59 protein-coding genes, 4 tRNA genes and 1 pseudogene (1 of these 64 only partly in view) are annotated in these 53301 nt (G+C 71.8%); 34 read left to right on the forward strand and 30 right to left on the reverse strand.

Annotation, left to right across the window (positions count from 1 at the left end):
* Positions 1–254, forward strand: a 254-nt coding sequence (locus ABD823_RS18835; RefSeq protein ID WP_425566626.1) for a hypothetical protein, incomplete at its 5' end; no start/stop codon positions are given.
* Positions 255–749: 495 nt separating this feature from the next.
* The gene (locus ABD823_RS18840) at positions 750–1070 is read left to right on the forward strand and encodes a hypothetical protein (RefSeq protein WP_344861334.1); all 321 of its coding nucleotides are present in this window, start codon (positions 750–752) and stop codon (positions 1068–1070) included.
* A gap of 290 nt (positions 1071–1360) precedes the next feature.
* Here the strand turns inward: ABD823_RS18840 and ABD823_RS18845 are convergent, their stop codons facing one another.
* The 4 genes from ABD823_RS18845 to ABD823_RS18860 all read right to left on the reverse strand — a co-directional run bounded on the left by ABD823_RS18845 (position 1361) and on the right by ABD823_RS18860 (position 5713).
* Complete coding sequence (locus ABD823_RS18845) at positions 1361–2227, reverse strand: hypothetical protein (protein ID WP_344861336.1); 867 nt, start codon at positions 2225–2227, stop codon at positions 1361–1363.
* Positions 2228–2496: 269 nt separating this feature from the next.
* Positions 2497–3315 carry a hypothetical protein gene (locus ABD823_RS18850; RefSeq protein ID WP_344861338.1) on the reverse strand — a complete coding sequence of 273 codons (819 nt, stop codon included), beginning with the start codon at positions 3313–3315 and terminating at the stop codon, positions 2497–2499.
* 446 nt (positions 3316–3761) lie between these two features.
* Positions 3762–4298 (reverse strand): flavoprotein, encoded by a 537-nt coding sequence (locus ABD823_RS18855; protein WP_344861340.1) that lies wholly within the window; start codon positions 4296–4298, stop codon positions 3762–3764.
* Positions 4295–5713 carry a helix-turn-helix domain-containing protein gene (locus tag ABD823_RS18860; protein ID WP_344861343.1) on the reverse strand — a complete coding sequence of 473 codons (1419 nt, stop codon included), beginning with the start codon at positions 5711–5713 and terminating at the stop codon, positions 4295–4297. The genes ABD823_RS18855 and ABD823_RS18860 overlap by 4 nt, the downstream gene beginning before the upstream one ends.
* A 132-nt stretch (positions 5714–5845) precedes the next feature.
* Here ABD823_RS18860 and ABD823_RS18865 point away from each other — a divergent pair, with 132 nt between their 5' ends.
* From ABD823_RS18865 to ABD823_RS18910, 10 genes are all read left to right on the forward strand, one after another.
* Positions 5846–6031 carry a hypothetical protein gene (locus tag ABD823_RS18865; protein WP_344861345.1) on the forward strand — a complete coding sequence of 62 codons (186 nt, stop codon included), beginning with the start codon at positions 5846–5848 and terminating at the stop codon, positions 6029–6031.
* Positions 6032–6040: 9 nt separating this feature from the next.
* The gene (locus ABD823_RS18870; RefSeq protein WP_344861347.1) at positions 6041–6400 is read left to right on the forward strand and encodes a hypothetical protein; all 360 of its coding nucleotides are present in this window, start codon (positions 6041–6043) and stop codon (positions 6398–6400) included.
* Positions 6384–6677 carry a hypothetical protein gene (locus ABD823_RS18875; RefSeq protein WP_344861350.1) on the forward strand — a complete coding sequence of 98 codons (294 nt, stop codon included), beginning with the start codon at positions 6384–6386 and terminating at the stop codon, positions 6675–6677. The genes ABD823_RS18870 and ABD823_RS18875 overlap by 17 nt, the downstream gene beginning before the upstream one ends.
* Positions 6678–6775: 98 nt before the next feature.
* Positions 6776–7558: a GntR family transcriptional regulator gene (locus ABD823_RS18880; RefSeq protein ID WP_344861352.1), complete on the forward strand. Its 783-nt coding sequence runs from the start codon at positions 6776–6778 to the stop codon at positions 7556–7558.
* 127 nt (positions 7559–7685) lie between these two features.
* Positions 7686–8111 carry a plasmid replication, integration and excision activator gene (locus ABD823_RS18885; RefSeq protein WP_344861354.1) on the forward strand — a complete coding sequence of 142 codons (426 nt, stop codon included), beginning with the start codon at positions 7686–7688 and terminating at the stop codon, positions 8109–8111.
* Between the two features lie 82 nt (positions 8112–8193).
* A complete protein-coding gene (locus ABD823_RS18890) occupies positions 8194–9615 on the forward strand; it encodes an FtsK/SpoIIIE domain-containing protein (protein WP_344861356.1) in 1422 nt (473 codons plus the stop codon).
* On the forward strand, positions 9615–9809 hold the full coding sequence (locus ABD823_RS18895; protein ID WP_344861359.1) for a hypothetical protein: 195 nt from the start codon (positions 9615–9617) through the stop codon (positions 9807–9809). The genes ABD823_RS18890 and ABD823_RS18895 overlap by 1 nt, the downstream gene beginning before the upstream one ends.
* Positions 9806–11539, forward strand: a complete 1734-nt coding sequence (locus ABD823_RS18900) for a replication initiator (protein ID WP_425566627.1) — start codon at positions 9806–9808, stop codon at positions 11537–11539. The genes ABD823_RS18895 and ABD823_RS18900 overlap by 4 nt, the downstream gene beginning before the upstream one ends.
* Entirely contained in the window at positions 11536–11727 is a 192-nt protein-coding gene (locus ABD823_RS18905) for a helix-turn-helix transcriptional regulator (RefSeq protein ID WP_344861361.1), read from the forward strand. Before ABD823_RS18900 ends, ABD823_RS18905 begins: the two co-directional genes overlap by 4 nt.
* Entirely contained in the window at positions 11724–13106 is a 1383-nt protein-coding gene (locus tag ABD823_RS18910) for a tyrosine-type recombinase/integrase (protein WP_344861363.1), read from the forward strand. The genes ABD823_RS18905 and ABD823_RS18910 overlap by 4 nt, the downstream gene beginning before the upstream one ends.
* A gap of 256 nt (positions 13107–13362) precedes the next feature.
* Here the strand turns inward: ABD823_RS18910 and ABD823_RS18915 are convergent.
* A tRNA-Lys gene (locus ABD823_RS18915) sits at positions 13363–13438 on the reverse strand.
* Between the two features lie 136 nt (positions 13439–13574).
* On the opposite strand from ABD823_RS18915, the gene ABD823_RS18920 reads away from it, so the two are divergent.
* Positions 13575–14198: a 3'-5' exonuclease gene (locus ABD823_RS18920; RefSeq protein WP_344861365.1), complete on the forward strand. Its 624-nt coding sequence runs from the start codon at positions 13575–13577 to the stop codon at positions 14196–14198.
* A 92-nt stretch (positions 14199–14290) separates the two neighbouring features.
* Here the strand turns inward: ABD823_RS18920 and ABD823_RS18925 are convergent, their stop codons facing one another.
* Positions 14291–15448: an acyl-CoA dehydrogenase family protein gene (locus ABD823_RS18925; protein WP_344861367.1), complete on the reverse strand. Its 1158-nt coding sequence runs from the start codon at positions 15446–15448 to the stop codon at positions 14291–14293.
* 110 nt (positions 15449–15558) lie between these two features.
* On the opposite strand from ABD823_RS18925, the gene ABD823_RS18930 reads away from it, so the two are divergent.
* The gene (locus ABD823_RS18930) at positions 15559–16038 is read left to right on the forward strand and encodes a PspC domain-containing protein (RefSeq protein ID WP_344861369.1); all 480 of its coding nucleotides are present in this window, start codon (positions 15559–15561) and stop codon (positions 16036–16038) included.
* Position 16039: 1 nt separating this feature from the next.
* On the opposite strand, the gene ABD823_RS18935 is transcribed toward ABD823_RS18930, so the two are convergent.
* Positions 16040–17335 (reverse strand): MFS transporter, encoded by a 1296-nt coding sequence (locus ABD823_RS18935; RefSeq protein WP_344861371.1) that lies wholly within the window; start codon positions 17333–17335, stop codon positions 16040–16042.
* A gap of 212 nt (positions 17336–17547) precedes the next feature.
* A complete protein-coding gene (locus ABD823_RS18940) occupies positions 17548–17898 on the reverse strand; it encodes a metallopeptidase family protein (protein WP_425566628.1) in 351 nt (116 codons plus the stop codon).
* A gap of 59 nt (positions 17899–17957) precedes the next feature.
* Here ABD823_RS18940 and ABD823_RS18945 point away from each other — a divergent pair, with 59 nt between their 5' ends.
* The 4 genes from ABD823_RS18945 (at position 17958) to ABD823_RS18960 (ending at position 19916) form a co-directional block, all read left to right on the forward strand.
* Positions 17958–19469, forward strand: a complete 1512-nt coding sequence (locus ABD823_RS18945; RefSeq protein ID WP_344861375.1) for a metallophosphoesterase family protein — start codon at positions 17958–17960, stop codon at positions 19467–19469.
* 93 nt (positions 19470–19562) lie between these two features.
* A tRNA-Glu gene (locus ABD823_RS18950) sits at positions 19563–19635 on the forward strand.
* Positions 19636–19742: 107 nt separating this feature from the next.
* Positions 19743–19817, forward strand: a tRNA-Asp gene (locus ABD823_RS18955).
* A 25-nt stretch (positions 19818–19842) separates the two neighbouring features.
* Positions 19843–19916, forward strand: a tRNA-Phe gene (locus ABD823_RS18960).
* Positions 19917–20226: 310 nt separating this feature from the next.
* Here the strand turns inward: ABD823_RS18960 and ABD823_RS18965 are convergent.
* The 7 genes from ABD823_RS18965 to ABD823_RS18995 form a co-directional block, all read right to left on the reverse strand.
* Positions 20227–21210, reverse strand: coding sequence for a hypothetical protein (locus tag ABD823_RS18965; RefSeq protein WP_344861377.1), 984 nt, complete (start codon positions 21208–21210; stop codon positions 20227–20229).
* 238 nt (positions 21211–21448) lie between these two features.
* Positions 21449–22354 (reverse strand): endolytic transglycosylase MltG, encoded by a 906-nt coding sequence (gene mltG, locus ABD823_RS18970; RefSeq protein WP_344861379.1) that lies wholly within the window; start codon positions 22352–22354, stop codon positions 21449–21451.
* Positions 22351–22863 (reverse strand): SigE family RNA polymerase sigma factor, encoded by a 513-nt coding sequence (locus ABD823_RS18975; protein ID WP_344861381.1) that lies wholly within the window; start codon positions 22861–22863, stop codon positions 22351–22353. Before ABD823_RS18975 ends, mltG begins: the two co-directional genes overlap by 4 nt.
* A gap of 71 nt (positions 22864–22934) precedes the next feature.
* Entirely contained in the window at positions 22935–24566 is a 1632-nt protein-coding gene (locus tag ABD823_RS18980; protein ID WP_344861383.1) for a sensor histidine kinase, read from the reverse strand.
* The gene (locus ABD823_RS18985; protein WP_344861385.1) at positions 24563–25273 is read right to left on the reverse strand and encodes a response regulator transcription factor; all 711 of its coding nucleotides are present in this window, start codon (positions 25271–25273) and stop codon (positions 24563–24565) included. The genes ABD823_RS18980 and ABD823_RS18985 overlap by 4 nt, the downstream gene beginning before the upstream one ends.
* 144 nt (positions 25274–25417) lie before the next feature.
* On the reverse strand, positions 25418–26200 hold the full coding sequence (locus ABD823_RS18990; protein ID WP_344861387.1) for a hypothetical protein: 783 nt from the start codon (positions 26198–26200) through the stop codon (positions 25418–25420).
* A complete protein-coding gene (locus tag ABD823_RS18995; RefSeq protein ID WP_344861389.1) occupies positions 26197–27111 on the reverse strand; it encodes an ATP-binding cassette domain-containing protein in 915 nt (304 codons plus the stop codon). Before ABD823_RS18995 ends, ABD823_RS18990 begins: the two co-directional genes overlap by 4 nt.
* A 309-nt stretch (positions 27112–27420) precedes the next feature.
* Between ABD823_RS18995 and ABD823_RS19000 the strand changes: the two genes are divergently transcribed.
* Together ABD823_RS19000 and ABD823_RS19005 are read left to right on the forward strand one after the other, a co-directional pair.
* Positions 27421–28209 carry a phosphotransferase gene (locus ABD823_RS19000; protein ID WP_344861392.1) on the forward strand — a complete coding sequence of 263 codons (789 nt, stop codon included), beginning with the start codon at positions 27421–27423 and terminating at the stop codon, positions 28207–28209.
* 174 nt (positions 28210–28383) lie between these two features.
* The gene (locus ABD823_RS19005) at positions 28384–29451 is read left to right on the forward strand and encodes an NBR1-Ig-like domain-containing protein (protein WP_344861394.1); all 1068 of its coding nucleotides are present in this window, start codon (positions 28384–28386) and stop codon (positions 29449–29451) included.
* Positions 29452–29631: 180 nt separating this feature from the next.
* Here the strand turns inward: ABD823_RS19005 and ABD823_RS19010 are convergent, their stop codons facing one another.
* Entirely contained in the window at positions 29632–30279 is a 648-nt protein-coding gene (locus ABD823_RS19010) for an O-methyltransferase (protein ID WP_344861396.1), read from the reverse strand.
* A gap of 500 nt (positions 30280–30779) precedes the next feature.
* Between ABD823_RS19010 and ABD823_RS34675 the strand changes: the two are divergent.
* From ABD823_RS34675 to ABD823_RS19025, 3 genes and pseudogenes are all read left to right on the forward strand, one after another.
* A pseudogene (locus ABD823_RS34675) lies at positions 30780–31052 on the forward strand (HAMP domain-containing protein); the annotation flags it as partial.
* A 271-nt stretch (positions 31053–31323) separates the two neighbouring features.
* Positions 31324–31788, forward strand: a complete 465-nt coding sequence (locus ABD823_RS19020; RefSeq protein ID WP_344861507.1) for a methyl-accepting chemotaxis protein — start codon at positions 31324–31326, stop codon at positions 31786–31788.
* 68 nt (positions 31789–31856) lie between these two features.
* Positions 31857–32360, forward strand: a complete 504-nt coding sequence (locus ABD823_RS19025) for an isochorismatase family protein (RefSeq protein WP_344861400.1) — start codon at positions 31857–31859, stop codon at positions 32358–32360.
* Here ABD823_RS19025 and ABD823_RS19030 read toward each other — a convergent pair.
* Positions 32261–32920 carry an aminotransferase-like domain-containing protein gene (locus ABD823_RS19030; RefSeq protein WP_344861402.1) on the reverse strand — a complete coding sequence of 220 codons (660 nt, stop codon included), beginning with the start codon at positions 32918–32920 and terminating at the stop codon, positions 32261–32263. The genes ABD823_RS19025 and ABD823_RS19030 overlap by 100 nt on opposite strands.
* Positions 32917–33045, reverse strand: a complete 129-nt coding sequence (locus ABD823_RS19035) for a hypothetical protein (RefSeq protein WP_344861404.1) — start codon at positions 33043–33045, stop codon at positions 32917–32919. Before ABD823_RS19035 ends, ABD823_RS19030 begins: the two co-directional genes overlap by 4 nt.
* A gap of 31 nt (positions 33046–33076) precedes the next feature.
* Here ABD823_RS19035 and ABD823_RS19040 point away from each other — a divergent pair, with 31 nt between their 5' ends.
* Positions 33077–33268, forward strand: coding sequence for a hypothetical protein (locus tag ABD823_RS19040; protein ID WP_344861406.1), 192 nt, complete (start codon positions 33077–33079; stop codon positions 33266–33268).
* Here the strand turns inward: ABD823_RS19040 and ABD823_RS19045 are convergent.
* The 3 genes from ABD823_RS19045 to ABD823_RS19055 all read right to left on the reverse strand — a co-directional run bounded on the left by ABD823_RS19045 (position 33246) and on the right by ABD823_RS19055 (position 35320).
* On the reverse strand, positions 33246–33965 hold the full coding sequence (locus ABD823_RS19045) for a phosphatase PAP2 family protein (RefSeq protein WP_344861408.1): 720 nt from the start codon (positions 33963–33965) through the stop codon (positions 33246–33248). The genes ABD823_RS19040 and ABD823_RS19045 overlap by 23 nt on opposite strands.
* A 70-nt stretch (positions 33966–34035) precedes the next feature.
* On the reverse strand, positions 34036–34842 hold the full coding sequence (locus ABD823_RS19050; RefSeq protein WP_344861410.1) for a phosphatase PAP2 family protein: 807 nt from the start codon (positions 34840–34842) through the stop codon (positions 34036–34038).
* Between the two features lie 94 nt (positions 34843–34936).
* Positions 34937–35320, reverse strand: a complete 384-nt coding sequence (locus ABD823_RS19055; RefSeq protein ID WP_344861412.1) for a hypothetical protein — start codon at positions 35318–35320, stop codon at positions 34937–34939.
* Positions 35321–35518: 198 nt separating this feature from the next.
* On the opposite strand from ABD823_RS19055, the gene ABD823_RS19060 reads away from it, so the two are divergent.
* From ABD823_RS19060 to ABD823_RS19080, 5 genes are read left to right on the forward strand one after another with little or no spacing between them, the layout of a single operon-like run.
* A complete protein-coding gene (locus ABD823_RS19060) occupies positions 35519–35989 on the forward strand; it encodes a GAF domain-containing protein (protein ID WP_344861414.1) in 471 nt (156 codons plus the stop codon).
* A 46-nt stretch (positions 35990–36035) separates the two neighbouring features.
* Positions 36036–36743, forward strand: coding sequence for a GAF and ANTAR domain-containing protein (locus tag ABD823_RS19065; protein WP_344861416.1), 708 nt, complete (start codon positions 36036–36038; stop codon positions 36741–36743).
* The gene (locus ABD823_RS19070; protein ID WP_344861418.1) at positions 36740–37087 is read left to right on the forward strand and encodes an STAS domain-containing protein; all 348 of its coding nucleotides are present in this window, start codon (positions 36740–36742) and stop codon (positions 37085–37087) included. Before ABD823_RS19065 ends, ABD823_RS19070 begins: the two co-directional genes overlap by 4 nt.
* 11 nt (positions 37088–37098) lie before the next feature.
* Entirely contained in the window at positions 37099–38166 is a 1068-nt protein-coding gene (locus ABD823_RS19075) for a quinone-dependent dihydroorotate dehydrogenase (RefSeq protein ID WP_344861420.1), read from the forward strand.
* 48 nt (positions 38167–38214) lie between these two features.
* The gene (locus tag ABD823_RS19080; protein ID WP_344861422.1) at positions 38215–38418 is read left to right on the forward strand and encodes a heavy-metal-associated domain-containing protein; all 204 of its coding nucleotides are present in this window, start codon (positions 38215–38217) and stop codon (positions 38416–38418) included.
* Between the two features lie 146 nt (positions 38419–38564).
* Here the strand turns inward: ABD823_RS19080 and ABD823_RS19085 are convergent, their stop codons facing one another.
* The 4 genes from ABD823_RS19085 to ABD823_RS19100 all read right to left on the reverse strand — a co-directional run bounded on the left by ABD823_RS19085 (position 38565) and on the right by ABD823_RS19100 (position 42789).
* Positions 38565–40214 carry a beta-N-acetylhexosaminidase gene (locus tag ABD823_RS19085; RefSeq protein ID WP_344861424.1) on the reverse strand — a complete coding sequence of 550 codons (1650 nt, stop codon included), beginning with the start codon at positions 40212–40214 and terminating at the stop codon, positions 38565–38567.
* A gap of 86 nt (positions 40215–40300) precedes the next feature.
* On the reverse strand, positions 40301–41215 hold the full coding sequence (locus ABD823_RS19090; protein ID WP_344861426.1) for an N-acetylmuramoyl-L-alanine amidase: 915 nt from the start codon (positions 41213–41215) through the stop codon (positions 40301–40303).
* A 118-nt stretch (positions 41216–41333) separates the two neighbouring features.
* Positions 41334–41594, reverse strand: coding sequence for a hypothetical protein (locus ABD823_RS19095; protein ID WP_344861428.1), 261 nt, complete (start codon positions 41592–41594; stop codon positions 41334–41336).
* 112 nt (positions 41595–41706) lie between these two features.
* Complete coding sequence (locus ABD823_RS19100; RefSeq protein ID WP_344861430.1) at positions 41707–42789, reverse strand: LacI family DNA-binding transcriptional regulator; 1083 nt, start codon at positions 42787–42789, stop codon at positions 41707–41709.
* Positions 42790–42949: 160 nt separating this feature from the next.
* On the opposite strand from ABD823_RS19100, the gene ABD823_RS19105 reads away from it, so the two are divergent.
* Positions 42950–43633 (forward strand): TetR/AcrR family transcriptional regulator, encoded by a 684-nt coding sequence (locus ABD823_RS19105; RefSeq protein ID WP_344861432.1) that lies wholly within the window; start codon positions 42950–42952, stop codon positions 43631–43633.
* A 167-nt stretch (positions 43634–43800) separates the two neighbouring features.
* Here ABD823_RS19105 and bldC read toward each other — a convergent pair whose 3' ends face one another.
* Positions 43801–44004, reverse strand: coding sequence for a developmental transcriptional regulator BldC (bldC, locus tag ABD823_RS19110; protein WP_013133571.1), 204 nt, complete (start codon positions 44002–44004; stop codon positions 43801–43803).
* A gap of 320 nt (positions 44005–44324) precedes the next feature.
* Positions 44325–45182, reverse strand: coding sequence for a DUF8083 family protein (locus ABD823_RS19115; RefSeq protein ID WP_344861434.1), 858 nt, complete (start codon positions 45180–45182; stop codon positions 44325–44327).
* A 319-nt stretch (positions 45183–45501) separates the two neighbouring features.
* Between ABD823_RS19115 and ABD823_RS19120 the strand changes: the two genes are divergently transcribed.
* On the forward strand, positions 45502–46605 hold the full coding sequence (locus ABD823_RS19120) for a Leu/Phe/Val dehydrogenase (protein ID WP_344861437.1): 1104 nt from the start codon (positions 45502–45504) through the stop codon (positions 46603–46605).
* Positions 46606–46754: 149 nt separating this feature from the next.
* Positions 46755–46985 carry a DUF3073 domain-containing protein gene (locus tag ABD823_RS19125; protein ID WP_344861438.1) on the forward strand — a complete coding sequence of 77 codons (231 nt, stop codon included), beginning with the start codon at positions 46755–46757 and terminating at the stop codon, positions 46983–46985.
* A 303-nt stretch (positions 46986–47288) separates the two neighbouring features.
* Here the strand turns inward: ABD823_RS19125 and purM are convergent, their stop codons facing one another.
* On the reverse strand, positions 47289–48314 hold the full coding sequence (gene purM / locus ABD823_RS19130; protein WP_344861440.1) for a phosphoribosylformylglycinamidine cyclo-ligase: 1026 nt from the start codon (positions 48312–48314) through the stop codon (positions 47289–47291).
* A 55-nt stretch (positions 48315–48369) separates the two neighbouring features.
* Positions 48370–49806 carry an amidophosphoribosyltransferase gene (purF, locus tag ABD823_RS19135; RefSeq protein WP_344861442.1) on the reverse strand — a complete coding sequence of 479 codons (1437 nt, stop codon included), beginning with the start codon at positions 49804–49806 and terminating at the stop codon, positions 48370–48372.
* A 1186-nt stretch (positions 49807–50992) separates the two neighbouring features.
* Between purF and ABD823_RS19140 the strand changes: the two genes are divergently transcribed.
* Positions 50993–51316, forward strand: a complete 324-nt coding sequence (locus ABD823_RS19140) for a hypothetical protein (RefSeq protein ID WP_344861444.1) — start codon at positions 50993–50995, stop codon at positions 51314–51316.
* Between the two features lie 64 nt (positions 51317–51380).
* Here the strand turns inward: ABD823_RS19140 and ABD823_RS19145 are convergent, their stop codons facing one another.
* Entirely contained in the window at positions 51381–51827 is a 447-nt protein-coding gene (locus ABD823_RS19145; protein ID WP_344861446.1) for a sterol carrier family protein, read from the reverse strand.
* A gap of 170 nt (positions 51828–51997) precedes the next feature.
* Between ABD823_RS19145 and ABD823_RS19150 the strand changes: the two genes are divergently transcribed.
* On the forward strand, positions 51998–53301 hold the 5' portion of the coding sequence (locus tag ABD823_RS19150) for a PhoX family protein (RefSeq protein WP_344861447.1). It continues 781 nt past the right edge of the window; 1304 of the gene's 2085 nt are visible here — the first part of the coding sequence; its start codon is at positions 51998–52000; its stop codon lies off the right edge, out of view.

The raw sequence follows: 53301 nt of genomic DNA on the forward strand, positions 1-53301 counted from the left end.
AGCGGTGGGTGCAGTCATGCCGCCGCGAGCTGCTCGACCGCTGCCTGCTGTGGAACGAGCGCCACCTGCGCCACGCCCTGCGGGAGTACGAGCGCTTCTACAACCGGCACCGTGCCCATCAAGCCCTGGGTCAAGCGGCCCCGCTACGCCGCGTTCCGGAGCCGATCACGGATCCGATGCGGATCGCCGAGCTGAGCGTCCGCAGACGGGACCGGCTCGGCGGGGTCCTCCACGAGTACTCACATGCCGCTTGACCTGCACGGATGTAATTTTCGGCAGGCGCAGGATTGCTTGCCGTTCCTGGCCGCAGAACCCGTCGTCTGGAGAAGCGGCGGCTTGGACAAGGCTCGGCCGCCGTCATGGCCTTTCCGGGCGTGGCGGCCCGGTGGGGTCTTCTGCCGTGGTCTTCCGGTGATCGTCTGTGGGGTCTGACCTGAAGGAACGGCTCTAAACGATCTACCGCATGCCCGGTCCGTGCCCGCGAGCAAACATGGAGCAAACATCGCCGTTCTTCAGCTCGCGCAGACCCCGCCTGGCCCGAGAAAGCGCAGGTCAGACGGGGTCTGAGTGGTAGGGCGCCTGGGACTCGAACCCAGAACCTACGGATTAAAAGAGGAGGGCTTCTTGCAGCTCGTTCAGTCCTCTGAGCTGGGTATCCGGGGACTGTTTCACTCTGGCTCGGGGGAGGCGTTCCGCGTATAGTCCGGATCTTGATGGCGTCTCCGAGGCGGACTGGGAGACTACGGGGCATGAGCAAGACCGAGCGGCCACTCGTACGTGAGTTGTTCCCCGATCTCGTCACGGAACTCATCGCGTGCCTGAGAGTGGAAGGGGAGGAGGCGCTCGCTGTCTCCGCTTGGGACATCCGGTTCTATGAAGACTGCGGATGCGACGACGACTTCTGCCAGAGCTTCTACACGGCCGAGCGTCCGGACGGGACGTATGGTCCCGGGCACAGATGCGTGCCGCTGGCTCCGCTGGAGGGCGAACTGATCTTGGACGTCGTCGAGGAACGGATCATGTTCGTGGAGGTTCTGCACTACCCGAAGCTGTCGCGCTCGGCGGGTTGAAGCCATCAGCTTGGGAACCGGCTACTGATCATGCTGGGCTGATCTGGGGAAACAGGGGTGCAGGTCAGAGTCAGCTGGTTGACCGTGAGTGACCGCGGTTCCCCGCCTGTTCTGGCACGCATCTGGCACGAAAAGCTTGCTGCCCACGTCACCGCGATCCTCGATGGGCCGGGGCTGAGGAACGAAGTCCCGGACCGCCGATCGCCCCCAACCCCTACGGAGATCAGCTACCCTCAGGCGATCGTTAGGCCGAAACCACCTTCATGCCTGAGCTCAGGAGCACATATGCTTCAGATCTCGCCAATCGTGGCCAGACCTTCCGCTGTACTGGCGCGGAGTGTCGGAAGTACGGCGAGAAGGTCCGCCTCTGACACCGTCTCACTCGCGACCTGTATCAGGGCGTTGCCATGTTTTGTGAACACTCTCGTGTAGGCAGTCTCCGTACGTACCCAGACATCCGCTGACACTTGTCGGCAGGTCCCTGGTACGTCGGTCCTGAAGGTCACACCCGGAACAGGCTGGGTGCAAGCGGCTCGCGGGGAAGCCGTCGTTTCTGGCATGAGATAGAGATCGATCTCGGATCGGTCGCGTAGCCGCTCGTAGGAGAGCGCGACCGATGGCGGCCCATCATCCAATGCGCCGAACCATTCCGTGAGGTGCGTGGGCCGGTACTCCTGGGTGTCAAGCTCCATGAGGGGAATGCCGGAGTGAGCGAGCCTCTGCGTGCGCGCCGCCTCGGCTATAGCACCCTGGCCTAAGAACATACCGGTGAACCCGATGACAACTGCACCGATCGCAGAGGACCGGAGTCTCCCGTTCCCCGGAACCAGCATGGCCGCCGCGGCAACATGGCCGCTGGCTCCGATGGCCGCGAATATGAGACTCCCGGGAAGCATACCGAGGTCCATGATGTCGGGGAACGTGAGGCTGGAGAGCGCGAAAGCAATGATCGCGATGTTGACGAATGGTGCCAGGATCGCAACTTGCCACCACCGTGGCAACCTGATCAGCCAACCTAACGCCAGACCCACAGGGAAGGGCGCGAGGAGCATCGTGTTCGCGCCCGTGAAGTCGTCCTCCGGCCCATAGAGCTGAATGAGGACTTCCACTAGCCCGATGGCGGTTCCCACAAGTGCGGCCCGGAGTAAGGCGTTCATGAGCGGATTATCCCTAGCGTTGATCACTCGGACAATGTCTCGCTGGGCGGTGGCGCGGGCTTCGGTGCGGCGAGTTGATTGGGTACGGCGCGGTGGTCGTACGGCGGGCGGCCCCGCGGGCGGGTCCGGCCGGGACCGGCCCCCAGGCCGCATGCCCGGACGGATCCCGCAGAGCGGGAGCCGTGGCGGCGGCGCGACGCGCCGCCGCCCTTGATACCTATAAGAACAATTCGGCAACGCGCGGTCAGGTATCCGGAGAAGGATAGCTACTAGCTTCCCGGGATGACACCGATCACGCTTACCGAGTGAACTTTTGGATTTTTGATCATGTGCTTCACCACTTCCGGCGTATTGATAATGGTGAAACCATATATGAGTCCTTCGTCGGCTCGATCTCGAAGCTCCGATAAATCAAGGTCAAGCTGCCTTAGGGTAGGCTCGTCCTTGGACTCAAGTAGCGACACCCACCGCCTAAACTGTTCTGTCTTAGAAGTTCTCTCCTCGCCCCCATAGGCATCAAACCCGCCGATGACGCCAGGGAAGATGTAAGGCCAACCGAAGGATTTGTTTTCCAAGCCTGGAGAGAGTAACAGGGCCTCATCGCGGCCGTTTATGTATATGTCATCGACCTCTTCCTCGCTCAGTGGAAGCTTTAAAGCGACGACTGCATGGACTAGGTGCCTGCTCCAATGCATTTCCTTCAACACATTGAGCGTCTGACGGTTTTCCGCCTTCGGGTCCTGGCTCTGGAGTGGGTTTATTGTTTCCGTCAAGCGCCATGGCTCGGGTGTTGGGAAATGGATTTCCCCAGAGGAGGGGTCCTGTCGAAATTCTGTTGATAAGGCGGGTGGCTTGCCCGACCATACGCCGGGCATGCGAGGCCCTAGGGAGATCTTCAAAGAGCCGTCGAATGGTGGAATCTTGTCATTGTGGTCAGGGTGTGGCCTGCATTTATCGTCGGGAACGATGTTGAATTTCATGCTGTAATCGGGGTTGGCGACGGCGAACCCCATCAAGGCGACCCGACTGAATCGAGCGCAATCCATCACGCCCTTGCTTGATTCATCTTTTAATACATTGAATGCCATTCCACCTAGTAAAATTGCGATGGTGAGAACTGCTGCCGATGTGCGCGCTGGACCCCATCGACCGATAATTCGTTTCATTTGAGGTAATCCCTGCTTTCAAAAATCCGTCAGTTGGTCACATCTTGCCGGATTGATCTCTAGAAGACTCAAGGAAGTATGCTGACGCATGGATGAGGATTTGTCCATATCGGATCGCTCTGGGGGTGCCTGAGCGGCGGCAATCCATGCACCCTCATTGGGTGGTTCACTCGTCATGAGCTGCTGATTTAGTATGAGAAAAGATTTCGCGCAATACGGCAAAGGCGTCCCTGGGAGGAGTGCTAGACCTTTGTCAAGAGCCTCATCGTGTCGGCGAAGCTGTTGGTAAGGGAGTCGATCACGGCTTTGCCCTTCTCGGCGGCTGCCAGCGATGGGCGGTGGTCCCCAAGCAGCTTGTGAGTCGAAGGCTAGGAACCGCTTATCCCCTTCAACGCAAGGTGCCAGGGGTAGGCATCGATGCGGTCGGCTCCGGAAGCGGGAGGGTGAGGCTCGAACTCTCCGGGACCGAGGAAGACACGAACGCCTTCGGCGCGGAGCTGCTCGACGCTGCGGCGGAACGGCGCGCGGGAGGCGAGAGCGCTGTTGACGAAGGGCAGGACGACCACGGGAACGCCCAGACCGGGCGCTTCGGAGAGCAGGCCGAGGGCGTAGGTGTCAGCGATGCCCTGGGCGAACTTGTTGATGGTGTTGTAGGTGGCCGGGGCCACGATGATCGCGTCCGCCCGGGGTGACTTGGGCTCGCCGGGGGAGCGGTAGCGGCTGCGGACGGGGCGGCCGGTCTGCTTCCCCAAGGCGGGCGCGTCGATGAAGTTCAGCGCCGATGGGGTGGCGATGACCTGGACGGTCCATCCGTCGCCCTGGGCCAGGGTGACGAGGCGGCCCACCTCGGCGGCGGGGCCGGCGGCGCACACGATGACGTACAGGACTCTGCCAGTGTTGTTCATGCGCTGACTCCGAGGGCGTCGGCGAACTCGCGGGCTTCGCGGCGGACGCTGACGGGAGCGGTGGTCACCAGGTCTCCGACAAGTCTGCGGGTGGCGGGGCGGCCGGTGATCTCCTCGGGGGCGATCTGCCCGGCGGCCCGCAGGACGTGAAGAGCACGCTCGTGCTTGCCCCACATGAGGAACGCGCGGGCGGTGTCGAGCAGGAGGGCGGCTTTGCGCTCGTTGATCGGCAGGGCGTCGATGTCCACCCGGCGGGCGTAGTCGATGGCGGTTCCGGCGTCGCCCATGGTGAGGGCGGCGTTCACCCGGTGGCACAGGACGTTGTTCGGGCCGAACGCGGTCCACATGTGGTTGCCCTCGTGCCCCAGGCGGCGGCCGGCCTGTTCAGCCTCGTCCAGTAGTTCGGCAGTGGTGTGGCGGTTGCCGTGCTGGGCCGCGGCGATGGCTCCGCGCAGCAGGAGCGCGCCGTACACCGACAGGTCGTTGTCCGAGGGCTGGCTGAGGCTGGCGTCCATGCGCTGGGCGGCGGTGCTGGCGTTGCCTGCGGCGGCCCGGTGGTGGCCTCCGTCCATCAGGGCGTGCGTGACGATCCGGGCACTGGAGCCGATCATGAGCGGGATCTCGGACAGGTGGGCGGCCTGCACGCTGCGGTCCGCTGCCAGCCAGGCCAATCCCTTGTCCTCCTGCTTGAGCATGATGGAGGCGGCCACATGGTGGGCCTCGGCCGACAGGGCGTGCGCCTTCAGCCGGTCGTCCCCGACGAGCGCCGTGCAGGCGGCCCGAAGAGAGCGCAGCAACGAGGGCAGCACGGTGAGCACGTCGCCGTAGCGGCATGCCTGGTAGTCCTGCTTGGCCTGGGTGACCATCGCGGCCAACGGGGCGAGTGCCGGGGCGGTGGGTGCCGGGGCCGGGTACTCGGTCAGGGCGGCGGCCAGGTCCTCGATGTCTCGGGCGGGCTCGGCGGCCGGCCCGTTGTCGGACAGGACGGCTCCGAAGAGCGCGGCTCCGGCCAGTCCGACGAACTCACGACGTCGCACGGTGCTCTCGTCCTCCCCTCGCTGGATCGCCTCCACGCTACGCGGCGGGACCACGCTTCCCGGAGTGCCGGTACGGGGACCATCCTGAGCCGGGATGGCTAAGGCTGCACGCGGAGCCAGGCCCAGAGCGACGCGGGCGCTGTCCGGGAAATCCAGGCCGTCGGCGATCCGCTCGAACACCTCAAAGGCGGTCACCTGCTGGTTGCCGCTCATGATGTCGCTGACCTTGCCATGGCTCATACCGATCATGCTGCCGATGGTGGTCTGCGACGCCCCGGCGTACTGGCGCACCAACTGGAGGACCTGGGCGATGTCGCGGGCCCGCAACGCGGCGAGCATGTCGGGCCGTCGCCAAATGGAGCCGGGAATCTCGGGCATCGGGGGCGTTTTCCCTTCGCTGGGATCCGAGGTCGCACGGTGATCCCATCCTGACCCGCCGATGACCCATCCCGTCAAGGGATACCGGCTCGGGATGGGCCGGCAAGGAGAGCGGCGGCGACGCTGGACGGCATGACAAGCGATCAGACCAGTGAACAGGTCAACCGGTCGTGTTTCGCCTGCGATGGGCGCGGCTGGAAGTACGTCAGCTTCCGGCGTGCGTTGATCGCCAGTCCCGGCGGCCCGGTGGCTCCCCTTCCCCGCGTGCGGGACACCTGCTCGACCTGTCAGGGGCTCGGCACCCCCGCCGCGGCGTAGGAGGCGGGCATGAACGGGTTGACCCGATCCGCGCGGCTCACGCTGGATGAGGCGTTCTCTCCGGTGGACGCCGCCGATGAACTGCGCGGTGAACTCCGCCGGTTGGGCATCACGGCCGATGTCATCGACGGCTACGGGCTGGCGGTGGTGTCGGTCTGGACCGGCCTGGCGGTCTGGTCGGACGGATGCCGGTTCTGGTGGCGTACCGGCGGCTGGGACGCACGCCGGGGCCGGGCCGTCTACGCCTGGCATTCGGCGATGGAACCGGGCCGGGCCGCGCGCCGGGTGGCGTTCCGCTACGCCGAACTCGTGCGGACGCATCCGATGCCCGAGGTGAACGGGCAGGCCCGTGATGCTCTCCCTCGATGACTGCGCCCGCATCAGCCCGCACGTCGCCATGGCCCAGCGTGATCATGTGCGACTGGAGTGGCGCGAGCCGTACCCGGTGTTGGAACGGGTGCGGCCGGTGGCCTGGACCTGCACATGCCGTGCCCTGGTCTACGAGCTGTGCGCGGGCGCCGGGCAGGGGTTCATCCGAAAGACCGTGCAGGACGAGTGCGGCCCCGTGGTGCGTCACACGCGGCTGTGGCCGATCAACGAGGCATGGGCGGTCTGGGCGGGAGTGCTGTCCGGACGCGCCCGGTAGACGGGTGCGGCGGTGCGGCTGATCAGGCCGGAGGGGGTCGGATCCCGCGCCGCCGCACTCACCCGTCCGGGATGGGACGTCGGCTAGGCAAGTTCTCCATGGATCTCTATGCTGACGATAAGTCGAGTAGTTGGGTTGTCGTTATGTCTGTTTCCGGTGACGAGTACGCGCCGCCGAAGTACGCCCAGATCGTGCAGGCGATCCGGCGGAAGATCGCCGATGGCACCTACCCTCCGGGGTCGCAACTGCCGTCCGAGACCCAACTGGTCCGCGAGTTCGCCGTCTCGCGCCCGACCGTCGTCCGGGCGCTCCAGGTGTTGCAGCTCCGGGGCATCATCGACCGCGAGCACGGCAAGGGCTCGTTCGTGAAGTCGGCCCCGCCGGTGGTGGAGGAGGACGCCTCCCGTCCGGGTCGCGCGGTCCTCGATCGTGTGGAGGCCGCCGAGAACGCGGAGATCCTTCAGGCCGGTGCCTGTCCGGCTCCGGCGAGTGTCGCGGCGCTGCTGGCCCTGCCGGAGGGTACTCCGGTGGTGATGCGCCGGTTGCTGCTGGCCGATGCCGGGCGACCGTGTGAGCTGGTGACGTTCTGGTGTCCGATCGAGTTGGCCGAGGGGACCGACCTGGGCCGCTCCGAGCCGCTGAGCGTCGGGGTCCGCCAGCATCTCCAGGCGGTCAAGGGCGTGAAGCTGGACCACGTCATCGAACGTCTGGCGGCGCGTCATCCGCTGCCGGAGGAGGTCAAAGCGCTCGGGCTCGGCAAGACCGCGGCGGTGCTGGCGGTGCTGTCGCGGATCTTCGACGGCGCGGGCCGTCCGGTGCTGGTGATCGAGGTGGCGCTTCCCGGCACGCTGCATGAGCTGGAAGACGCCTACACCCTCTGAGGCATCTCACATCCAATGTGACCTACATCACATAGCGATTCGGAAACTCGTCTTGTCGAGTGGCCGTTCTAGAGTTAGCTTCAAACACGACAATACAAGTTAACGACTGAACGACAGGAGAATCATCATGGCTCTGCAAGGACCCATCCCCGTCAGCTTCGACCAGGTCTTTCCCCATGGCTGCTACCTCGTCGGCGAGGTCGAGCAGGTAAAGGACTTCGACGCCTCGACCAACGGCCGGACCGTCTACGCCAAGGACAAGACCACCGGCGAACTCGTCTGGCAGATCGCCGTCATGGACGCCGACCCGGTCGTCAAGATCAGCCAGAAGACGGTGGCGGTCAAGATCCTCGCCCCCGTCCAGCCGGTGCCCCCGCCCCCGGTGCCCGGCCTGCCGATCACCCCGGTCGAGTTCGACGGCATGACCGTCACCCCGTACGTCAACCAGTCCACCGGCCGCCTGGCCTACTCCATCCGCGCCACGTCCATGCGGGCTCCCCGCACCGCCGCCCCGGCCAAGCACGCCCCGGCCGGCAAGGACATCGCGGCCTGACAACGAAAGCGGGGCCGCTGGAACTGGCATTCCGGCGGCCCCTGGTCTCCCCAGATGCGATTCAAGAGAGGACTGAAGTCTAATGTTCAAGAAACTGCCCGGTGACCAGGTCACCGGCCTCGTTACGACCACTCCCGATACCGCCGTGGTGTTCCGTCCGGCCGTGGTGCGGACCCCGGCGATCATCACCATCGTCATCTTCGTCTGGCGGGTGCTCGCCGGTCTCGTCCGAATGGTCTGGCGGCATCCGATCGCCACCGCCGTCCTCGCCATCCCGGCCGCGGTGACGTGGCTGTACGGCTGGCGCGTCGCCCTGCTCGTCGTCTGGCTCCCGGTCTCGGTGCTCCTCCCGTGGGCACTGTTCGACCGGGCGACCTTCAACGCCTGGATCGGCTGGCGACTGCTGGCCTTCTGGCGGCTGGCCTGGATGTATCGGCGGCACTGGCACGCGGTCATGACCATCTCCGGCCTGGCACGGCATGCGGGCGGCCGAGACTACGTGCCCCATCTGGTGGCCGTGCGCTGCACCTCCTGGGCCGACCTGGTCACGGTCAACATGCTCACCGGCCAAGCCGTGAAGGACTGGGCCGACCGGATCGAGCACCTGGCGCACGGCTTCGGTGCGACCTCCTGCCGCGTCTCCGTGACCCGTGCGGGACGGCTGCTGCTGACCTTCCCCCGCCGCGACCCGCTCGCCGTCCCCCTACCAGCGTTACCGCTGCCGGAGGCGGTGTCGGTCGGGCCGGTCGAGATCGGCATCCGCGAGGACGGACGGCCCTGGCGGCTCAAGGTCCACGGCACCCACGTCCTGGCGGCCGGGGCGACCGGGGCCGGGAAGGGCTCCATCCTGTGGTCGGTCATCCGCGCTCTGATCCCGGCCGTGTGGACCGGCGTGGCCGAGCTGTGGGGGTTGGATCCCAAGCTCATGGAGCTGTCCTTCGGCCGGCCTCTGTTCACTCGCTACGCCGCGTCCCCGGCCGACTGCGCCGATCTGCTGGATGAGGCGGTGGAGCGCATGCAAAAGCGCGCCGAGAAGTTCGCCGGTGTCCAGCGCGACCACGTCCCGACCGTGGAGGACCCGTTCGTCCTGGTGATCGTGGACGAGGTCGCGTTCCTGACCGCGTATCAGTCCGATCGGGCCTTGAAGCAGCGCATCTCCGCCGCGCTGGCGACGCTCACCACACAGGGGCGGGCGGTCGGCTTCGGCGTCCTGGCCGCACTCCAGGACCCGCGCAAGGACGTGCTGACGATCCGCAACCTGTTCCCCGACAAGATCGCGCTCCGCCTCGACGAGTCCGAACAGGTGGACATGGTCCTCGGGGACGGCGCCCGCGACCGGGGCGCGCTGGCCGACCACATCTCCTCCGTCCCGCAGGAGGGTGCCGGGGTGGCGTACGTGCGGCTGGAAGCCTCGCCCGACCCGATCCGGGTCCGCGCGGCCTACGTCTCCGATGCCGACATCCGCGACATGGTCGCCCTGTTCCAGATGGAGGAGGCCGCCTGATGAAGATCACCATTCAGGGTGACTCCGTCGACCTCGACGCTCTGGCGCTGCGCCTGCGTGATCGTGATGGCTGGCCCGCCCGTGTCGAGCTGACGTTCTGCTTCGACCTCGTCAACGTCCGGCTGCGCCGTGATCCCTACAGCTCTGCCTACCGGCTCTGCGCCGACCTGGAAACCCGGAAGGAGGCCATGTGACCGACACCCCCACCCCCGTCCCTTTGATCCCTCCGGCCGTCGATTCCGCCGCTGCGGTGGACGCCTCCCATCCCCGGCTCGCCCGCACCGTCCGTGACCGACTGCCCGTCGCCCTGGACGTGGCGGTCGAGGTGGCCAAGCTCAACGGCGTGTGCATCCGCCCGATCGAACTGCGGCGGCTCGACATCCTCACCGGCCAGGAAGAACCTTTCGACGTCCCCTGCGGCGCGACGCAGGAGGCCAAGTGCCCGCCGTGCGCCAAGCGCAACCGCTACCTGCGCATGGCCCAATGCCGGGAAGGCTGGCACCTCGACCACGAACCGATCGCCGAGCCGGACCCCTCCACCGAAGCGCAGCGCTGGCTGATCGAGTTCCGCGCCGACGTCCAGGCCAAACGCGATGCGGCCGAACGCGACGGGCATACCGAGGAGGTCGCCGACTGGGAGCAGGCGATCAGCGCCATCGACGCCGAGATCAACCAGGCAGGCATGCGCGGCAGCCTCTCCGGCCGGACGGTCCCCAAGCGCTCCCGCTCCACCCGCCGACGCCAGGACGCGCCGGACCTGCCTCGGCGGGCCATGAGCCCCACCACGCTCGGCCGGGCCTTCACCGGAGCCGATGGGAAGGTCTACCGACCGTCGATGTTCATCACGCTCACCCTGCCGTCCTACGGCCGCATCCGGGCGGGACAGGGCGTGCCGGTCGACCCGAGTACCTACGACTACGCGCGGGCGGCGCGTGACGCGCTGCACTTCTCCAAGCTGGTCGACCGGTTCGTGCAGAACCTGCGCCGGGTGGCGGGCTATGACGTGCAGTACTTCGCCAGCGTGGAGCCTCAGAAGCGGCTCGCCCCGCATCTGCACATGGCGATCCGGGGCACCCTGCCCCGCGCGGAGATCAAGCAGATCGCCGCCGCGACCTATCACCAGGTGTGGTGGCCGGCGGTCGATGAGATCCGCTTCGAGGGCGATCGCCTGCCCGTGTGGAGCCCGCGGGCCGATCTCCCCGGGGACGGCCAGGACGGCGACTACCTCGACCCTGAGACCGGGGAGGTCCTGCCCACCTGGGACGAGGCCCTCGACCGGCTCGACCAGGATGAGGCGGCCGAACCCCTGCACGTGCTCCGTTTCGGCGACCAGGTCGACGTCCAAGGCGTGCTCGCCGGAACCCCGGACGCCGACCAGTGCATCCGCTACCTGTCCAAGTACCTGACCAAGAGCCTCGGCGAGACGCTCGACGCCGACGACTCCGTTCGGCGGGACCACGCGGCCCGCATGGTGGAGGCGCTGCGCTACGAACCCTGCTCGCCATCGTGCGCGAACTGGCTCCGCTACGGCGTGCAGCCCAAGGGCGCCAAAGCCGGGATGGCTCCAGGACGGTGCCGCAGCAAAGCGCACAAGCCCGAACACCTCGGCTACGCCGGCCGCCGGGTCCTGGTCTCGCGCAAGTGGTCCAACAAGACCCTGCGCGAACACAAGCAGGATCGCCGGGCCTGGGTCCTCGACGCGCTCGGCCTGGCCGACGACCCCACCCAGAACGACCCGCACCGCTACCTGTGGAAACCGGTCTCCACCAACGACCCGACCCGCACCCCGCTGGCCAAACGACTCCTGCGCGGCGTCGCCAACCGCCAGCGCACCCGCGCCCGGCTCCTCGAACTCCAAGCCAGAGCAGAGGGACGACCCGAGCCGGATCTTTCGGCAACTCCCGGACTGGAGGTGGCGGCGTGAAGAAGAGGGACGAGTTGATGACCGTTCCCGACATCCTCGAAGAGCTGGGCGGGATCTCGGTCCGCACCTTCTACCGCTGGCGCGAGATCGGCAAGTTCCCCGCCGGGTTCCGGCTGCCCAACGGTGACCTCCGGCTGTACCGGAGCGAGTTCGAAGCCTGGCTCGAATCCCTCCGGGAGGCCGCGTGAACACCTCGTACAAGGTCAAGTTCTGGGGCGTCCGCACCAACACCCGACCTCAGGGTGTGGGCAAGAAACCCCGCATCGTTTCCCACACCGTCCGGTGGACTGTGGACAACCGGGAGAAGTCCTCGACCTTCAAGACCAAGGGGCTCGCCGAGAGCTTCCTGTCCGACCTGCGCCAGGCGGCCAGGAACGGGGAGGCGTTCGACCTGGAGAGCGGTCTTCCCGGCTCGATGGTCAAGGCCAAGGACACGCGCACCTGGTACTCCCTGGCCGTCGCCTACGTCCACGCCTGGTGGCCTCACGCGGCGGCCAAGACCCGCGAGGGCATGACCGACTCCCTCGCCTACGTCACCCCCGTCCTGACGGGTGACGTGCCCGGTCGTCCCGATGACGAGGAGATCCGGCGGACGTTGCTTGAGTACTCCTTCGTGCCGGAGGACCGCCGTCCGGCTCCCTCGCCGAAGGTCCTGAGGGTGGTGCGGTGGCTGGAAGCGGCTTCACTGCCCCTGAGCGCGTTGGAGGATCCCAAGCACACCCGGGCGGCCTTGGAGGCCATCTCCCTGCGCCTGGACGGCAAGGCCGCGGCGGCTTCGACCTACCGGCGGAAGCGGGCCGTCTTCCATCAGGTCCTGGAGTACGCCGTAGAGCTGGGAGAGCTTTCGGCAAATCCGATCCACAAGGTCAAATTCCGCAAGGTCAAGGCGACGGGCGAGATCGACCGGCGTTCGGTGGTCAGTCCGGAGCAGGCCCGCCGGCTCCTGGTCGCGGTGACGTATGCGGGCCGTACCCGAGGGCCGATGATGGCGGCCATGTTCGCCTGCATGTACTTCGCCGGCCTCCGTCCGGCTGAGGCGGCCGGACTCCGCGAGGCGAACTGCGACCTTCCGGCAACGGGCTGGGGCGTCCTGACCCTGGAGACGACCCGGCCGGAGAGCAACACGCGCTACACCGACTCGGGGGAGGCCAACGACGAGCGCGGCCTCAAGCATCGGGGCCGCAAGGCGACCCGGCGCGTGCCGATCCCGCCGGAGCTGGTGACCGTTCTCCGCGAGCACATCGACCGGTACGGCGTCGCCGAGGACGGCCGGCTGTTCCGGACCCGGAGTGGTAAGAGCTTCCCCGGCTCGACGGTCTCGATGGTCTGGAAGCAGGCGCGCATGTACGCCTTCACCCCCGATCAGGTGGCCTCGCCGCTGGCGGGTCGGCCGTACGACCTGCGGCACGCGGCGGTGTCCCTCTGGCTGAACGCCGGAGTCCACGCCCCGGAGGTCGCCGAGCGGGCCGGCCACGGGGTGGACGTGCTCCTTCGGGTCTACGCCAAGTGCATCGACGGGCAACACGAGACGGCCAACAGGCGGATCATGGAAGCGCTCACGACGTGACAGCCGTGACGGCGGAACACGGAAGGACCCCGGGAAGCTCTCGGGGTCCTTCGTCGTGTCGGCTCTCACACTCCCGGAACCGTTCCGGCGGCTTCTGGAATCCTGGTGCTGACCTGGCCGGACGGGCGTGGTCCCATTCCGCGTATGTTCCGCGACCAGTGGCAGGCAGCTGCATCCGGCTGCACCCGACTGCATGTGCCGGGGGAAGTGACCAGGAACGAAGGCCCAGGTCAGAGCCTAAGTTCCTGCTCACGACTGGTAGGGCGCCTGGGACTCGAACCCAGAACCTACGGATTAAAAGTCCGCAGCTCTAACCATTGAGCTAACGCCCCGCTGGAGACAGGGTACAGAGGATAGTGACCCTTGGTGTCCGTCGCCAGGCCGTATGGCGCCGTACACCCGCGCGGGAAGCGGCCGGTCCGGCCGAGAGGCGGCGAGCAGGGGTGGTCTGTTCTTACAGTGGAGCGCGTGACGACACCTGGATCGGAGCTCGACCATTCCCTCCGGCTGCCCGCGCGGGGCGGCTACGTCGTGGTGGACGTGGAGACCACGGGGTTCTCCCCCGCCAGAGGCGACCGGATATGCGAGATCGCCCTGGTCTCCCTGGACGAGAGGGGGGAGACGGCCGACGAGTGGCACTCGCTGATCAACCCGCTGCGGAGTACGGGCGCCTCGCACGTCCACGGCATCACGGACGAGATGGTCGCCGGTGCGCCGGTGATCGAGGAAGTGCTGGACGAGGTCTGGCAGCGGATCGCCGGGCGGGTCCTGGTCGCCCACAACGCCCCCTTCGACCTGCGGTTCCTCAACGCGCTCCCCGGCAGCCACTGGGTGACGGAGACCCTGTGCACCCAGCGGCTCGCGCCGGCCTTCCTCCCGCACGGCAAGTGGACGCTCGCCGCCTGCTGCGAGCGTGCGGGCATCCCGCTCCGCAACGCCCACTCCGCGCTGGCGGACGCCCGCGCCACGGCCGAGCTGCTGCGCCACTTCATACGCCGGGGCGCGTCCTGGGAGGAGCATCTGATCAGGGCCGCGCAGGCTCCGGAGTGGAAGCCCTGCGGCCTGCCCCAGCGGGCCCCGCACCGGCGGTAGGCCACGGGAGCGGCCGGGGCAGGCCGGCCCGGCCTGCCCCGGCCGCCGGGAGCGCCTGACCGGCCGGAGGGAAGGAGCCTGCCGGGTCCGGGTCAGCGGTAGGCGGGGATGCCGGTCAGGGCCTCGCCGAGCACCAGCGTGTGGACCTCCTGCGTGCCCTCGTAGGTCAGCACCGACTCGAGGTTGTTCATGTGCCGGATCACCGGATACTCCAGCGTGATGCCGTTGCCGCCGAGGATCGAGCGGGCCTGGCGGGCGATGTCCAGGGCGGCCCGGACGTTGGCCAGCTTGCCGAAGCTGATCTGGCGGGGGGTGATCCTCCCCTCGTCCTTCAGCCGGCCCAGGTGGAGGGCGGTGAGCTGGGACTGGCCGAGTCCGACGTACATCCAGGCGAGCTTCTCCTGGGTGAGCTGGAAGGCGCCGATGGGCTTGTCGAACTGGACGCGGGTCCTGGAGTAGTCGACGGCCGCCTCCAGGCAGGCCCGGGCCGCGCCGACGACGCCCCACAGGATGCCGAAGCGGGCCTCCGACAGGCAGGACAGGGGGCCCTTCAGCCCGCGCACCCCCGGCAGTACGGCGGAGGCCGGCAGGCGGACGTCGTCGAAGTACAGCGAGGAGGTCACCGAGGCGCGCAGGGACATCTTCTTGTGGATCTCCGGGGCGGAGAAGCCGGGGGAGTCGGTGGGCACCACGAACCCGCGGATCCCGTCCTCGGTCTGGGCCCAGACCACGGCGACGTCGGCGACGGAGCCGTTGGTGATCCACATCTTGGAGCCGTTGAGGATCCAGTCGCCGGAGGGGTCCTGCTTGGCGTGGGTACGCATGCCGGCGGGGTCGGAGCCGTGGTCGGGCTCGGTCAGGCCGAAGCAGCCGATCGCCTCGCCGGCGGCCATCCGGGGCAGCCACTCCTCCTTCTGCTCCGCGGAGCCGTACTTCCAGATGGGGAACATGGCCAGGGATCCCTGGACCGACACGAACGAGCGCAGGCCGGAGTCGCCGGCCTCCAGCTCCCGGCAGGCCACGCCGTAGGAGACGGCGTCGAGTCCCGCGCAGCCGTACCCGTCGAGGTGCATGCCGAGCAGGCCGAGGCCGCCGAGTGCGGGGGCCAGCTCGCGGGCGGGGAAGACGGCCTCCTCGAACCAGTCGCCGACGTGGGGCAGCACCCGGTCGGCGACGAATCCCTTGACGGTGTCGCGGATGAGGCGCTGCTCCTCGGAGAGCACGTCGTCGGTGCGCAGGAGATCGTCCATGGGAGTTCCTCTCGTCCGTGATGACCCTGCCAGGGTATTGCGGGCACTTCAGGGTCCTGCCAGGGGGAATCCCGATGTGACCGGTGGCCTCCCCCGGGCAGGGTGGAGATATGAACGAAAACGACTTCTCGGGCGTCAAGCAGCTCCGCCGCACCAGGGACGGACGGATCGTCGCGGGCGTGGCCTCGGGCCTCGGCCGCTACATCGGGGTCGACCCGAACATCATCCGCGTGGTCCTCGCCATCAGCACCTTCTTCGGCGGGCTGGGCGTGGCGGCCTACGCGATCGGCTGGCTCCTGCTGCCGGACGAGGGCAAGGACACCTCGATCCTGCAGGACCTCGTGGACAAGAACAAGGACAACCCGGTCTGGCAGGACGCCAGGGCCAAGGCCGAGCAGGGCTGGCACAAGGCGGAGCAGAGCTGGAACCGCACCGCCCATCGGGACGAGGCCCATCCGGCCCCGCCGAGCAGCTCCCAGTCCCCGTACCACCCGCAGTCGGCGTCGTATCCGACGCACCAGGACCCGGCTCCGCAGTACACCCCTCCCGCGCCTCCGCGCGGCGACGACGAGCCCCGGCCGCAGGCGTGAGTCAGGAGGCCGCCTCGGTGCGCACCCTCCTGATGATCTCCTTGCGGGATTCGGACCAGAGCATGGACAGCGCGGCGGCGGCGAACAGTCCCGCCGCGCCGGCCAGTGCGACCACCGACTCGGGCCCGAGCCCGTCGGCGGCGGCACCGCCGACGAGGATGCCGATGCCCTGGGCGGCCAGCAGGCCCGACTGGACGAGCCCGAAGGCCTGGCCCCGCTGCTCGGCGGGCACGCACCGCACGAAGGCGGCGTTGGCGGCCAGCTGGTAGGCGCCGCCGACACCGGAGACGAACCACAGCACCAGCACCACGGCGAGCGGCGGCCGCATCGCGCACAGGATCAGCGGTGCGCACGTCAGCATCGCCATCCAGCCCATGGCGCGCAGCCGTCCGGAGGGGCTGACGTACCGGCTGAACAGGAAGGCGCCGACGACCGTCCCGGTCGGGATGGAGCCCATCAGCAGCCCCGCCACGAACGAGATCCGCTCGGGATCGTCGGTCAGGGTGGCGGCGTAGGGGGTCGCGATGCCCTCCGGAAGCACGTAGAAGCCGCACAGCCAGGCGAAGAGCACCAGGGTCCGCAGCCGGCTGTCACCGAAGACCAGCCTGGCCCCGGCCCGGGTCATCGTCCACATCGAGGGGCGCCCCCCGCCGTTGTGCGCGGGAGCCGGGCGGCGCCGTACGCCCGCGACGAGGATGAGCGCCGAGGCCATGAAGGTGGCCGCGTCCAGGGCCAGCGCGCGGTACGGTCCCATCCCCATGATCAGGGCGCCGCCGATGGCGAAGCCGAGCATCTGGGCGGCCTGGTTGGTCATGTTCTGCAGGGCCGAGCCCGCGACGTACCGGTCGCCCTCCAGGAGCTCGGGCAGGAGCGCGGCCCGGGCGGCGGAGAACGGCGCGCTGAGCAGCACCACGCAGAAGACCAGCACGCACAGGGCCGCGAACGGGGTGCCGGGGATCGCCATGAGCGCGACCAGGAGCGCGCGGAGCACATCGCAGACGATCATGATGCGCCGCCGGGCGTGGCGGTCGGCGAGACCCGAGAGGAACGGCCCGCCGATGATCGGCGGGAGGTAGGTCAGGGCGTAGACCGCGGCGGTGGCCAGGGGGGAGTCGGTCCGCTCGAAGACGAGGACGGACAGCGCGACCCGGGAGAGCTGGTCGCCGAGGAGGGAGAGCGCCTGGCCCGCCCAGAGCGCGCGGAACTCTCCGATGGCGAGGACCTCGCCGTAGGTGGCTTGACGTTCGGCTGGGCGACGGTGCCGACCGCCTGGCCGCCCGGGCTTGATGGCCGCCATGGGACTCCGGTGACCTTGCAGGCGCATCTGACTGTGAGTGTTTGCTATGTGACCTACAGTGCCGGTTGAGGGCTCGCTTCGCAACCCAAAGCGACCAAGCGTGTCAGAGAACCCCCGCAGGTCAGGAAATATCGGTGGTCGTCCGTACGGCCGGCCCCGGACGGCGCGGGCGCCGGGTCGTCCGGCGGTGACGACCGCCGGGGCGGGAGCGGTCACCAGCCGAGCTCGTGCAGCCTCTCGTCGCTGATGCCGAAATGGTGGGCGATCTCGTGGACGACGGTGATCTGCACCTCCTCGACCACGTCGTCCTCGGTGTCGCAGATCGCGCAGATCGGGTGGCGGTAGATCTCGATCCGGTCGGGCAGCACCCCGGCGTACCAGCCGTCGCGCTCGGTGAGCGGGATGCCCGTGTAGAGGCCCAGCAGGTCGGGCTCCGGGGGGTCGTCCACGACCACCACGACCACGTTGTCCATGACCTTCGTCAGCTCAGGGGGGATCGTGTCCAGAGCCTCGGCCACCAGCTCCTCGAACTTCTCCCGCGAGACTTCGATCACAGTCGCCATTCTGCCCGGCTTTTCCGGGTAACCGACCTGTCGGGGACATCGGGTAGACAGGAAGACGCATGGATTTCACGCGTTGGACCCAGGCCATCCGCAACGCCGTGAAGGGACGGACGATGCGGCGGCTCGCGCGCGCGGTCGCGGGCTCGGTCGTCGCCGCCGTCGGGGTGTGGCTCGGCATGGCCCTCGGCGGACCCGTGTCGGCCGCCGTGGGCCCCGTCGACGTGGGGATGTCCGCCGAGCTCGCCTGGACAGGGGAGACCGTCGTCGACGCCCACCCGCTGGGCACCCTGCTGTTCGACACCCACGACGCCCCGATACGGCTCCGCGTCACCCTGGAGAACATCGACTCCGAGCAGGCCCAGGCCATGCTGGAGGACCCCCGCCTGGCCGAGCGGCTGCCCGCGCTGCTGGAGCGGGAGCTGAGGGAGGGGGTCAGCGCGCTGGCCCTGCGCGCCATCGCCTGCGGTCTCGCCGGGGCGCTGATCTTCTCCCTGATCGTCTTCCGCGGCTGGCGGGCGGCGCTGGCGGGCCTGCTGGCCGGCATGGTCATGATCGCGGGCATCGGTACGGCCGCCGCCACGACCTTCCGGCCGAACGCCGTGGTCGAGCCGGAGTACACCGGCCTGCTCGCCGGGGCGCCGTCGCTGGTCGGCGACGCCGAGGCCATCGTGACCCGGTTCGAGTCCTACCGCGACCAGCTCGCCAAGCTGGTCAACAACGTCTCCCAGCTCTACGACGCGGTCTCGTCCCTGCCGGTCTACGACGCCGACCCCACCTCGATCCGGATCCTGCACGTCTCCGACATCCACCTCAACCCCATCGCGTGGAACCTCATCCGCTCGATCACCCAGCAGTTCAAGATCGAGGCCGTCGTCGACACGGGCGACATCACCGACCACGGCACCGGCCCGGAGGACAAGTTCGTCGAGGAGATCGGCAAGCTCGGCGTGCCGTACGTCTTCGTCCGCGGCAACCACGACTCCAAGGCCACGCAGCGGGCCGTGGCGAAGCAGAAGAACGCGGTCGTCCTCGACGACTCCGTCGAGGAGGTGGCGGGCCTGCGCGTCTACGGGCTGGGCGACCCCCGGTTCACCCCCGACAAATCCGTGCCGGTCGACTCCGACCTCGACTCCCTCGCCGCCCTCGGCCGCGCCCACGCCTCGCGCATGACGCAGGCCCTCGGCCCCGTCGACCTCGTGGCGGTGCACGACCCGACCATCGCCAAGGGTTTCTCCGGCTCGGTCCCCATGGTCCTGACGGGCCACTCCCACGCGCGCTCCACGGAGCTGCTGCCCTCGGGCACCCGGGTGCTCGTCCAGGGCTCCACCGGGGGAGCCGGGCTGCGGGCCCTGGAGCACGACGAGCCGACCCCCGTCACGGCCTCGGTCCTGTACTTCGACCGCGAGACGCGCCGCCTGCGGGCCTGGGACGACATCACCCTCGGCGGACTGGGGGAGCAGTCGGTCCAGATCCAGCGTCACGTCGAGAACGACCCGGGGCGTACAATTTCACCGGAGCCGACGGTCGTCCCGTCCCCGACGGGAACGGTCACCGGCACCGCGACGCCTTGAGCCGGAACGCCGCTTTGGCATCGGGGGCAAACGTCCCCTATGCTTCAGAGGTCTCCAGCGGAAGACGGCGACGGAACGGGACGGAAGTCCTGAGCCCCCATCGTCTAGTGGCCTAGGACACCGCCCTTTCAAGGCGGCGACACGGGTTCGAATCCCGTTGGGGGCACGGCCGAGCAAAAGCTCGCCAGGGAAACGGCAGGTCGAAGACCTCCGAAGAGCTGGTAAGCTAAGCGAGGCAGAAAGAACGGAAACGAAAGTTCCCGGTCAAAGCAAGGTCCTGTAGAGCAGTTTGGAGTGCTCGCCACCCTGTCAAGGTGGAGGTCGCGGGTTCAAGTCCCGTCAGGACCGCTCAGGTGGGTTTCCGATCCACCGGGGTCAGGTAGCTCAGTTGGTACGAGCGTCCGCCTGAAAAGCGGAAGGTCGGCAGTTCGACCCTGCCCCTGACCACAGCCTCTCAGCAGCGAAGAAGCCTCGAACGATCACCGTTCGGGGCTTTTTTGATCTTCGATGACGGCAACGGCTCCTGATCTCCCATCGAGACGGCCCTCTGGCATGGGGAACCGTATGCCTCTGAGGCCGGCGGCATACGGATCGCCCCCCGCCTCCGCCGTAGGTCGTCAGGCTCCATCGGCGCCTCACGCCGGGACGGGAAGACGCGGCCATGCTCGTCCCAGTCGTCCCACCGGTCGGAGCGCTCGGCGGACTGTCGCCTGCGGTGCTCCCGGAGCGCCTCCACGCAGATGCCGCAGCAGGGCTTCTACGGCGAGGTCGGAGCGAAGGATGAGACGACAAGCCAGATGGCCCCCGCCACGATGACGACCGCTAGGGCGATCTCTCTCGGCCGTCCGGGAGGCGCGGTCCGCGACCGGTCGCTGACGTCGGCGGGTGAGACGGCTCTCCGCTGCGCTCTCCCGGCCAGCAGGATCAGAACGGCCGCGAGCAGCAGATGCCATCTGATCAGACCGGCGGGATTCACGCGGAAGTCGATGCCGCAGAGACTGACATACGCCACGACGTCGAGCAGCGCGAACAGAAGAAGGACCGCGGCGAACGCGGCGCCGACCAACCGCCCCCGTCGGTCGGAGACGGTTCCCTTCGCGGTCGCGGCCAGGGCCACGAGCACGATCGGCAGGCCGAGCGCCTCGGCGTCACGGGACCACCGTACGAGGGGGCCCCAGAACGACTCGATGTAGTTGCCGACGGACAGGAAGGACTCGGTCGAGGCCGGGAGGCGGCTGGTCAAGGGCGTCCATGCCGCCGCGCCGGCGGCGGCCGTCCATGGGAGGATCCGGTGCCGTCTCCGGGGCAGCGGCGACCTGGACGCCAGAAGCAGTGCCGCCATGGCCGCCGGGTAGCAGATGACCAGAGTCCAGAGCGGGGCGGCGGGCGGGAACGGCTCGGCGCAGGGGTCGTCACCCGGCAGGAGAGCCGTGGTGAACAGTCCAATCGAGAGGACGGCGCCGGGCGCGGAGACGGCCATGAGCGTGCCCCGGCGCGGTCCGTGCAGCAGGAGGCCGGCCAGAACGGCCGGAAGCAGCAGGCCGGACCAGAACGACAACGCCCATGCCGTACTCGCCGGAACACCGGGGTCGGCGCCCGTTCCGTGGCAGAGCACGTGGACGTCCTGCCCGCCGACTCCGAAAGCCGTCAGGATCAGCGGCCCCGACGCGAGGACGACCGCACCGAGATGGAGCGCCGCCGACACCGGGAACCGGGTCCTCGTTCCTGGTGCCTGCGCCATGGCGCTCTTCCCGCCCTCTCGAAAAAGATCAACTCGGGTGAGGGTAGCGGAGGACGGCCTCCGATCACTGGAAGGCCGTGACGGCAGCCCTGACGGCGACCTCCCCGCACGCGGACACATCTCGGCTGCCGCCCACCGTCTTCCGGCCACGGTGCCCGGTGCCCGCCAGGGGATGGCTCCGCTTGGAAAGCGGAAGGGCCGGCGGGCTTCCCGCAGGCCCGCCCGTGCGCGCGGCGCGTCAACCGGACCGTCGCGCCCGTTCGGCGAGCTCGGCGAACTCCTCCCCGGTCGTGGCGAACTCCACGGTGCCGCGCTCCGGGTCGGTGACCACGAAATGGAGCCAGGGGCCCGGAGCCGGGTGGAGGGCGGCCCTGAGCGCGGCCTCGCCGGGGTTGGAGACGGGCCCCGGAGGCAGGCCGCGGTGGCGGTAGGTGTTGTACGGCGAGCGCAGCTTCAGGTCCCCGACCGTGACGCCGCCGCGGTACCTGCCGAGGCCGTAGAGGACCGTGCTGTCGAGCTGCAGCCGCATGCCGCGGGCCAGGCGGTTGTGGATGACGCGGGCCACCTTCGGCATGTCGGCCTGGGTGGGCGACTCGGCCTGGACGAGGCTGGCGATGATGACGACGTCCCGGGGAGCGCGCCGGGAGGCCAGACCGAGCCCGTCCGCCGTCTCGCGGAACCGGGCCACCATCCCGGCCAGGATCTCGGTGGGGGTGGCGGAGACGGGGAACCTGTACGTGCCGGGGTGGGCGAAGCCCTCCAGCCCGCCCTCGGCGTACGGAGGCAGGCCCAGGGCCCGGCCGTCCTCGGCGGCCCGCGCGAACGACTCCGCGGGCTCGCCGGTCGCGCGGGAGAGGTCGTCGAACAGGCGGGCGACCCGCTGTCCCTCCTCGACGGTCACCTCGTGCGTCCGCTCCGGCCCGGGACGCGCGGCCACGGGAGCTTCCGGCCTGTCCGCCTCGGGGGAGAGAGTCCTGACGGCGACCGTGCCGCCCGCGGCCAGGGCGACGACGGCGGCCGCGGCCGCCAGGACGGCGCCCCTCCGGCGGGCGGGACGGTGCGGGAGGAAGCGGGCCGGGGGCGGCGGCACCTGCTCGTCCGCCATCTCGGCGAGGGTCTCGCGCAGCAGGTTCTCGACGTTCAACGGAACTCCCTCACGGCGCTCAGTTCGGGGGCGGACTTCTTCAGCCGCTCCAGCGACCGGTAGATCTGGCTGCGGACCGAACCCACCCGCACGCCCAGCAGGTGAGCGATCTCGGTCTCCGACCTGTCCTCGAAGTAGCGCAGGACGAGCATGGTCCGCTGCCGGGGCGTCAGCCGGGACAGCGCCGCCCGCATCGTCAGGCGCAGGTCCGCCGCCTCGGCGTGCCCGTCACCGGCCCGGTCGATCCGCTCGTCCGTGCTCACCTCCACGACCCGCGACCGGCGGCGCCACCGGCTCACCTGCTCGTGGTACATGGTGCGGCGCACGTACCCCTCGATGGCCTCGGGGTCGCGCAGGGCGCGCCAGCGCGCGGCCGTCTTCGCCAGGGCCGACTGGACGAGGTCCTCGGCGGCGTGCCGGTCGCCGGTCAACAGGTACGCCGTGCGGAACAGCGCGCCTGACCTGTCGACGACGAACTGCCGCAGAGCCGCCTCGAAGCCTGGATCCACCCCGTCCTCCTTCTGCTGTCACCCACCAAGGACGAGCGGGCGCCACGGAACTATGCCGGGCCGCGGAGATGTCAGGCGCCGCGCGTGTGATCCGCGGGCCGGGCGCGGCCCGCGTCCGCGTCCGCGACGGGGAAGACCACCCGGAAGGCGGCGCCCCGCCCGGGCGCCGTGCGGAGCTCCACGCGGCCGGAGTGGGCCGCGACGATGGAGCGGACGATGGCCAGGCCCAGGCCCGCCCCGCCTCCTCCGGCCCGGCTGCGCGAGCCGTCCGCGCGGTGGAAGCGGTCGAATACCCGGGCCGCCTGCTCCTCGGTCATTCCGGGGCCCGCGTCCTCGATCACCAGCACGGCCTCGCCCCCGGCCGTGCCGACACCGATCCTCACCTCGGTCCCCGGCGGGGTGTGGGCGACCGCGTTGCCGACGAGGTTGCTCGTCACCTGCCGCAGCCTGGCCTCGTCGCCCAGGATCGGGGCCTCCTCCGGCGGGCCGCCGTCCGGGCCGGTCAGGGAGACCGCGCGGGTGGGGTCCAGTGCGCGCAGGTCGTGGCGGGCGTCGGCGGCGAGCGTGCGCAGGTCCATGGGCGCGAGATCCATCGGCAGGGTGCTGTCGCCCTCGTCCAGGCGGGCCAGCAGGAGCAGGTCTTCGACCAGCCGGGTCAGCCGGGACGCCTCGCTCTCGATGCGGCTCATCGCCAGGCCGGTGTCGGGCAGGCCGCCCATCCGGTGCAGCTCGGAGAAGCCCTTGATCCCGAAGAGCGGGGTGCGCAGCTCGTGGCTGACGTCCGCGACGAAGCGCCGCATCCGGGCCTCCGACGCCTCCCGGTCGGCGAAGGCCGTCTCCAGCTGGCCGAGCATGCCGTTGAGCGCCGCCGACAGGCGGCCCACCTCGGTGCCGGGCGCGGCGGTGTCGGGGACCCGCCGGGACAGGTCGCCCCCGGCGATGGCCGCCGCGGTCTCCTCGATCCCGCGCAGCGGCCGCAACCCCGCGCGTACGGCGAACCAGCCGATGACGGCCAGCAGGACCAGCAGCGCGGCCGAGGTGATCAGCCAGGCCAGGCCCAACCGGGCGAGTGTGGATCGCACCCCGTCCAGCGACGCGGCCACGACGACGCCGCCGCCCGCGGGGAGCGTCCGGCCCGGGGACGGCGGCCGCTCCTGCCGGGGCATCACGACCACCCGCCAGTCCGCGGTCCCCGGCTGCCCGGGCACCTCGAAGGGCCGTCCGGCGAGCCGGGCGACGGTCCCGGCGTCGAGCGGCGGGAGCCGCGGTCCCCCGTCCGGGCTCCGCGCCGGCACGCTCGTGTGCTGCAGCACGGTCCCGTCCGGGCCGAGGTGGGCGATGTGGATCCGGCCGAGCAGGTCGGTGTCGGGGAGCGCCCGCGGGACCTGCGGGTCCGTTCCGGGGGCGGGCCGCAGCAGGGCGGGGGGCATGCGGGCCAGCAGCGCGGCGGCCGGCTTCAACCGCTCGTCCACGCGGCCCACCAGGTGGGAGCGGAGGGTGGCGAGCGCGACCGCGCCGCTCACCAGCAGGCCGACCGTGAGCAGGGCCGTCGTGATCAGCAGGAGGCGACCGCGGAGCGAGAGCCCCCTGCGCCGTCGTCCCGCCCGGCCGGGGGCCGCGGCCGCGTGCCCGCCCGCCCCCGCTTCGCCGGGGGGCGCGGACGCCCGTACGTCTCCTTCACCGGGGCGCGCCGGCGTGCTCACGTCCGGGGCCTGCGCAGCACGTATCCCACACCGTGCACGGTGTGGATGAGCTTGGGCTCGGTGGTGTCGGCCTTGCGCCGTACGTAGCTCACGTAGGTGTCGACGATGCTGGAGTCGCCCGCGAAGTCGTACTGCCAGACGTGTTCCAGGATCCGGGCCTTGGGCAGCACCTTCCCGGTGTTCAGGATCAGGTAGTGCAGCAGCCGGAACTCGGTGGGCGACAGCCGTACCGGCCGGCCCGCCTTGAACACCTGGTGGCCGTCCGGGTCGAGCTCCAGGTCGCCCGCCCGCAGCGTCCGGTCGTCGGGCGCGAGCCCCGTACGGCGGAGCACGGCCTGGATCCGGGCGAGCAGCTCCTCCAGGTCGAACGGCTTGGTCACGTAGTCGTCGCCGCCCAGCCGCAACCCGTTGACCTTGTCCGCGGCGGCGTCGCGGGCGGTGAGGAACAGCACGGGGATGCGGCCCGGGCGGCCGGCGCCCAGCGGCCGGGGGAGCTCCCGGAGGCGGCGGACGACCTCGAAGCCGTCCATGTCCGGCAGCATCACGTCCAGCAGCACCAGATCGGGGGGCTCGCGGAGGGCGGCGTCCAGGGCCTCGGAGCCGGTGGCGGCGGAGCCGACCGTGTATCCGGCGAAGCGCAGGGTGGCCGAGAGCAGCTCCCGCACCACGGGCTCGTCGTCGACCACCAGCAGGCGGTTCGCGTCCATCCGTCTCCCTCCGACGGCCGCTGTCCTCCGGCGGGCACCGCCCCGCCCGGGGCGGCGTGCTCCTCTGGAGAGGTCCGTGTCTCCCGAGGGCCGCGCTCCCCGCCCCGGACGGTCTTCCCCTCCGAGGATAGGGACCGCGGGCCCTCAGACGTCCCGCGTGCGGAAGAGGGCCAGCGCGGCCAGCAGCATGGCCAGCACGGTCGCGGTGAGCACGGCGAGCCCCGCCTCGGCCGGCAGGTCTCCGGAGAGCGGGCCTGACGTGAACAGGCGCGCGCCCGCGGTGGTCGGCCAGTACGTCAGGACCCACTCGGCGGCGCGCCCGGGCAGGATGGGCGCCATCGCCGGCAGCAGCAGCAGGAACGACCCGAGGGCGACCGCCCCGGCCGTCCTGCGGAGCAGGAACCCCATGGCGACGCCGTACAGGCCGATCAGGACCAGATACAGCCCGGCGCCGGCGAGCGCGCCCGGCACGCCCGGGTCCGTCAGGGCGAGGCTCGGAGCGCCCCGGGCGGCGAGCATCGCCTGGCTCGTCAGGAACGACCCGAGGGCGATCAGCGGTCCGCAGGGCAGCATCACCAGGGCGACGACGGCCGCCTTGCCCGCCAGGAGGCGGCCCCGCCGGGGCACGGCGGTCACGCTGGCCGGCATCGTCCCCGCGGCGTACTCGGAGGTGACGGTCAGCACGCCCACGGCGCTGACCAGCAGCTGCGCGAGCATGTGAGCGCGGAAGGCGGTCTCCATGGGGTCGAAGGCGGCCTGGTCCCCGGGCGCGGCGGCCAGGTAGGCCCGGCCGTTCGCGCTGCCGAACAGGACGCCGTAGCAGACGGCGGCCGCGAAGGCACCGGCCAGGGTGCCCACGGTGGCGCGGATCGTGCGGAACTTGGTCCACTCCGCGCGCAGGACGTCGGCGAGGCCCGCGGCCGTCATCGCTCCCCCTCCGGGCCGCCGAACTCCACGCTGGTGCGGGTCAGCTCCATGTACGCCTCCTCCAGGGAGGTCCGGTGCGGCGTCAGCTCGTGCAGCACCACCCCGTGGACCATCGCGACCTTTCCGACCTCCGGGCCCGCCATGCCCGTCACCACCAGGGTGTCCTCGGCCTCCTGCCGTACGGCCGCGCCGGCCTCGCGCAGCCGGTGGGCGAGCTCCCCGGCGTCCGCGGTGCGCACCAGGACGGTGTCCCGGGGGCCCGGGCGGACGAACGCGTCGAGCCCGGTGTCGGCGAGCAGCCGGCCGCGGCCGATGACGACCAGGTGGTCGGCGGTCAGCGCCATCTCGCTCATCAGGTGGCTGGAGACCAGCACCGTCCGGCCCTCGGCGGCGAGGTCCCGCATGAGGCCGCGGATCCACCTGACGCCCTCCGGGTCGAGCCCGTTGACCGGCTCGTCGAACACCAGCACCGCCGGATCCCCGAGAAGGGCCGCGGCGATGCCGAGCCGCTGGCTCATGCCGAGGGACAGGGCGCCCGCGGGCCGGTCGGCGATCCGGGAGAGCCCGACGAGCCCGATCACCTCCTCGACGCGGCCGCGCGGGATGCGGTTGCTCCGGGCCAGGCAGAGCAGGTGGCCGAGGACGCTCCTGCGCGGGTGCACCGCACGGGCGTCGAGCAGCGCGCCCACCTCCCGCATCGGCCAGGGGAGGTCCGCGTAACGGCGTCCGCGGACCGTGGCGGTGCCGCTCGTCGGCGCGTCCAGGCCCAGGATCATGCGCATCGTGGTGGTCTTGCCCGCACCGTTCGGGCCGAGGAAGCCGGTGACCACGCCCGGACTGACGTCGAAGCTCAGGTCGCTCACCGCGGTGGTGGAGCCGTACCGCTTGGTCAGCTGCCGTAACCGAATCATGCGGTGAAGCCTGGCCCGGCCGGCTGGGCGGTTCCGGAGGGGATCTGTGAGCCTCCTGTGAGCCTTCCGGCGCGCGGCGGGGGCTGCCCGGCGTCCCCGGCGGGGACCGCCTGGCCCGCGGCGGCGGATCCCCGCGTGGGCGGCGGCCCCCGTGCCGGTGCCCGGGGCGGCGCGCGGCCGTGCCCGGGCGCGGGCGATCTCACAGGATATTCACGCCGTACGGCCCGGCCCCGGGAGGCGCCGCGCACGGCCCGCACCGGGGCCGCATGATGGAGACCGCCGGTTGCGCCGGATGACCGTGGAGGCGGAGTGGTGGAGCGGGTCCTGTTGAAGGGCGGGGTCAACGAGGTGCTGCGCGTCGGTGAGACCGTGCACCGGCCGACGGGGCCGTGGAGCCCCGCCGTGCACGGGCTCCTGCGCCACCTGGAGCGCCGGGGCTTTCGCGGGGCCCCGCGGCTGCACGGGGTCACCGAGGACGGGCTGGAGGTCCTCGACTTCATCCCCGGTCGGGTGAGCGACTACCCGCTGACCCCGGAGGCGGCCTCCGGCGAGGCGCTGGAGAGCGCGGCCGAGCTGCTGCGGGCCTACCACGACGCGACCGCGGAGTACGTGGCCGGGCACGAGACGGGGTGGATGTCCCCGGCGCTCCCGCCGGCCGAGGTGATCCTGCACAACGACTACGCCCCGTACAACTGCGTGCTGGACGGCACCCGGGTCGTCGGGATCATCGACTTCGACACCGCCGCGCCCGGCCCGCGGCTCTGGGACGTGGCGTACGCGGTCCACCGCTGGGCACAGGTCGGGGACCCGGACGCGGGGACGGGCTGCGGCACCGCGGAGGAGCAGGCCGTACGCGCCCGGGTGTTCTGCGACCGCTACGGGCTGGACGCCGCCGGGCGGGGCGCCCTGGTGGACACCGTCGCCGCCCGGCTCGGCGCCCTGGTCGAGTTCATGCACGCGCAGGCCGCGGCGGGGGTGGAGGCGTTCCGGCGCCACATCGAGGAGGGCCACGACACGCTCTACCGCAATGACATCGCCTACCTCGGGGAGCGGCGTGCCGCCTTCGAGGCGGCGCTGTCGGTCCCTGACGGCTCCTGACGGCCCCTGACCGCCCGGCGCCTCCCCGGCCCCGCCGACCCGGGCCGGTCACCCGGACGACCTCCTCTCGTGACTTCCGTTAATCTCCTTTGGTTTCAGGCAGGTTGTCGGAAGGGGCTGTGCCGGGGACCGCGGGCGCAGCCGTGCGGCGGTGCCGACCAGGGCGGGTGAGGAATGGCGGAGTCACCGGAGGCGCGAGCGGAGGAGCCCGAGGCGCCCGGCGCGGAGTCCCGGGTGCCCGGTGCGGAGCCGGAGGCGCCCGGTACGGCGGGCGGGACGGGCGGCGGCGCGGAGCAGGCGGCGCGGCGGGGGCGGAGGCCGTCCCGGCCGGACCCGGCGTCCGGCCCGGTGGCGCTGCTCGCCCACCGGCTCTGGGAGCTCAAGGAGCGGGCGGGCGACCCGTCCTTCGCGGAGATGTCGTCCCGGCTCGGTGCGGCGGCCTCGAAGTCCTCGCTGGCCGCCGCCGCCCGGGGGCAGGTGCTGCCGAGCTGGGAGACGACCTGGGAGTTCGTCCGGGTCCTCGCGGTCGGCAGGCTGGGCCAGGACCCGCAGGAGGCCCGACGCGAGTGGCGGGCCCACTGGGAGCGGGCCAGGAGCGGGGCGCAGGGCCCGGCGGTCGGGCACGGCCCGCCCGAGGCGGGTGACCGGGCCGGGTACGGCCCCTCTTCGGCGGAGGCGCCGGCGGTCCGGGGCCCCTCCGGGCACCCCGGGCGGCGCGGGTCCGGCGGGGGGAGCAGGCCGCCGCACGTCAGGAGGCCGCTGGTCCTCGGCGTGCTGGGCGCCCTGGCCGCGGGCGGGGCGGGAGGGGCGGGCGCGCTCGTCATCCTTCTGTCGTCCTCGGGCGACAGGGGTGCGGACGGCGCCCCCGTCTCGGACGCGTCGCAGACGCGGGCCGTCGCGCCGGGCGACGACTCGGTCTTCGAGGGGGACGTCACCCACCCCGACGGGACCACGGTACGGCGGGGGACGCACTTCACGAAGGTGTGGCGGATCCGCAACGCGGGGAGCGTTTCGTGGCACGGGCGCTACCTGACCAGGATCAGCGACGACGACCCGTGCCGGGCCCCCGAGCGGGTGCCGATCGAGCGGACCGGTCCGGGCGAGTCGGTCGACATATCCGTGCGGATGCGCGCCGCCGACGCCCCGGGCAGATGCAGGATCTACTGGAAGATGACCAACGGGTCCGGGGCGCCGGTCTTCGCCGGGAAGAACCCGATCTTCCTGGACGTCAACGTGGAGTGAGCCCCGGCGGGCACCCGGCGTGAGCTCCGGCCGGGACCCGGCGGTGGCCGCCGGTGTCCCGTGATCCCGGAGCCCGCGCGCCGGGGCGTGCCGTGATCCCGGAGCCCGCGCAGGGCCCCGTGCGCCGGAGCGTGCCGGGGGACGCGCAGGGCCCCGCGCCGGAGCGCGGGTGGCGGTCGCTCAGCGCCTGCGGGCGACGGTGACGCCGTCGCGTACGGGCAGCATCACCGAGTCCACGCGCTCGTCCGCGACGATGGCGTCGTTCACCCGGCGCACGGCCACGTCGGCCTCCTCCTGGCACGCGGGATCGAGCACGCGGCCTCCCCGCAGCACGTTGTCGAGGACGACCAGGCCGCCCGGCCGCAGCCGCGTGACCAGTTCCTCGTAGTAGGCGGGGTAACCGGTCTTGTCGGCGTCGACGAAGGCGAAGTCGATCGAGGGCTCGGCGGGCAGCGCGCGCAGCGTCTCCAGCGCCGGGGCGATCCGCAGATCGATGCGGTCGGCCAGGCCGGCCCGCTTCCAGTAGCGCCGGGCGACGGAGGTCCACTCGTCGCTGACGTCGCACGCCAGCAGGCGGCCGTCCTCGGGCAGGCCGCGGGCGATGCAGATCGACGAGTATCCGGTGAACACTCCCACCTCGACCGCCTGCCGCGCGCCGGTCAGCCGGACCAGCATGGTCAGGAACTCCCCCTCGTCGTGGGTGATCTGCATGCCGGCGGAGCCGGGGAAGGAGGCCCGCGTCTCGGCCGCCAGTTCGCGGAGCAGGTCGTCGGCGGGGGTGCAGTGGGACAGCAGGTAGTCGTTGACGGCGGGATCGACGATGTCCATGGTGGCCGCTCCTCTGGGTCGCGTGGTGGACGTGGTGTGGCCGCTCCGCCGCCCGGTGGACGACGGAGGCGCCGCCCGGCCGGTGACGGGTCCCGCCCGATGATGATCACGGGCGGTGGGCCTGCCAAGTGTTCCCCGTACCGGGCGCTCCGGCAACCGGGTATCACCGGATCCGGTGGTGCGGGCCGTACGTGACGGGGACCGTCGTGCCGCTCACCGGGCTGTCGCTGGTCCACCACTCGGAGGTGAAGTCGCGGCTGGACGTCCTGCGCATCGCCATGGCCCCGGACGAGGCCGCGACCCGGGACTACCAGGAGTCCCTGCGGGAGAGCGACGAGCAGATCGCCCAGGGGCTGGCGAAGTTCAAGGAGTACGTGCCGGAGGGCGGCGACGAGGCCCTCGCCGTGTTCGAGGACAACTGGGCGCGCTGGATCGAGGTGCGCGACGAGCGGGTCCTCCCGCTGGCGCTCAAGCATGACGTGCACGCCGTCGACCGCATGATGGAGTCCACCGGCCAGCCGCTGATCTCCGCGGCGGTGGAGGGACTGGAGGAGTTGGAGCGGATCGAGGCGGACGCCGCGGCCGCGGACCACGCCGCGACCGTCGACGCCTACAAGCGGAGCGTGGCTCTGCTGGTCACCTTCCTGGTCGCCGGCTCGCTCGCCGCGATCGGCCTGTCCGTGTTCCTGGCGAGGCTGATCGTCCGGCCGCTGGCCCGGGTGTCGGCCGTGCTGTCCGCCCTCGGAAAGGGTGACCTGACCGCCGAGGTCGAGGTCCACAGCCGTGACGAGGTGGGGCGGATGGCCGCGGCGCTGAGCGAGGCCATGACCAGTGTGCGGACCTCGGTGGAGGCGATGACGCGCAGCGCGGACGGCCTGGCCGCCACGGCGGAGGAGCTGTCGGACGTCAGCGGGCGGATCGCGGCCAGCGCCGAGCAGACCAGCGTGCAGGCCGGCGCCGTCGCCGCGACCGCCGAGCGGGTCTCCCACAACGTGCAGAGCGTCGCCGGCGGCACCGAGCAGATGGGGGGCCGGCATCCGCGAGATCGCGGGCAGCGCCGCCGAGGCGGCCCGGGTCGCGACGACCGCGGCGCGGGAGGCGGACGAGGCCAACACGACCATCGAACGGCTCGGCGAGGCGAGCAACGAGATCGGGAACGTGGTCAAGATGATCACGGCCATCGCGGAGCAGACCAACCTGCTGGTGCTCAACGCCACGATCGAGGCCGCCCGCGCGGGCGAGTCCGGCAAGGGGTTCGCGGTGGTCGCGGGCGAGGTCAAGGACCTCGCCCAGCAGACCGGCCGGGCCACCGACGACATCGGCGGCCGGGTGCAGGCCATCCAGGCGGGCACCGCGGTCGCGGTCGGTGCGATCAGCGCGGTGGGCTCGGTGATCGAGCGGGTGAACGAGTACCAGGCCAGCATCGCCGAGACGGTCGAGGAGCAGTCCGCGACCACCACGGAGATCAGCCGCAACATCGCCGAGGCGGCGGGCGGTGTCGCAGGGTGATGGGCGGGTCACCGGCGGGTGAGGGCGGATCGCTTCCCTCGGGAGGCGTTTCGAACTAGAGTTCTCATGTGAACCAGGTCCTTCTCCTGATCGACGTCCAGCGCAACATGCTCGAGCCTCCGGCGCCGGTGCCCGGTGCCCGGGCGGTCTCGGAGGCGATCGACGTGCTGCTGAAGCGCGCCCGGGCGGCCGGCGCCCCGGTGGTCTTCGTGCGCAACAACGGTCCCGAGGACGAGCCCGACGCCCCCGGCACGCCGGGCTGGGAGCTGGCCCGCGAGGTGCTCCCCGGGGAGCAGGTGGTCGACAAGCACCTGCCGGACGCCTTCGCCGACACCGACCTCGCGTGGGTGCTCCCGCCGGTGGCCTCACTCGTGGTCGCGGGGATGCAGAGCGAGTGGTGCGTCCGGGAGACCTCGCTGGCGGCCATGGCCCGGGGGCACGCCGTCACGCTCGTCCAGGGGGCGCACGCGACCTACGACGGGGACGAGCCCGCCGAGGTCGTCTCCCGCAGGGTCGAGGAGGAGCTGGCGGCGGTGGGCGTCACCCTGGCCGCGCCCGACGAGCTGTTCTGAGCCCTGCGGGCCCGCCCCCCGGCAGGGCCCCGCACCCCCGCGGGCTCGCCTCCTCCCAGAGGGCTCCTCCCCCGGAGGAGGGCCGCGGCGCTCCTGACCGGAGACGCGGGTGCCGCGGGCCGGGCGAGCGGCACCACCCGGTCGGGGTCCGCCGCCTCCGGGGCGAGCCGGGCGCACAGGTGCAGACCCGCCGCGGAGGGGACCGGCAGGAGCAGGCCGGAGAAGTCGCGCCGGAGCAGCGCGGTGATCCGTTCCCGGCGGCTCGCGTACTCCCGGGTGGCCCTGCGGACGTGCCGGGCCGGGAGCCCTTCCTCCATGAACCGCGCCGGCGCCGCCTGGGTGAGCGGGTCGCCGTGCCCGTCGGCGAGCCGTTCGGCGGCGCGCAGCGCGGGCCGCAGCGAGCCGGGCGCCACCAGGAAGCCCAGGCGCAGCGCCGGCAGCAGCGTCTTGGAGAAGGAGCCGACGTAGACCACGTGACCCTCCCGGTCCAGGCTCTGCAGCGGTTCGAGAGGGCGGCCGCCGAACCTGGACTCGCTGTCGTAGTCGTCCTCCACGATCACGGCGCCCCGCTCCGCCGCCCATGCCGGCAGCGCCGTACGGCGGGCGGGGACATCGGGACGCCCAGCGGGAACTGGTGCGACGGCGTGACGTAGACCAGGCGGGCGTCATCGGGGAGCGCGTCCACGTCGATGCCCTCGGCGTCGACCGGGACGCCGGTGACACGCGCCCCCAGGGAGCGGAAGAGCAGGCGGGCGGGCGGGCGGGTAGCCGGGTTCCTCGACCGCGACGCGGTCGCCCGGCCCGACCAGGACGCGGGCGCGGCGGTCGCGAGGATGCTGGGCCCGCTGCCGCTGACCGCGCTGGTCCTCGGGTGGGGCGGTGCGGCTACGCCGTACCGGCCGCCCTGAGGCCCGCCTTCCGCCCTCCCGCACGCCGTTCCCGCAGGATCGGGCGGAGGAGCAGCGCGTTGGCGGCCACCGCGACGCAGACGAGGCCGAGCAGGAAGCCCCAGCCGACGTCGCTCAGGTGGTGCATGCCCCGGTACATCCGCGAGTAGGCGATCCCCACCGGGACGCCCAGCCCGACCAGCCACCACAGCACGTTCAGGATGCGGTGGCGGTGGGTGTGCAGGGTCAGCACCAGGGCGACGCCGCAGTAGAAGGCGACCGCGGCGCTGGTGTGCCCGGACGGGAAGCTGGAGGTGGGCGGCGCGGGGTCCAGGCGGTGGACCTCGGGCCGGTCCCGCTCGGCCAGGACGGTCGAGAGCAGGAAGATGAGCGACTGCGACCAGACGGCCGTCACCAGGAAGGCCGACTCGTTCCAACGCCTGAACACCAGCCGGAACACGACGACGAGCACCGCGGTGGCACCGACGATCACCGGGGTGTCCGACAGGCCCGACAGCGTGTCGGTGACGTCGCTGACGAAGGAGGTCCGCTCCCGGGCCATCTCCTCGTTGACGCCCTGGTCGTTCGCGCCGATGGTCGTCGGCTCCAGGACCTTGGTGATCAGCAGCCCGACGCCGACCGTCAGGGCCGCCATGACGGACAGCGGGAGCAGGATGAGCCGTACGGTGCCCCGGAGGTCGATCGACACTTTCGCCATGGCCGCGCACTACCCCGGAATCCGGCAAAGGAACGGCCGGATCGGGGTCAAGACGGGCGGCCTTCCGGGATCATCCCGTACGGCCGTCCCGGGGATCGACGCCCTCGGCGGCCCTGAGCGGCATGTCCGCCTCCGGGCCATCCTCGCGCGGCATGTCCGGCTCCACGCCCTCCTCGTACGGCACGGCCGGCCTGCGTCCCTCGTCGCGCCGCCACGCCTCGTACCCGGCGCTCGTCGCCGCGACGACCGCGAGCCCCAGCAGGACCCCGGCCACCACGTCGCTGACCCAGTGCACGCCGAGCGCGACCCGGGTGTAGGCGACGAACCCGGTGACGGCCGCCGCCACGGTCCAGGCCGCCAGCCGGGCGGCCCGGTCGCGCAGCAGGGGGAGCGCGAGGAGGACGAGAAGGCTCGTCCCGGTCGCCGCGGCCATCGCGTGCCCGGAGGGGAAGGACGCGCCGGGCGCCCAGGACACCGGGTCGGGGAGGACGGGCCGGGCCCGGTCCACCAGCTCCTTGACGGCCAGGTTCAGCAGGCCGCTGACGGTGATCGTGACGATCACCCAGGCGGCCGGGCGCCGACGTCCCCGCCGCCAGAGCCAGATCGCGGCCAGCACCGCCAGGACGCGCCAGGTCGTCGGGCCGAACACCTCGGTCGCCACGTTGAGGAAGTCCCCGTAGCCGGGCCGGCCGAGCGTGAACGCGTGCGCCCGCTCGGCGATCCGCTCGTCGAAGGCGTGCAGCGGCTCGAAGGAGGACGCCACCAGGGTCATCAGCAGCATGAACGGCACCGAGAACAGCACGACGGCCGCCACCGCGGCGGTGAGCCGCATGCCCAGACGGCGGTCGGAGTCCCGGCGTTCGGATAGAGCGACCATCCCCCATGGCTACCCGCTCAGAGATCTCTATGCCCGGGGAAACGGGTCAAGTCCCGGTGACCGCCGTGCGGGGGAGGGGGACCGGGAGCGGTCCTCAGGCGGCGCGGCGCGTCTCCCGGCGGGCGGTCCGGCGCAGCACCTCGTAGTGGCGCCGCTCGGCCTCGGCGAGTGCGGGCTCGCCGGCGTAGGCGTCGAGCACGCGCCGCAGGTGCGGCAGCTGCTCGGCCACGTCGGCCCACGCCCGCTCGGGATCGCCCGCGCCGAGCTCGATCAGCGCGTCCAGGTGCGCGGCGCAGGCCGTCCACCACTGGCGGCTCAGCTCCGCCAGAAAGCCGTCCAACCCGCCGAACTCCCGGTGGATCTCGGGTTCCCACCAGGAGGGGACCGTGGTGTGCCCGGTCTCCGCCAGGTCGCGCAGCACGGTCTGCGCCAGGCTGCGGCGGCGGCGGACGGCGGCGGAACGCGAAGGAATGCTCATGCGGACAGCTTGCCGATCTTCGCTTGCCGAACGCTTAACACCGCATTGACGGCCGCATGCCGCCGGGACGTGACGTGGTCGGCGGGAATCGCTTGGCGCGCCCACGGGGCGGGACTAGGCTCGAGGTGCAGACCGCATTCCGCCCTGCGATTCCGCCCTGTGTCCGCGGAGCTGCCTCACCATGGAGGAAGCCCGCCCATGACCGACGGAGACGAGTTCTCCCGCGTGGTCGACCGGACCCTGCACGCCCTGGCCGATGCCCTGGGCGCCGACGGCGCGGCCCTGATGCTGATCGACGACCGCGACCGGCCGCGTGCGGTCGGCGGCTCGGACGACGACGGGCGGCGGCTGGAGCTGGCACAGGAGCAGACCGGGTCGGGGCCGTCGATCGAGAGCTTCACCCGTGACACCGGTGTCGTGGTCGACGACCTGCACGCGGCCCGGCCCTTCGGCTTCCCCGGCGTGGCCGAGCGCGCCCGGCGGGTGCGCGCCGTGCTCTCGGTGCCGCTGCGCGCGGGCGACCGGGTCATCGGCTCGCTCGACTTCTACGACCGCGTCAGCCACGAGTGGCAGCCCGTGACCGTCCGGGCGGGGGAGCGGCTCGCGGAGCTGATGGTCATGGTCCTGCAGGGCCTGGCCCATAAATCTTCCATTTCTGGGCAGCCGTAGCCCTCAAGTCAAGTAACAGGTCGACGCTGTGAAAGGCGCCACACATATGTCGTATATCGACCCGGAAGCGTTGGTCGCGAGTTTGAGGCGGATCCAGACGGCCGCGCCCGTCACCGGCATCGTCCAGCAGTTGGAGAGAGCCGTCGACGTCGTGGACACCCTCTTCGGCTACTCCGGCGCCGGCCTGATGTTCGCCGCGGACGGCAAGGAGCTGCGCTACCTGGTCGCCACCGACGATCCCGGGCGCAGTCTCGAGGGCGCCCAGCTCCACCTCGGCCGGGGCCCGTGCGTGTCCGCCTACGAGCAGGACACCGCGGTCACCTGCTCCGACGTGCGCGCCGACCCGCGCTGGCCGGAGCTGGCCGCCCGGCTCCACCCCGGGGTGCGGGCCGTGGCCGGCGTGCCCGTACGGCTCGGCGGCCGGCCGGTGGGCACGCTCAACGTCTACCGGTCCACCCCCTACGAGTGGGACGACACCGACGTGCAGGCCCTGTACGCCTACGCCGACGTGATCGGGCAGGTCCTCGCGGCGGCGGTCGCCGCCGAGGAGAAGAGCGTCCTGGCCGACCAGCTCCAGTACGCCCTCGACTACCGGGTGGTCATCGAGCGCGCCATCGGCTACCTGATGGGCAAGCACGACCTCACCGCCGCCCAGGCCTTCACCGGGCTGCGCAAACAGGCCAGGGACAGCAGGCGCAAGGTCGCTGACCTGGCGGCCGAGGTGCTCGGAGAGGGAGCGGGCGACCCGAGGTGATCACCGTCACCTCGCGGGAGACCGGTCACGGCGCCGTCGAGGTCGCCGTCGCGGGGGACGTCGACGCCGTCACCGCCGCCGAGCTGCGGTGCGTCCTGGACGGCCTGGCGGACGGGCCCGGTCCGGTCCGGGTCGAGCTCGACCTCACCCGCGTGGGCTTCCTCGACTGCGCGGGCGCGCGCCTGCTGCTCCGGACGGAGGAGCGGCTGCGCGCGCGGGGGGGAGCGCTGGCCGTCCTGCGTCCCTCCGCTCCGGTGCTCCGGCTGCTCGGCCTGCTGGGGATCGACCGGCACCTGCCCGTCGGCGGGGCGGTCGGCGCGAGCCGTACCGGGCCGGGGGACTAACCTGACCGGTGATGTATCGATTCCTTTTCACGCAGATCCTCAGCCGCTTCGACGCCGAGGACGTGCACCATCTGACGATCGGCGCGCTCCGCCTGCTCTCGACCGCGCCGGTGGCGAAGAAGGTGGTCCACCGCCGCCTCGCGCCGCGCGATCCGCTGCTGCGGGTTCAGGCGTTCGGCGTGCACTTCCCGAGCCCGTTCGGGCTGGCGGCCGGGTTCGACAAGGACGCCGGGTGCGTGGAGGCCATGTCCGCGCTCGGCTTCGGCCACGTCGAGGTCGGCACGGTCACCGCGCACGCCCAGCCGGGCAACGCCAGGCCGCGGCTGTTCCGCCTGCCGGGGGAGCGGGCGATCATCAACCGGATGGGCTTCAACAACGCGGGCGCGGCGGCCGCCGCCCGGGCGCTGAGCAGGACCCGCGGCGTCCCGGCGATCGTCGGGGTCAACATCGGCAAGACCAAGGTCGTGCCCGAGGCGGAGGCCGTGGCGGACTACGTGGCCAGCGCCAAGGAGCTGGCCCCGCTCGCCGACTACCTGGTCGTCAACGTCAGCTCGCCCAACACGCCCGGCCTGCGGAGCCTCCAGGCGGTGGAGCTGCTGCGCCCGCTGCTCACGGGGGTCAAGGAGGTCGCCGACGGCACCGCGAAGCGCACCCCGCTGCTCGTGAAGATCGCTCCGGACCTGGCCGACGAGGACGTGGACGCGGTCGCCGACCTGGCCCTGGAACTCGGGCTCGACGGCATCATCGCGACCAACACCACGATCGGCCGCGAGGGCGTCTCCAGCACCGAGGCCGGCGGGTTGTCCGGGCGTCCGCTGAAGGCCCGCTCGCTGGCGGTGCTGCGCCGTCTCCGGGCGCGGGTCGGCGACCGGCTCACGCTCGTGTCCGTCGGCGGCGTGGAGGACGTCGACGACGTCTGGGAGCGCCTGCTCGCCGGGGCGACCCTGGTCCAGGGCTACACCGGCATGGTCTACCACGGGCCGCTGTGGGCGTACCGCATCCACCGGGGGCTGGCCCGGCGGATGCGGCGGCACGGCGTCACCGACCTACGGGAGATCGTCGGGCGCACCGCAGGCTGAGCCATACCCTGGGCAGGTAATCACCAGAAGATCGACATGGGAGGCGTCATGAGCGTGGCCACCTACACCGTCACCGGCATGACCTGCGGTCACTGCGTCAGCTCGGTCAAGGAGGAGGTGGGCGAGGTCCCCGGCGTCACCGCGGTCGACGTGGACCTGGAGTCCGGCCGGGTGGACGTCACCGGCGACCCCCTCGACGACGCGGCGATCCGCGCCGCCATCGAGGAGGCCGGCTACGAGGTGGCCGGCTGACGGCCGGCCTGCGGACCGGGCTGACGGCCGGCCGCCTGGCGACCGTCCGCTGACCCGCGGCGGTGGGCCGCCGTCCGCCCGCCTGGCCGGTCGCCTGGCGACCGGCCGCGCCGCCGGCCGACCCGCCGCCCGCCCGGCCGCAGGCGTCACATGCTGGGCCGGGTGGAGTCGGCGGCGTGGGTCAGCTCCTCCAGGTGCCGCATGGTCTCGTCGACCCGGACGACCCCCGGGCGGTGGCGGCGCGGCCCGGTGCCGCCGCGCTGCCACGGGCGCGGCCCGGCCGGCGGCCTGTACTCCACGCCGAGCGCGTCCAGCCGCCGCAGGTGCCGCTCCAGCCGGGCGGTGAACGAGGGGTCGGCCGGACCCGACCAGGCGGCCTCCGCCAGCGCGCAGCCCCGGGGCCAGGCGCGGTAGTCCACCGCCCGGGCGTCGGGCAGGCGCTCGCTCCACAGCTGGAACTGCGCCCCCAGTACGTGCGCGGCCTCCTGCTCGCTCCACCCGGGCGGCACGGGGGCGAATCCCGCCACGTCCGCCACCGTGATCGCCTCGCCGATGGCGAGCGGCTCGTCCTCCGAGGCGGCCTCCGCGTAGTCGAAGTAGAGCGGGAAGACCGGCGTCTGCACCACGTCGTACCCGGCTGCCGCGGCCCGCCGGGCCACCCCGGAGCCGCGCCAGGGCATCACGACCGTGTCGGGCCGGAGCGCGCCGCTGACGAAGGCCTCGTCCCAGACGACCGCCCGGCTGCCTCGCTCGGCCAGCGCGTCCGCGAGCCGGCGCAGGAACCACGCGTGCAGCTCACCGGGGCCCGTCAGGCCCAGCTCCTCCCAGAACGCGGTGATCTCCGGGGAGGCGGCCCAGTCGTCGAGCACGCACTCGTCCCCGCCGATGTGCACGTACGGCGCGGTGCCCAGCGCGCCGAGCAGCTCGTCGAAGACGGCGGTGAGGAAGTCGACGGTCGGCGGGAGCGGGGAGAGGATCGCCGGAGAGATGCCCCACCGGTCCAGCACCCCGAACGGCTCCGGCGTCCGCCCGCCGGTCGCCCGCGCGTCCAGCTCCGGGTAGGCGGCGAGGATCGCGGAGGCGTGCCCCGGCACGTCGATCTCCGGCACCACCGTCACGGCCCGGTCCCGCGCGTAGGCGGCGATCTCCGCCAGGTCGTCCAGCGTGTAGTAGCCGCCGTGCGGGGTGCCGTCGTAGGCGGGCTCCTCGCGGTAGTGGCTGGTCACCGTGCGCGCCCGGTGCGAGCCCACCTCGTGCAGCCGCGGATGCGCCCGGCTCTCGATCCGCCAGCCCTGGTCGTCCACCAGGTGCAGGTGGAGCCGGTTCAGCTTGTGCGCGGCCATCAGGTCGACCATCCGCAGCACCTCCCGCTTCGGCAGGAAGTGCCGGGCCACGTCCAGGTGCGCGCCGCGCCAGGAGAACCGGGGAGCGTCCTCGATCAGCACCGCCGGCACGCGCCCGCCCGCCCGGACGGCGCGGAAGGCCGTGTCGGGCAGGAGCTGCCGGAGGGTCTGCCCGGCGTAGAAGGCGCCCGCCGGCTGCGCCGCGACGATCCGCACCCCTTGCTCCGTCACCTCCAGCCGGTAGGCATCCGGGTCCAGCGACGGGTCCCGTGCCACGGCGACCGCCGCCTGCGCGGCCGTTGCCGGGTCGGCGGGGCGCAGGTCCAGGGCGGGGAGCGCCCGCCGTACGGCGTCCGCCAGGTCGGCGGGGCCGCTGACCGGGTCACCCGGGGAGAGGGTGAAGGAGCCCCGGCCGGGCAGGGCGGAGACGGGGCGGGGGAGAAGGTCGCTCATGGCTCAGATCATGCCAAAGCGTCGCGAAAACCGTAAAGAAACTTTCCAGATGTTGTGCACAGCGCACCGGCCCGGCCGGGAGCGCGTCAGCTCAGATAGACCTGGAGCCCGTCGGCGAGCGCGGTGGCGATCCGCTTCCGGAAGGCGGCGCTCTTGAACTTCGCCGCGTCCGTGGCGTTGCGCATGTTCCCGCACTCGATGAAGACCTTCGGGACCGTGGACAGGTTCAGCCCGCCGAGGTCGTCGCGGAAGCTCAGCGCGTTGCTCCCGATGTAGGTCGAGTACGGCAGGCCGGTGCCGCTGCGGAAGGCCTTGCGGATGGCGCGGCCGAGCTTCTCGGAGTCGTCCACGACCGGGTCCACCGGCCCGCCGATGCGCTTCGGGATGATCACGTGGAAGCCGCGGTCGGAGGCGCCGGCGCCGTCGGCGTGCACCGAGACGGCGGCGTCCGCCCGGAAGTCGTTGCCGATCTTCGCCCGCTCGGTGATGCACGGGCCGACGCCGGTGTTGTTCGTGCGGGTCAGCTTCACCGTCGCGCCCCTGGACTCCAGGATCGCCTTCAGCCGCCGGGACACGTCCCAGGTGAAGGCCGCCTCGGCGTAGCCGTCATCGGTGGAGGTCCCGGTGGTGTCGCAGGCCTTCTTCTGGGTCAGGACGTCGACCTGCCGGTTGATCGCTGAGGGGTTGCGGTAGTTGTGCCCGTTGTGTCCCGGGTCGATGACCACCCGCTTGCCGCGCAGCGGCCGGGCCGCGGCGTCCGGCAGGGGAACGGCGGTGTCGGAGGTCGCGGTGGCGTCACCGCCGGAGGGCGTGCGGGGCCCGCCGGTGGGAGGCGTGGTGGCCGGGGCGGGATCGGCCGGCGTCGAGGCCTGCGGCCCGGCCGTGCCGGTGGCGGGACCGGGGGCCGCCGGGCCCGCCGTGCCGCCGTCGGGACCGCCGCCGCAGGCGGCGACGCCCAGACCGCACAGGACGAGGACCGCCGCGAGTGCTCTGCTGGTCACGTTCTTCCCTTCGCGTGGACCGTCGGTCACCCAACCTACGCGGCCCGGCCCGCTGATCGTTCCCGCGGCCGGCGCCGGGCGTACCGCCGTCACCGGCCGTGACGCCGCCGGACGCGCGTCACCAGGCGTGGTCGCCGCTCCGGTGCCGCTGCAGGAGCGCGGCGAGCTCCTGGGCCTCCTCGGCGTCCACGCCGAGGACCACCCGAGGGCGCCCCCAGGGATGGTCGATCGAATGGGCGACATAGCTGGCCACGGAGCCGGCTCCGGACTCCGCTCCGAGATCCGTGCCGCGGCCGCGGGCGGTCCGCCACTGTGCCCAGGCCCGCTCCAGCTCGGAGGCGGCGCGCTGGGCGCATGACACCAGTTCTGGATCACGCATAGTTACCCCCCTTGTCACCGCCAGAGTCAACACCAGGCACTCGCGGCGGCCTCGGGGGTTTGCCCAGCCTTGGCACCCGCCTGGATGTGGGGTGACCCTCCAGGCGGGCGGCTCACCCGCGCGCGGGGCCGGTGCTGCGCCGTACCACGAGCTCCGGGGTGACCTGGCGCAGGCGGGAGGCCTTGCGGGGGTTGCCGATCCGGTCGCTGAGCAGTGCGGCGGCGGAGCGGCCCATGGCACGGCGGGGCTGGTCGACGGTGGTCAGCGAGATCGCGGGCACGCCCGCCAGGTGGGTGTTGTCGTAGCCGACCACGGACAGGTCCTCGGGCACCCGCAGACCGAGCTCGGCGGCGGCGGCGAGCACGCCCATCGCCACCATGTCGTTGGAGGCGAAGATCGCGGTGGGCCGGGGGTCGCGGGTCAGCAGGCTCCGCGCCGCGCGCGCACCGCCCTCCTCGGTGGGCTCGCCCTGCTCCACCATGATGTACGGCGCCAGCGCGTGCCTGCGCATCGCCACCAGGTAGCCCTCGCACCGGAAGCGGCCGCAGGAGCGGGTGCCCTCGATGTGGGCGATCCGGCGGTGGCCGAGCCCCACCAGGTGGTCGACGGCGAGGCGGGCGCCGAGCTGGTCGTCGTCCACGACGGCGTCCACGCCGTCGATCTCGATGTCGCGCTCGCCCACCACGACCATGGGCGTGTAGCCGGTGGCCTCGATCAGCGTCTCGCTGGTGGGCGGGATGCCGAGGAGGACGAGGCCGTCCACCCGGAGCTCCAGGAAGGCCTCGACGGCCTCGTCCTCGAAGGCGGGGTCCCACTGGCTGTTGCCGATGAGCAGCCGCAGCCCGTCGCCGTGCAGGCTCTCCTGCAGGCCGTCCAGGAACTCGGCGTAGAAGGGGTTGTGCAGGTCGGCGACGAGCGCCCCGACCAGGTGGGTGCGGCCCTCGACCAGGCTCCGTGCGACCGCGTTGGGACGGTAGCCGAGCTCCCTGGCGGCCTGTAGCACGGCCTGCCGGCGGTGCTCGCTGACGTGCGGTGATCCGCGCAGCACGAGCGAGACCAGCGATTTGGAGACACCGGCCCGCTCGGCCACGTTGCGGATCGTGGGTCGTGGGCGCGGTCCGCCGCCGTCGGGCGGGACGGCCGCGGTGAGCTCGCGGGTGCGGGCGGCGGTGGTGTCGACCGGTGGTCCTGACATGGCTCTCCCCCGGAATGGTGGGTGGGCACCTGTTCGAGGGTGTCCGGATGCCCTCTCACTCAAAACGATCGAGTTCCGGATGGGGTACGGCTTTTCCCGCGACAGGGTTCCGATCTCGGCGCCGGGGCCGTCCGGTGGCGACTTCGGTAGTGTGCGCACTGTGGGTTCGAGATCCGGGGCGGCCAGGCAGGAGAAGAGCGGCGGAGCGCGGCCGGCGCGGCGCAGGCTCAGTGTGGACCGGCGCCGCGAGGAGCTCATGGCCGCGGCGCTGGAGCTGTTCAGCAGACGTGACGCCGAGGACGTCTCCATCGACGACGTGGCCTCGGCCGCCGGGGCGTCGAGGGCGCTGGTCTACCACTACTTCGGCGGCAAGCAGGAGCTCTACGTCGCCGCGCTGAAGAGCGCCGCCGCGCAGCTGGAGGCGCGGCTGAAGCCCCAGGGGAACGGCCGTCCGCTGGACGAGCTGGCCCTGGGACTCGGGCGTTACTTCGACTTCGTCGAGGAGCACGCGGCGGGGTTCGCGGCGCTGCTCAAAGGCGGTCCGGCCAACCGCAGCGGTGAGATCGGTGAGATCGTCGACAGCGTCAGGCACCGGTTGCTCCGCCTCATCATGCGGCAGATGCGGGTCGAGGAGCCGGGTCCCGCCCTCCGCATCACGCTGCGCTCGTGGATCGCCTCCGTCGAGACGGCCGGCCTCGACTGGCTGGAGCACCGGGACATCGAGCGGCCCACGCTGGAGCGCATGCTGGTCGACCACATGGTCGCGCTCCTCGGGGTGGCTGCGAACCACGATCCCCAGGTCGACGAGATCCTCAAGGAGCTCGTCCGCGACCAGCTGCTCTAGCCGGGCCCGGGCCGGAACGGGGCCGCGCGGGTGAAGACGGCCGCGGGCGGCAGGTGGGGCGGCGCCGGGCGGGCGGCACCGCCTCCCACAGAGCCTGTACGGTCCACACGCCCACCCCCCGGTGAGCGCGCGTCTGATCCCCCGCGGGTCCGGACGATGTCCCCGTCCTACTCGGAGCGCTGCTGCGGAATCCCCGCGAGCAGCGCGCGGACCTCGGTCTCCCGGTAGCGGCGGTGCCCACCCAGGGTGCGGATGGACGTCAACTTGCCCGCCTTCGCCCACCGGGTCACGGTCTTGGGGTCGACGCGGAACATGGTTGCGACCTCCGCTGGGGTGAGCAGCGGCTCGGCCTCAGGTGTACGAGCTGACATTTGTGCGGCCTCTCCTCCGTGTGGACCGACGACAGCGATCCTGCGACTTGACGCTTGTCACGGATGTCCCCCTATGGCCCCTTGCGTGCGGCTGTTAGGACCATATGCGGCATCACCCGATGTGACCATACAGCCACACAGAGCGATTGGCGAGCCTTTAGGGCGACTCATCTCTCTTGTGTATGTGGTGCAGTCACGCTCGGTGATTCTAGCGACACGATTCGTGGTATCGCAGTGAAAACGGCAAACTACTCAGTTCGCAGATGCATCGCCGGACGTTGACAGCCTCACTTATGCAGGTCAGAGGGGTGATATGCGACTCAGTTTGCTGATTCGAGAAGTTGTATTGACCTCCAACGGGCGATGACCCGCCGGTACATGGCGGCGGCCAGCTCCTCCTCACCGGTGTCCAGGCCCGTCAGGGCGGCGGCCAGCTCGGCCACCGACTGGTCGGTGCGGAGCTCCTCGTCGTCCATGAGGTGGACGATGCCGCCGTAGTCCAGCTCCACCAGCGAGTGCGGGTGGAACTCCTCCAGCCAGCGGGCGACGTCCTCCACCTCCTCGGTGATGTCGATCCCGCCCACCCGCCTGCGGATGATCTGCAGCGCGCGGGCGACGCGGCGGCGGGCGTGCGCCATGGAGGTGACGTAGATCAGGTTGCGGGTGGTGGTCGTGCCCCCCGCCCCCGCCTCGCCGTCGAGGGCCAGCCAGCGCTCCCCGCCGTCGAAGGGCAGGAACCACGGCGCCGGGATGTGCCAGGTGGAGGTGCGGATGTGGGTGCGCAGGGCGGCCGAGCCGGCGCGCCGCTTGAACCGGTCGAAGTCGTCGGCGGTCTGCTCGGCGATCGACGGCGGCACGAACCGCTCCATCAGGACGCGCGGCGTCGTGCCCCGCAGGCGGGAGAAGGCCAGCCAGGAACGCAGCCGGCTCTGCCAGGGGCAGACGTAGAGCACGTCGTCCACGCGCCTCAGGTAGGCGTCGGGACTCTCGTGGACGGGAGCGGGGGCGGGCGGGATCCCTACCAGGCGCGCGACGGCCTCGCCGTGCTCGGCGTGGAGCGCGCCGGCCCGCCGGGGCCGGTCGGGCGCCTGCGCGTAGGCCCGCCACGAGACCTGTTCGGAGGGACTGAACGCGGTCAGAGGTTCATAGACGCGGAGGTACGCGGCATAGGGCAGCACGTTCGCATCGTGCCATGAAGGACCTGCCGTTGTCCGGTATCGGTCGGTGACCACCGCGGAAAACCGGCCCCGCCGTGCCCGGGGGCGGGCCTTTCGGAGACGGGGGGGCGGTGGGGACGGCGGAGGCGGGGGCGGCGCTGGGGGATGCCGCGACGGACACCGGGGAGGCGGCGGGCGGGAACGGGGGAGGGCACGGGGAACGACTGTCCCGGCAGGTGAGAGGGGCGGGATTCGGCTCGTCACGCCGGGGGGTTGTGGCTACGCTGAGGGTGATCTCCGCCGCAACGGAGCGGCGGACCGGACGACGGGAGTCACCACCGTGACGGACGTCTTCGGGCTCTCCCACAAGGACAGCAGCCCAGCAAGCGGCCAGGCCAGGCACGAGCAGGTCGTCTTCTGCTCCGACGAGCGCAGCGGCCTCCACGCGATCATCGCGGTCTACAACACCGCCCTGGGCCCGGCCCTGGGCGGGACCCGGTTCTATCCCTACGGCAGCGAGCAGGACGCCCTGGCGGACGTGCTCAACCTCTCGCGGGCGATGGCCTACAAGAACGCCCTGGCCGGCCTCGACCTCGGCGGCGGCAAGGCCGTCATCATCGGCGACCCGGACAGGGACAAGAACGAGGCGATGCTGCGGGCGTACGGAAGGTTCGTCCACTCGCTGGGCGGGCGCTACCTCACCGCGTGCGACGTCGGCACCTACAGCGAGGACATGGACGTCATCGCGCGCGAGACCCCCTACGTCACGGGCCGGACCCTCGCCCAGGGCGGCGCCGGCGACTCATCCATCCTGACCGCCTTCGGCGTGTTCCAGGGCATGCGGGCCGCCGCCGAGCACGTCTTCGGCACGCCCTCGCTGCGCGGCCGGCGGGTCGGGGTCGAGGGCGTGGGCAAGGTGGGCCACCGGCTGGTGGACCACCTCGTCGAGGACGGCGCGGAGGTGGTGGTCTGCGACGTCAGCGAGCAGGCCGTCGAGCGGGTGCGCGGACGGCACCCCCAGGTCGAGGTCGTCGCCGACCAGGCCGCCCTCACCGCGGCCGACATCGACGTCTACGCGCCGTGCGCGCTGGGCGGGGCGCTGGACGACCAGACGGTCGCCCGGCTGCGGGCCTCGATCGTCTGCGGCGGCGCCAACAACCAGCTCGCCCACCCCGGGGTGGAGAAGCAGCTCGCCGACCGCGGGATCCTGTACGCGCCCGACTACGTCGTCAACTCCGGCGGAGTGATCCAGGTCGCCGACGAGATCGGCGGGTTCGACATGGACCGGGCGCGGGCAAAGGCGGAGAAGATCTACGCCACGACCCTCAAGATTTTCACCACGGCGGCTGAGGACGGCGTCCCGCCGGCTGTCGCAGCAGATAGGCTTGCCGAGCGCAGAATGTCGGAAGTCGGGCGGATTAGGGGCATTTGGCTAGGTCGCTAGCCCATCATGCCCCTGCGGCGTACCGAGGCGGGCGCAAAACAGGTACGGTTGTAGTCGAACGAGAACTGACGCCTCAGTCAGGTGGTGTCAGTGCGTGGTGCGTTAGCGACGAGGGGTCGGGCACGACCCCACACGAGGGGGTCGAGCCAATGGGGCGCGGCCGAGCAAAGGCCAAGCAGGTCAAGGTTGCTCGCCAGCTGAAGTACAACAGCGGTGGCACTGATCTTGAGCGTCTTCGCAACGAGCTCGGAGTCAACGACTCCGTCCACAAGAACGACGCTGACGACTCCTACGATGATCTCGCGGATCGGTACGCCGATTACGCCGATGACTTCGACTCCGGAGACGACCGGGACGGCGGCACGTCCAGCCCCCGGTAGGCGGTATTCACCTTGAGTGAGGGCAGAACGCCCGGTGGGTTTCGGCCACCGGGCGTTCTGACCGTGCGCCCCGTCTCCTCCGGCGCTCCGGAACCCGGAGCGCCTGCGGTCGTTCCCCGGGACTCCTCGCCCCCGCGCGGGCAGCGGCGAGCGCCGACGGCTCCGGCCGTGGAGGGGGGCTGAGCCGTCGGGGACCCGCCGCCGTGGAGAGGGCGCGATGACGGTCGTCCGGTGACGTCCCCGTCCCGCGCCCCCTCTCCGGCCCGCGAGGCGGGAGGGGAGAAGGGGCGCGGGCGCAGGGGCTTAGCGGTAGCGCGCCCGGCCGGTGCCCGGCACGATCTCGCCGAGGACCCAGGCGGGCAGGTTCCGCTCCTCGAGCAGGGCCAGAGCCGGGCCGACCGCGTCCGCGGGGACGATCGCCGCCATGCCCACGCCCAGGTTGAAGGTGCGGTCCATGTCGGCCTGCGCGACCCCGCCGTGGCCGGCGAGCACCTCGAAGACGGCGGGCGGGGTCCACGACGACCGGTCCAGCACCGCGTCCAGCCCCGGCGGGAGCGAGCGGGACAGGTTGCCCTCCAGGCCGCCGCCGGTGATGTGGGCGTAGGCGTGGACCTCGACGGTGCGGGCCAGCGCCAGGCAGTCGAGGGCGTAGATCCGGGTCGGCTCCAGCAGCTCCTCGCCCAGCGTCCGGCCGAACTCGGGGACCTCCTGCTCCAGCGAGAGCCCGGCGGTCTTGATGATGTGCCGGACCAGCGAGTAGCCGTTGGAGTGCACGCCGGAGGAGGCCAGCGCGAGCACCGCGTCGCCTTCGCGGACCCGGTGCGCCCCCAGCATGTCGTCCGCCTCGACCACTCCGGTGGCCGCGCCCGCCAGGTCGTACTCGTCGGCGCCCATGGCGCCCGGGTGCTCGGCGGTCTCGCCGCCGACCAGCGCGGTGCCGGCCAGGCGGCAGCCCTCGGCGACCCCGCCGACGATCTCGGCGATCCGCTCGGGGACGACCTTGCCGCAGGCGATGTAGTCGGTCATGAACAGCGGCTCGGCGCCGCAGACCACCAGGTCGTCCACGACCATGCCGACCAGGTCGACGCCGATCGTGTCGTGCTTGCCCAGCGCCTGCGCGAGCATGACCTTGGTCCCGACCCCGTCGGTCGAGGTGGTCAGCAGCGGCCGCTTGTAGGTCAGCAGCGCCGAGGCGTCGAACAGCCCGGCGAAGCCGCTGGCGTCGTCGACCACCTCCGGCCGGCGCGCCCGCGCGACCTTCGCCTTCATCAGCTCGACGGCGCGCTCACCCGCGTCGATGTCCACTCCGGCGGCTGCGTAGCTGGTCATACGGCCTCCTCCGTCGGTCGTACGACCTCGGTGCTGTGCCTGTCGGCCCGCTCGCTCACGCCTTGGCCTCCAGGACGTACTTGCCCACGTTGTCGTGGTCGACGGCGATCGGGTACTCGCCGGTGAAGCAGGCGCGGCAGAGCCGCTCGGCGGGGATCGTGGTCGCCGCGGTCAGGCCCTCCAGCGAGATGTAGCCGAGGGAGTCGGCGCCGAGGGAGTCGCGGATCTCCTCCACGCTGAGCGAGCCGGCGATCAGCTCGGCCCTCGTCGCGAAGTCGATGCCGTAGAAGCACGGCCAGGCGACCGGCGGCGAGGAGATCCGGACGTGGACCTCGCGCGCGCCCGCCTCCCGCAGCATCTTGACGATCGCCCGCTGGGTGTTGCCGCGCACGATCGAGTCGTCCACGACGACCAGGCGCTTGCCGGCGACGACCTCCTTCAGCGGGTTCAGCTTGAGTCGGATGCCGAGCTGGCGGATCGTCTGGGACGGCTGGATGAAGGTCCGGCCGACGTAGGAGTTCTTCACCAGGCCCTGGCCGTACGGGATCCCGCTCTCCTCGGCGTAGCCGACGGCGGCGGGGGTGCCGGACTCGGGCGTGGGGATGACCAGGTCGGCCTCGACCGGGTGCTCGCGGGCCAGCGTGCGGCCGACCTCGACGCGGGTGCTCTGCACGCCGCGCCCGGCGATGGTGGTGTCGGGACGGGCGAGGTAGACGTACTCGAACAGGCAGCCCTTGGGCTCGGCCAGCGCGAACCTGCGGGACCGCACGCCGCGCTCGTCGATGGTGATGAGCTCGCCCGGCTCGATCTCGCGGACGAAGGTGGCGCCCACGATGTCCAGGGCGGCGGTCTCGGAGGCGACCGCCCAGCCGCGCTCCAGCCGGCCGAGGACCAGCGGGCGGATGCCCTGCGGGTCGCGGGCGGCGTACAGCGTCCGCTCGTCCATGAAGACGAGCGAGTAGGCGCCCTTGACCTGCGGGAGGAGATCGGCGGCGGCGTCCTCGACGGGCTGGCCGCGGTCCTGGGCCAGCAGCGCGGTCAGCACCTCGGTGTCGGTGGTCGCGCGGACGGTGCCCGGGGCGAGCCGCCGGGCCAGCTCGGGGGTGTTGATCAGGTTGCCGTTGTGGGCGAGCGCGAGCCCGCCGCCGTCGGCGGAGCTCAGCGTCGGCTGGGCGTTCTCCCAGACGCTCGACCCGGTGGTCGAGTAGCGGCAGTGGCCGATGGCCAGATGACCGCGGAGGGTGCCCAGCACCGACTCGTCGAAGACCTGGGCCACCAGGCCCATGTCCTTGTAGACGAGGATGCGGCTGCCCTCGCTGACCGCGATGCCGGCCGACTCCTGGCCGCGGTGTTGCAACGCGTACAGCCCGTAGTAGGTGAGTTTGGAGACCTCCTCCCCGGGGGCCCATACGCCGAAGACGCCGCAGGCGTCCTTCGGGGGTCGGTCACGGGGGTCAAGGTCATGGCTCAGCTGGCCGTCGCCCTTCAGCACATGGCTCAGTGTAGGTCGGGCTCCCGATTGCTCGTACCCCGGGTCCGGCTCTCCGGCTTGCCACACCCTGACCGAACGATCGCTCCCGATTTGCCGAGCCGGTCGGTGATATCCGCGGCGACCGGGGGAAAGTGGGATCTCCGGCATGTCTACACGTCGGGAGATCGTCGGGAGAGCGGACGTGACAACACCTGTGGACCCAGATCAGCCTGAGCCGCGGCGGGAGCCGGAGGGCCGGCGGCCCGAGCGGGAGGAGCCGGGGCCTCCGGACGCCCGGGAGCCCTCGCAGGTCCCGGAGTTCCCGGAGTTCCCGGAGTTCCCGGAGCCTCCGGAGGTCTCCACCGCGCCGATGCCGGGTGTGCCGGGGACGCCGGACGCCCCCGGCGGGTACGGCCCGCCGGGGGAGCCGAGGCCGCCGCACCCGGACGTGCCGGACGCGCCGGAGGTGCCGGGGACGCCGGGTGAGCCCGCCCCGCCCGAGGAGCCCAGCCCGCCGGGGGAGCCGAGGCCGCCGCACCCGGACGTGCCGGACGCGCCGGAGGTGCCCGAGCCGTTCCGGATGGACCCGGGAGACCGGGGCCCGGAGCCGGAGGCGGCGCCGCCTCCCTATCCGGGCTGGGAGAGCGCCGCCGAGCGGCCCCTCGGCGAGGGACCGGTGATCCAGCCGGGTGCCTCGGCCGTCTCCGGCCCCTCGCGGTACGAGCCGCCGACGCCCCCGCCGGGTACCGGTCCCGTCCCGTCCCCGCCCGGCGGGCCCGCCGCGGGGGAGTCCCCGGTGGGCGGGCCGGCCGCGCCGGAGGAGCCGCCCGGTCCCGGCGGGCCGTACGGCGGGCCCGCCGCGGGGGCCGCGGGCCCGCCCGGTGAGCCGACCGCCGGGGCGCGGCCCTATGGTGGTGAGCCTGTGGGACGGACCGGAGCCGGGGGTCCCGCGGGGCAGGAGGGCGGCCCGTCCGGGCCGGGCGGCCGGCAGCCGTCCCCGCCCTCCGCCGCGCAGCCCCCGCCCCACGCCCCCGTTACTCCGCCGTCCGGCGGATTCGCATATCAGGCGCCGCCTCCGGGCGGCTCCTCCTCCGCGCCGCCCCCGGGCGGCGCCTACCCCGCCCCGCAGGGCCCGCCGCAGGCGGCGCCGTGGCCGGGCGGTCCGACATATCCCGGAGGCCCGGCGCAGTATCCGGTGCCTCCGGGCATGCGGCCCGCGACCGGGCGGGGCGGCGGGCTCGGCACCGCCGCGCTCGTGCTCGGCATCGCCAGCGTCCTGCTGCTCGTCGCCTGCGGGCTGGGCGTGCTGACGGCGATCGCCGGTCTGATCGTGGGCTTCATCGCGGTGGCCAAGGACGCCAACCGCCGCCGCGCCTGGGTGGGCATCGCCCTGAGCGCCCTCGCCCTGGTCATCGCCGCGGCATCCGTCGTCTGGTTCTTCAGCCGTGCGAGCGCCTGCATGGACCTGCCGCCCGGGCTCCAGGAGCGCTGCCTGGAGGAGCGGTTCGGCATCCGGGTCGAGGTGCCCTGACCGGCGACGCGCCCGCGGCCCCAGGGCTCCGGCCGTGTCCCGTGCCGGGCCCGCCCGCGCGACCTCAGACGACCGGGAGGTGCTCCGCCAGGTCGGCGCGGGCCCCGCTCGCCGCGACGCGCCCGTCCGCCACCGCCTCGGTCCACGCCAGCCGCCCGGTGGCCAGCTCCAGCCACGTCCGCGCGTCCGTCTCCACCACGTTCGGCGGGGTGCCCCGGGTGTGCCGGGGGCCCGCCACGCACTGCACCGCCGCGTACGGGGGCACCCGCACCTCCACGGTCCGGCCCGGGGCCGCCGCGGCCAGCCGGTCCAGCAGGTGCCGTACGGCCAGGCGGGCGGCGTCCCGCTCCGGCCGGAGCCCCCGTCCGTAGGCCCGTAGGACGACCGCGACACACGCTCCCAGCAGGGCGTCGAGGCCGTCCGGGCCGTCGTAGGGCGGCTCGTCGAGGGCGGTCAGCTGCTCGTCCAGCGCGGCGCGGACCTTGGCGGGATCGGGTTTGTGAGGTGGCACGCCCCCATCATGCCCGCCGCAGGGGACACCCAGGGGAGGGGAGGCGGCCGGAGAATCCGCCCATCGATGACGAACGGTTCATCACCCGGGCAAACGTCGTTCACCTCCGGTTCGGCCGGTCCGCCTAGCGTCCCGGCTCGGAAACATCTGTGCACCCTTTGGAGGCCACTGTGGCGAACCCCTCGCCGCGCCGAACGCTCCCGCTGCTCACGAGCCCGCACAAGAGCGGGCGCAGCGCGCTGACCTGCGAGTTCCGCTGCGGCAACGCGTGCGCGCACGACGTCCCCAACACCAGCGACAACGCGTACTTCGGCGACGTGGTCACCTCGGTCCTGTCCCGCCGCGGCGTGCTCCGGGCGGGGGCGCTCGGCGCCGTGGCCGTCGGGGCGGGGGTGGCCGGCGTGGCGGGTGCCGTGCCCGCCGCCGCCGACCCCGGGGTGGAGGCGCAGGGCTTCGGCCGCGGGCACGAGCACGGCCGGGGCGCGCTGCGCTTCGCGGCCGTCGCGCCGAACAGGGAGGACCGCATCGTCGTCCCCGAGGGCTACGAGTCGGCCGTCGTCGTGCGCTGGGGCGACCCGGTCCTGCCCGGCGCCCCGGAGTTCGACTACGAGAACCAGACCGCCGAGGCGCAGGCCAAGCAGTTCGGCTACAACTGCGACTTCGTGACGTTCTTCCCGATGGGCCGCGACCGCGGCCTGCTCTGGGTGAACCACGAGTACACCGACGAGGCGCTGATGTTCCGCGGCTACACCGGCGGGAACGCCGCGACCGAGGAGCAGATCAAGATCGCCCTGGCCGCGCACGGCGGCTCGGTGGTCGAGGTCGAGCGGGTGCGCGGCACCGGCCGGTGGACGCTGGTCACCCGGGGCCGCCGCCGCTACAACCGCCGCATCACCGCGCAGACCCCGATGCGGTTCACCGGCCCGGCCGCCGGCAGCGACCTGCTGAAGACCGCCGCCGACCCGGAGGGCACCACCGTCCTCGGCATGCTGAACAACTGCGCGGGCGGCACCACCCCGTGGGGCACCGTGCTGACCGCCGAGGAGAACTTCAACCAGTACTTCGTGCTGGGCAGCGGCGCGCCGGAGGACCAGAAGGCCGCCCTCAAGCGGTACGGCATCGACACCGCCTCGACCACGCCGGGCGGACGCCGCTTCGACCGGGTCGAGGAGCGCTTCGACCTGTCCAAGCACCCGCACGAGGCCAACCGCTTCGGCTGGATCGTGGAGATCGACCCGTTCGACCCCGACTCCACCCCGGTCAAGCGCACCGCGCTGGGCCGCTTCGCGCACGAGGCCGCCACCACCACCCTGGCCAAGGACGGCCGGGTCGTGGCCTACATGGGCGACGACTCCCGCTTCGAGTACGTCTACAAGTTCGTCTCGAAGAAGCGCTACATCCCCGGCTTCGACCGCCACAACCGCACCCTGCTGGACGAGGGCACGCTGTACGTGGCGAAGTTCACCGGTGACAG

It is taken from the genome of Planomonospora alba (assembly GCF_039534085.1).
Classification (GTDB): Bacteria; Actinomycetota; Actinomycetes; order Streptosporangiales; family Streptosporangiaceae; genus Planomonospora_B; species Planomonospora_B alba.

What these genes read in the sequence shown, in the direction of transcription:
- ABD823_RS18840 (WP_344861334.1), top strand. Translation starts at nt 750, where the DNA reads ATGAGCAAGACCGAGCGGCCACTCGTACGTGAGTTGTTCCCCGATCTC.
- ABD823_RS18845 (WP_344861336.1), bottom strand. Translation starts at nt 2,227, where the DNA reads ATGAACGCCTTACTCCGGGCCGCACTTGTGGGAACCGCCATCGGGCTA.
- ABD823_RS18850 (WP_344861338.1), bottom strand. Translation starts at nt 3,315, where the DNA reads ATGGCATTCAATGTATTAAAAGATGAATCAAGCAAGGGCGTGATGGAT.
- ABD823_RS18855 (WP_344861340.1), bottom strand. Translation starts at nt 4,298, where the DNA reads ATGAACAACACTGGCAGAGTCCTGTACGTCATCGTGTGCGCCGCCGGC.
- ABD823_RS18860 (WP_344861343.1), bottom strand. Translation starts at nt 5,713, where the DNA reads ATGCCCGAGATTCCCGGCTCCATTTGGCGACGGCCCGACATGCTCGCC.
- ABD823_RS18865 (WP_344861345.1), top strand. Translation starts at nt 5,846, where the DNA reads ATGACAAGCGATCAGACCAGTGAACAGGTCAACCGGTCGTGTTTCGCC.
- ABD823_RS18870 (WP_344861347.1), top strand. Translation starts at nt 6,041, where the DNA reads ATGAACGGGTTGACCCGATCCGCGCGGCTCACGCTGGATGAGGCGTTC.
- ABD823_RS18875 (WP_344861350.1), top strand. Translation starts at nt 6,384, where the DNA reads ATGCTCTCCCTCGATGACTGCGCCCGCATCAGCCCGCACGTCGCCATG.
- ABD823_RS18880 (WP_344861352.1), top strand. Translation starts at nt 6,776, where the DNA reads ATGGATCTCTATGCTGACGATAAGTCGAGTAGTTGGGTTGTCGTTATG.
- ABD823_RS18885 (WP_344861354.1), top strand. Translation starts at nt 7,686, where the DNA reads ATGGCTCTGCAAGGACCCATCCCCGTCAGCTTCGACCAGGTCTTTCCC.
- ABD823_RS18890 (WP_344861356.1), top strand. Translation starts at nt 8,194, where the DNA reads ATGTTCAAGAAACTGCCCGGTGACCAGGTCACCGGCCTCGTTACGACC.
- ABD823_RS18895 (WP_344861359.1), top strand. Translation starts at nt 9,615, where the DNA reads ATGAAGATCACCATTCAGGGTGACTCCGTCGACCTCGACGCTCTGGCG.
- ABD823_RS18925 (WP_344861367.1), bottom strand. Translation starts at nt 15,448, where the DNA reads ATGGACGATCTCCTGCGCACCGACGACGTGCTCTCCGAGGAGCAGCGC.
- ABD823_RS18930 (WP_344861369.1), top strand. Translation starts at nt 15,559, where the DNA reads ATGAACGAAAACGACTTCTCGGGCGTCAAGCAGCTCCGCCGCACCAGG.
- ABD823_RS18935 (WP_344861371.1), bottom strand. Translation starts at nt 17,335, where the DNA reads ATGGCGGCCATCAAGCCCGGGCGGCCAGGCGGTCGGCACCGTCGCCCA.
- ABD823_RS18940 (WP_425566628.1), bottom strand. Translation starts at nt 17,898, where the DNA reads ATGGCGACTGTGATCGAAGTCTCGCGGGAGAAGTTCGAGGAGCTGGTG.
- ABD823_RS18945 (WP_344861375.1), top strand. Translation starts at nt 17,958, where the DNA reads ATGGATTTCACGCGTTGGACCCAGGCCATCCGCAACGCCGTGAAGGGA.
- ABD823_RS18965 (WP_344861377.1), bottom strand. Translation starts at nt 21,210, where the DNA reads ATGGCGCAGGCACCAGGAACGAGGACCCGGTTCCCGGTGTCGGCGGCG.
- ABD823_RS18985 (WP_344861385.1), bottom strand. Translation starts at nt 25,273, where the DNA reads ATGGACGCGAACCGCCTGCTGGTGGTCGACGACGAGCCCGTGGTGCGG.
- ABD823_RS18990 (WP_344861387.1), bottom strand. Translation starts at nt 26,200, where the DNA reads ATGACGGCCGCGGGCCTCGCCGACGTCCTGCGCGCGGAGTGGACCAAG.
- ABD823_RS18995 (WP_344861389.1), bottom strand. Translation starts at nt 27,111, where the DNA reads ATGATTCGGTTACGGCAGCTGACCAAGCGGTACGGCTCCACCACCGCG.
- ABD823_RS19005 (WP_344861394.1), top strand. Translation starts at nt 28,384, where the DNA reads ATGGCGGAGTCACCGGAGGCGCGAGCGGAGGAGCCCGAGGCGCCCGGC.
- ABD823_RS19010 (WP_344861396.1), bottom strand. Translation starts at nt 30,279, where the DNA reads ATGGACATCGTCGATCCCGCCGTCAACGACTACCTGCTGTCCCACTGC.
- ABD823_RS19045 (WP_344861408.1), bottom strand. Translation starts at nt 33,965, where the DNA reads ATGGCGAAAGTGTCGATCGACCTCCGGGGCACCGTACGGCTCATCCTG.
- ABD823_RS19050 (WP_344861410.1), bottom strand. Translation starts at nt 34,842, where the DNA reads ATGGTCGCTCTATCCGAACGCCGGGACTCCGACCGCCGTCTGGGCATG.
- ABD823_RS19055 (WP_344861412.1), bottom strand. Translation starts at nt 35,320, where the DNA reads ATGAGCATTCCTTCGCGTTCCGCCGCCGTCCGCCGCCGCCGCAGCCTG.
- ABD823_RS19060 (WP_344861414.1), top strand. Translation starts at nt 35,519, where the DNA reads ATGACCGACGGAGACGAGTTCTCCCGCGTGGTCGACCGGACCCTGCAC.
- ABD823_RS19065 (WP_344861416.1), top strand. Translation starts at nt 36,036, where the DNA reads ATGTCGTATATCGACCCGGAAGCGTTGGTCGCGAGTTTGAGGCGGATC.
- ABD823_RS19075 (WP_344861420.1), top strand. Translation starts at nt 37,099, where the DNA reads ATGTATCGATTCCTTTTCACGCAGATCCTCAGCCGCTTCGACGCCGAG.
- ABD823_RS19080 (WP_344861422.1), top strand. Translation starts at nt 38,215, where the DNA reads ATGAGCGTGGCCACCTACACCGTCACCGGCATGACCTGCGGTCACTGC.
- ABD823_RS19085 (WP_344861424.1), bottom strand. Translation starts at nt 40,214, where the DNA reads ATGAGCGACCTTCTCCCCCGCCCCGTCTCCGCCCTGCCCGGCCGGGGC.
- ABD823_RS19095 (WP_344861428.1), bottom strand. Translation starts at nt 41,594, where the DNA reads ATGCGTGATCCAGAACTGGTGTCATGCGCCCAGCGCGCCGCCTCCGAG.
- ABD823_RS19100 (WP_344861430.1), bottom strand. Translation starts at nt 42,789, where the DNA reads ATGTCAGGACCACCGGTCGACACCACCGCCGCCCGCACCCGCGAGCTC.
- bldC (WP_013133571.1), bottom strand. Translation starts at nt 44,004, where the DNA reads ATGTCAGCTCGTACACCTGAGGCCGAGCCGCTGCTCACCCCAGCGGAG.
- ABD823_RS19125 (WP_344861438.1), top strand. Translation starts at nt 46,755, where the DNA reads ATGGGGCGCGGCCGAGCAAAGGCCAAGCAGGTCAAGGTTGCTCGCCAG.
- purM (WP_344861440.1), bottom strand. Translation starts at nt 48,314, where the DNA reads ATGACCAGCTACGCAGCCGCCGGAGTGGACATCGACGCGGGTGAGCGC.
- ABD823_RS19140 (WP_344861444.1), top strand. Translation starts at nt 50,993, where the DNA reads ATGCGGCCCGCGACCGGGCGGGGCGGCGGGCTCGGCACCGCCGCGCTC.